Source organism: Chryseobacterium sp. Y16C (genome assembly GCF_022488405.1).
Taxonomy (GTDB): domain Bacteria; phylum Bacteroidota; class Bacteroidia; order Flavobacteriales; family Weeksellaceae; genus Chryseobacterium; species Chryseobacterium geocarposphaerae.
The window spans coordinates 4,208,935-4,266,605 of sequence record NZ_CP092711.1 but is presented as its reverse complement, the minus strand read 5'-3'; the positions used below and the strand labels follow the sequence as shown (position 1 = coordinate 4,266,605).

The 57,671-nt window shown below is 33.7% G+C and carries 54 protein-coding genes (1 of these 54 running past the window's edge); 11 read left to right on the top strand and 43 right to left on the bottom strand.

The window, feature by feature from the left end; translation table 11 throughout:
• A protein-coding gene (locus MKS83_RS19390) for a hypothetical protein (RefSeq protein WP_240580930.1) crosses the window boundary here: on the bottom strand, positions 1–59 show its 5' end (the start). It extends 733 nt beyond the left edge of the window; only the first 59 of its 792 coding nucleotides appear in the window; it begins with the start codon at positions 57–59; the stop codon falls past the left edge of the window.
• A gap of 690 nt (positions 60–749) precedes the next feature.
• Between MKS83_RS19390 and MKS83_RS19385 the strand changes: the two genes are divergently transcribed.
• Both MKS83_RS19385 and MKS83_RS19380 read left to right on the top strand, forming a co-directional pair.
• Positions 750–1,145 carry a hypothetical protein gene (locus tag MKS83_RS19385; RefSeq protein WP_002981150.1) on the top strand — a complete coding sequence of 132 codons (396 nt, stop codon included), beginning with the start codon at positions 750–752 and terminating at the stop codon, positions 1,143–1,145.
• A complete protein-coding gene (locus MKS83_RS19380) occupies positions 1,135–4,548 on the top strand; it encodes a hypothetical protein (RefSeq protein WP_002981151.1) in 3,414 nt (1,137 codons plus the stop codon). The genes MKS83_RS19385 and MKS83_RS19380 overlap by 11 nt, the downstream gene beginning before the upstream one ends.
• A 194-nt stretch (positions 4,549–4,742) precedes the next feature.
• Here MKS83_RS19380 and MKS83_RS19375 read toward each other — a convergent pair whose 3' ends face one another.
• Positions 4,743–5,165 (bottom strand): hypothetical protein, encoded by a 423-nt coding sequence (locus MKS83_RS19375; protein WP_240580929.1) that lies wholly within the window; start codon positions 5,163–5,165, stop codon positions 4,743–4,745.
• Between the two features lie 16 nt (positions 5,166–5,181).
• Positions 5,182–5,583 carry a DUF6876 family protein gene (locus MKS83_RS19370; protein ID WP_002981153.1) on the bottom strand — a complete coding sequence of 134 codons (402 nt, stop codon included), beginning with the start codon at positions 5,581–5,583 and terminating at the stop codon, positions 5,182–5,184.
• Positions 5,584–5,995: 412 nt separating this feature from the next.
• Here MKS83_RS19370 and MKS83_RS19365 point away from each other — a divergent pair, with 412 nt between their 5' ends.
• The gene (locus tag MKS83_RS19365; RefSeq protein ID WP_002981155.1) at positions 5,996–6,535 is read left to right on the top strand and encodes a hypothetical protein; all 540 of its coding nucleotides are present in this window, start codon (positions 5,996–5,998) and stop codon (positions 6,533–6,535) included.
• Positions 6,536–6,739: 204 nt separating this feature from the next.
• Here MKS83_RS19365 and MKS83_RS19360 read toward each other — a convergent pair whose 3' ends face one another.
• The 8 genes from MKS83_RS19360 to MKS83_RS19325 all read right to left on the bottom strand — a co-directional run bounded on the left by MKS83_RS19360 (position 6,740) and on the right by MKS83_RS19325 (position 11,392).
• Entirely contained in the window at positions 6,740–7,543 is an 804-nt protein-coding gene (locus MKS83_RS19360) for a PRTRC system ThiF family protein (protein WP_002981156.1), read from the bottom strand.
• Entirely contained in the window at positions 7,540–8,262 is a 723-nt protein-coding gene (locus MKS83_RS19355; RefSeq protein ID WP_027374946.1) for a PRTRC system protein B, read from the bottom strand. Before MKS83_RS19355 ends, MKS83_RS19360 begins: the two co-directional genes overlap by 4 nt.
• Entirely contained in the window at positions 8,259–9,425 is a 1,167-nt protein-coding gene (locus MKS83_RS19350; protein WP_002981158.1) for a hypothetical protein, read from the bottom strand. The genes MKS83_RS19355 and MKS83_RS19350 overlap by 4 nt, the downstream gene beginning before the upstream one ends.
• A gap of 77 nt (positions 9,426–9,502) precedes the next feature.
• Complete coding sequence (locus MKS83_RS19345) at positions 9,503–9,721, bottom strand: PRTRC system protein C (RefSeq protein ID WP_002981159.1); 219 nt, start codon at positions 9,719–9,721, stop codon at positions 9,503–9,505.
• A gap of 17 nt (positions 9,722–9,738) precedes the next feature.
• Positions 9,739–10,290 (bottom strand): PRTRC system protein E, encoded by a 552-nt coding sequence (locus tag MKS83_RS19340; RefSeq protein WP_002981160.1) that lies wholly within the window; start codon positions 10,288–10,290, stop codon positions 9,739–9,741.
• Between the two features lie 33 nt (positions 10,291–10,323).
• Complete coding sequence (locus MKS83_RS19335) at positions 10,324–10,755, bottom strand: hypothetical protein (protein ID WP_002981161.1); 432 nt, start codon at positions 10,753–10,755, stop codon at positions 10,324–10,326.
• 16 nt (positions 10,756–10,771) lie between these two features.
• The gene (locus tag MKS83_RS19330; RefSeq protein ID WP_002981162.1) at positions 10,772–10,981 is read right to left on the bottom strand and encodes a hypothetical protein; all 210 of its coding nucleotides are present in this window, start codon (positions 10,979–10,981) and stop codon (positions 10,772–10,774) included.
• Between the two features lie 12 nt (positions 10,982–10,993).
• Positions 10,994–11,392, bottom strand: a complete 399-nt coding sequence (locus MKS83_RS19325) for a single-stranded DNA-binding protein (protein ID WP_002981163.1) — start codon at positions 11,390–11,392, stop codon at positions 10,994–10,996.
• Between the two features lie 664 nt (positions 11,393–12,056).
• Here MKS83_RS19325 and MKS83_RS19320 point away from each other — a divergent pair.
• Positions 12,057–12,233 (top strand): histone H1, encoded by a 177-nt coding sequence (locus tag MKS83_RS19320; protein WP_002981164.1) that lies wholly within the window; start codon positions 12,057–12,059, stop codon positions 12,231–12,233.
• Between the two features lie 67 nt (positions 12,234–12,300).
• Entirely contained in the window at positions 12,301–12,852 is a 552-nt protein-coding gene (locus tag MKS83_RS19315; RefSeq protein WP_002981165.1) for an AAA family ATPase, read from the top strand.
• A gap of 55 nt (positions 12,853–12,907) precedes the next feature.
• Here MKS83_RS19315 and MKS83_RS19310 read toward each other — a convergent pair whose 3' ends face one another.
• From MKS83_RS19310 to MKS83_RS19270, 9 genes are all read right to left on the bottom strand, one after another.
• A complete protein-coding gene (locus tag MKS83_RS19310) occupies positions 12,908–13,741 on the bottom strand; it encodes a toprim domain-containing protein (RefSeq protein ID WP_002981166.1) in 834 nt (277 codons plus the stop codon).
• A gap of 418 nt (positions 13,742–14,159) precedes the next feature.
• Positions 14,160–15,257 carry a hypothetical protein gene (locus tag MKS83_RS19305; protein ID WP_002981167.1) on the bottom strand — a complete coding sequence of 366 codons (1,098 nt, stop codon included), beginning with the start codon at positions 15,255–15,257 and terminating at the stop codon, positions 14,160–14,162.
• Between the two features lie 59 nt (positions 15,258–15,316).
• Complete coding sequence (locus MKS83_RS19300; protein ID WP_002981168.1) at positions 15,317–15,538, bottom strand: hypothetical protein; 222 nt, start codon at positions 15,536–15,538, stop codon at positions 15,317–15,319.
• Between the two features lie 39 nt (positions 15,539–15,577).
• A complete protein-coding gene (locus MKS83_RS19295; protein ID WP_002981169.1) occupies positions 15,578–16,213 on the bottom strand; it encodes a helix-turn-helix domain-containing protein in 636 nt (211 codons plus the stop codon).
• Position 16,214: 1 nt separating this feature from the next.
• Positions 16,215–16,466, bottom strand: coding sequence for a DUF3853 family protein (locus MKS83_RS19290; protein WP_002981170.1), 252 nt, complete (start codon positions 16,464–16,466; stop codon positions 16,215–16,217).
• On the bottom strand, positions 16,463–17,017 hold the full coding sequence (locus MKS83_RS19285; protein WP_002981171.1) for a hypothetical protein: 555 nt from the start codon (positions 17,015–17,017) through the stop codon (positions 16,463–16,465). Before MKS83_RS19285 ends, MKS83_RS19290 begins: the two co-directional genes overlap by 4 nt.
• A gap of 15 nt (positions 17,018–17,032) precedes the next feature.
• Complete coding sequence (locus MKS83_RS19280) at positions 17,033–17,296, bottom strand: helix-turn-helix domain-containing protein (RefSeq protein ID WP_002981172.1); 264 nt, start codon at positions 17,294–17,296, stop codon at positions 17,033–17,035.
• 240 nt (positions 17,297–17,536) lie between these two features.
• On the bottom strand, positions 17,537–18,379 hold the full coding sequence (locus MKS83_RS19275) for an RteC domain-containing protein (protein ID WP_002981173.1): 843 nt from the start codon (positions 18,377–18,379) through the stop codon (positions 17,537–17,539).
• Between the two features lie 46 nt (positions 18,380–18,425).
• Positions 18,426–20,015, bottom strand: coding sequence for a helix-turn-helix domain-containing protein (locus MKS83_RS19270; protein WP_225875512.1), 1,590 nt, complete (start codon positions 20,013–20,015; stop codon positions 18,426–18,428).
• 386 nt (positions 20,016–20,401) lie between these two features.
• Here MKS83_RS19270 and MKS83_RS19265 point away from each other — a divergent pair, with 386 nt between their 5' ends.
• From MKS83_RS19265 to MKS83_RS19250, 4 genes are read left to right on the top strand one after another with little or no spacing between them, the layout of a single operon-like run.
• Positions 20,402–20,623, top strand: coding sequence for a hypothetical protein (locus tag MKS83_RS19265; RefSeq protein ID WP_002981175.1), 222 nt, complete (start codon positions 20,402–20,404; stop codon positions 20,621–20,623).
• Between the two features lie 14 nt (positions 20,624–20,637).
• Positions 20,638–20,805, top strand: coding sequence for a hypothetical protein (locus tag MKS83_RS19260; protein ID WP_002981176.1), 168 nt, complete (start codon positions 20,638–20,640; stop codon positions 20,803–20,805).
• Positions 20,806–20,823: 18 nt separating this feature from the next.
• Positions 20,824–22,308: a MauE/DoxX family redox-associated membrane protein gene (locus MKS83_RS19255; RefSeq protein ID WP_002981177.1), complete on the top strand. Its 1,485-nt coding sequence runs from the start codon at positions 20,824–20,826 to the stop codon at positions 22,306–22,308.
• A 46-nt stretch (positions 22,309–22,354) separates the two neighbouring features.
• Entirely contained in the window at positions 22,355–22,633 is a 279-nt protein-coding gene (locus MKS83_RS19250; RefSeq protein WP_002981178.1) for a DUF6520 family protein, read from the top strand.
• Between the two features lie 35 nt (positions 22,634–22,668).
• On the opposite strand, the gene MKS83_RS19245 is transcribed toward MKS83_RS19250, so the two are convergent.
• The 3 genes from MKS83_RS19245 to MKS83_RS19235 are packed head-to-tail and all read right to left on the bottom strand — an operon-like array spanning position 22,669 to position 29,514.
• Entirely contained in the window at positions 22,669–25,104 is a 2,436-nt protein-coding gene (locus MKS83_RS19245) for an alpha/beta hydrolase family protein (RefSeq protein WP_002981179.1), read from the bottom strand.
• Positions 25,104–26,492, bottom strand: coding sequence for a RagB/SusD family nutrient uptake outer membrane protein (locus tag MKS83_RS19240; protein WP_002981180.1), 1,389 nt, complete (start codon positions 26,490–26,492; stop codon positions 25,104–25,106). The genes MKS83_RS19245 and MKS83_RS19240 overlap by 1 nt, the downstream gene beginning before the upstream one ends.
• 10 nt (positions 26,493–26,502) lie before the next feature.
• On the bottom strand, positions 26,503–29,514 hold the full coding sequence (locus MKS83_RS19235) for a SusC/RagA family TonB-linked outer membrane protein (RefSeq protein ID WP_002981181.1): 3,012 nt from the start codon (positions 29,512–29,514) through the stop codon (positions 26,503–26,505).
• 664 nt (positions 29,515–30,178) lie between these two features.
• Between MKS83_RS19235 and MKS83_RS19230 the strand changes: the two genes are divergently transcribed.
• Complete coding sequence (locus tag MKS83_RS19230; protein WP_002981182.1) at positions 30,179–30,436, top strand: hypothetical protein; 258 nt, start codon at positions 30,179–30,181, stop codon at positions 30,434–30,436.
• A 681-nt stretch (positions 30,437–31,117) separates the two neighbouring features.
• Entirely contained in the window at positions 31,118–31,978 is an 861-nt protein-coding gene (locus tag MKS83_RS19225; RefSeq protein WP_002981184.1) for an arsenic resistance protein, read from the top strand.
• A 520-nt stretch (positions 31,979–32,498) separates the two neighbouring features.
• On the opposite strand, the gene MKS83_RS19220 is transcribed toward MKS83_RS19225, so the two are convergent.
• The 20 genes from MKS83_RS19220 to MKS83_RS19125 form a co-directional block, all read right to left on the bottom strand.
• Positions 32,499–35,036 (bottom strand): multicopper oxidase domain-containing protein, encoded by a 2,538-nt coding sequence (locus MKS83_RS19220; protein ID WP_002981185.1) that lies wholly within the window; start codon positions 35,034–35,036, stop codon positions 32,499–32,501.
• A gap of 81 nt (positions 35,037–35,117) precedes the next feature.
• The gene (locus MKS83_RS19215; protein WP_002981186.1) at positions 35,118–35,588 is read right to left on the bottom strand and encodes a heme-binding domain-containing protein; all 471 of its coding nucleotides are present in this window, start codon (positions 35,586–35,588) and stop codon (positions 35,118–35,120) included.
• A 1-nt stretch (position 35,589) separates the two neighbouring features.
• On the bottom strand, positions 35,590–36,252 hold the full coding sequence (locus MKS83_RS19210; protein ID WP_002981188.1) for a DUF3347 domain-containing protein: 663 nt from the start codon (positions 36,250–36,252) through the stop codon (positions 35,590–35,592).
• A gap of 37 nt (positions 36,253–36,289) precedes the next feature.
• Positions 36,290–36,811 carry a DUF305 domain-containing protein gene (locus MKS83_RS19205; protein WP_002981191.1) on the bottom strand — a complete coding sequence of 174 codons (522 nt, stop codon included), beginning with the start codon at positions 36,809–36,811 and terminating at the stop codon, positions 36,290–36,292.
• 10 nt (positions 36,812–36,821) lie between these two features.
• On the bottom strand, positions 36,822–37,700 hold the full coding sequence (locus tag MKS83_RS19200) for a DUF3347 domain-containing protein (RefSeq protein WP_002981193.1): 879 nt from the start codon (positions 37,698–37,700) through the stop codon (positions 36,822–36,824).
• A 217-nt stretch (positions 37,701–37,917) separates the two neighbouring features.
• A complete protein-coding gene (locus tag MKS83_RS19195) occupies positions 37,918–38,109 on the bottom strand; it encodes a hypothetical protein (protein ID WP_002981195.1) in 192 nt (63 codons plus the stop codon).
• 283 nt (positions 38,110–38,392) lie between these two features.
• Entirely contained in the window at positions 38,393–39,613 is a 1,221-nt protein-coding gene (locus tag MKS83_RS19190) for a hypothetical protein (RefSeq protein WP_002981197.1), read from the bottom strand.
• A complete protein-coding gene (locus MKS83_RS19185; RefSeq protein ID WP_240580928.1) occupies positions 39,610–40,056 on the bottom strand; it encodes a Rieske (2Fe-2S) protein in 447 nt (148 codons plus the stop codon). The genes MKS83_RS19190 and MKS83_RS19185 overlap by 4 nt, the downstream gene beginning before the upstream one ends.
• Before the next feature lie 2 nt (positions 40,057–40,058).
• The gene (locus MKS83_RS19180; RefSeq protein WP_002981201.1) at positions 40,059–41,261 is read right to left on the bottom strand and encodes a di-heme oxidoredictase family protein; all 1,203 of its coding nucleotides are present in this window, start codon (positions 41,259–41,261) and stop codon (positions 40,059–40,061) included.
• 398 nt (positions 41,262–41,659) lie between these two features.
• Positions 41,660–42,739: an endonuclease gene (locus tag MKS83_RS19175; RefSeq protein ID WP_002981203.1), complete on the bottom strand. Its 1,080-nt coding sequence runs from the start codon at positions 42,737–42,739 to the stop codon at positions 41,660–41,662.
• A 319-nt stretch (positions 42,740–43,058) separates the two neighbouring features.
• Positions 43,059–43,856 (bottom strand): phosphatase PAP2 family protein, encoded by a 798-nt coding sequence (locus tag MKS83_RS19170; RefSeq protein WP_123901653.1) that lies wholly within the window; start codon positions 43,854–43,856, stop codon positions 43,059–43,061.
• 185 nt (positions 43,857–44,041) lie between these two features.
• Complete coding sequence (locus MKS83_RS19165; protein ID WP_002981207.1) at positions 44,042–46,081, bottom strand: heavy metal translocating P-type ATPase; 2,040 nt, start codon at positions 46,079–46,081, stop codon at positions 44,042–44,044.
• Between the two features lie 43 nt (positions 46,082–46,124).
• Positions 46,125–46,601 carry an MgtC/SapB family protein gene (locus MKS83_RS19160; protein ID WP_002981210.1) on the bottom strand — a complete coding sequence of 159 codons (477 nt, stop codon included), beginning with the start codon at positions 46,599–46,601 and terminating at the stop codon, positions 46,125–46,127.
• A gap of 1 nt (position 46,602) precedes the next feature.
• Complete coding sequence (locus MKS83_RS19155; protein ID WP_002981212.1) at positions 46,603–48,579, bottom strand: LTA synthase family protein; 1,977 nt, start codon at positions 48,577–48,579, stop codon at positions 46,603–46,605.
• A 163-nt stretch (positions 48,580–48,742) separates the two neighbouring features.
• Positions 48,743–49,636 (bottom strand): cation diffusion facilitator family transporter, encoded by an 894-nt coding sequence (locus MKS83_RS19150; protein ID WP_002981213.1) that lies wholly within the window; start codon positions 49,634–49,636, stop codon positions 48,743–48,745.
• A gap of 28 nt (positions 49,637–49,664) precedes the next feature.
• Complete coding sequence (locus MKS83_RS19145) at positions 49,665–50,543, bottom strand: bestrophin family protein (protein WP_002981215.1); 879 nt, start codon at positions 50,541–50,543, stop codon at positions 49,665–49,667.
• 31 nt (positions 50,544–50,574) lie between these two features.
• On the bottom strand, positions 50,575–51,315 hold the full coding sequence (locus MKS83_RS19140; RefSeq protein ID WP_034689560.1) for a methyltransferase family protein: 741 nt from the start codon (positions 51,313–51,315) through the stop codon (positions 50,575–50,577).
• Positions 51,316–51,375: 60 nt separating this feature from the next.
• Complete coding sequence (locus MKS83_RS19135; RefSeq protein WP_002981220.1) at positions 51,376–52,695, bottom strand: efflux RND transporter periplasmic adaptor subunit; 1,320 nt, start codon at positions 52,693–52,695, stop codon at positions 51,376–51,378.
• 71 nt (positions 52,696–52,766) lie between these two features.
• Positions 52,767–57,131, bottom strand: coding sequence for a CusA/CzcA family heavy metal efflux RND transporter (locus MKS83_RS19130; RefSeq protein ID WP_027374942.1), 4,365 nt, complete (start codon positions 57,129–57,131; stop codon positions 52,767–52,769).
• Positions 57,132–57,286: 155 nt separating this feature from the next.
• Entirely contained in the window at positions 57,287–57,619 is a 333-nt protein-coding gene (locus MKS83_RS19125; protein WP_228409064.1) for a DUF6660 family protein, read from the bottom strand.
• Positions 57,620–57,671 lie beyond the last annotated feature (52 nt).

The window sequence follows — 57,671 nt, the reverse complement described above, 5'->3', positions numbered from 1 at the left end:
ACTTGTCCTCGAATCGTTATAACGGTAAATAGCAGAAAAAAATAAAAGGGTAATCTCATTTTGTTTTTTGGTTAACATTTCTTTTGCAAAGTTGGAACTTCAAAACCTTGAAAACAATAGTGTTAATGGTCGCTGGGCTAAATAAGATGAGTCTGGATGAGTCTGGAATCTCTGGCGATTAAAAAAGAATAATCTGGATTAGTTTGGAATCTTAAACCTGATTTAACGCAAAATAAAAAAAACAAGTCCCGCAGTTTTTTTACCCTTTTTGAAGAAAAGGCAAGATCGTCTTTGGATATAAAACTTGTAAAAGTTTGTATATACAAAGACACATCTTGCTATCAGAACGCACGAGTTTTTTAGAGAAACAAAAAAACAATATAAATATTTGATTATAAATATTTTAAAAGACATTATTATGCAATCAAAAAAAATAATAAAATGAAGATATCTTATTACACACTTTTTTGTTCAGGTTTGGAGTGAAACTGTAAACTTTCTACTGAGGTCTTAACAAAACCTGTAAATTACTTTTACAGGATTGCGGTTCATATTTATGATTTTATTGCAGGTAAAATGCTAGGTTATAAGATTTTTTTGGCTGCAAATATTTTATGCAGGTTAAGGTAACAATGCCATATTAGAAGTTTTTAGTTGTGTACTAGTTAAACTCCGCTACAATACTCACTGTCAATTTGACACATTCCAAATTGGTACATTGCTTGTGATAATCTACTAATATTTAAACTATGCCATTAATTACTACAGCAGCCATTGCTGCATTGTACCCATTTTTAATTGAATTAGCTAAGAAAAGTGCTGAGAAAGTTGTTGATACATCAAGTGAAAAACTAACCGAAGGAAGCATTGATTGGTTAAAGTCTTTATTTTTCAAAAATAATGAACCAAAAAATGCACTTAAAGAATTAATTGATGCTCCTGAAGACAAAGAAAGACAAAATGTCATTAAAGCAATAATTGAGAATTCTATTGAAGATAATCCTGAAAATGACAAATTTCTAAAGGAAATTCTTAACAAAGTTCCAAAAACAGAAACTTCTATATACAAAAGTAAAAACGTAAATACTGGTGACGTAAATACCCAAGGTGGTAATTTTAGGATAGGCGACGATTATGGAGTATAAAAATGTAAACACTGGAAATATTGATGCTGAAAGCGTTGAGATTGGAGATAAAATTTATAATAATATTACTCAATTTATAGATGGATTAGGTCTTTTACTTACAGAGTATAAGCAACAGCTTGATGAAATCAACCACCTGATTCTGGCTTTCAAACCCAAAACAGCTCTTGTTTTACTTCAAGCTCTTGAAAAAAGAATAAATGACAGCCAGACTACAGTAGATAATAAAACAAAAAGCAAGTTATTATTCTTAAAAGCTCTTTGTAAAAGAGAATTGTCTGAGTTTACAAGTCAAGAATCTGCAAAAGATTTCATTCACGCTTATAATCTCAATAAAGAGGATGAAGTTTTAAAAACCAAAGCCTGCATAGAATATCTTCATATTCCAGATTCTCAAAAAGCTGTAATATTAGCAGACGAATTATTAAGTATTGATGAGTATAATCTTACAGCTTGGATAGTAAAGACAATAACGTCCAGTAATATCAAACAATTTTTAAAAACTGTTCCTAATGTAATAATCAACGATTACGGTTTTCGTCACAGTATAATTTATCACATTATAAGAGTCGAGAAACTTAATTATCTAGAAGATTTGAGACAATATAATCTTAAGCTAACTTTTGATTTCGAGAAGTACAAAGAAATTAATTTTCAGAACAAGGACTCATTTTTAGTTGCTATAGATCTTTTTGTAAATAGAACTTTCAATGACCATCCTATTCGATACATCAACGGAAAACATTTTTCTATTGAACGTTTTCCAGAATTGAATAGTGGTTTGAGCCTCATCGAGAAATATGTAGTTGGTCTAGAAAACTCAGAAATCGCAGATTCCACCAAAAATCAAAAATTTTATCTCCATTTTTTAAAATACTTAATATCCAATAGCCCTGAAGATATACAGATATTAGAAAGTTTATACAATGAAATAGAAAAACCTAAATGGTTTTTCACTAATGCAATATGCCAGATTTATAATCACCAAGAGCATTACCAAAAGGCATTGGATTCTTTAAATCTATATGAAAAATCAGGAGAAGAACTACATTCTGAATTTTACCTTTTCAAATCAATCGTTCTTTATCTTCTTGAAAAGAATGATGATATTGATGAATTGTATAAAAATTATTTGGAATCGACAGATATTCTTGATGAACGACATTTGTTCAACATTATCAGTGCATTTTTCAATGTTCAAAGGCAAATCGGAAATAAGCACAAATATGTTGAATATCTAGATTTAGCCCTGCAAAAAAACTTTTATCCAAACGAGATTAAGACTTTATTAAAAACAATTGTAGATTTAAGATATATTGAGAAATATGATGAAAAAGAAGTTTATAAATCCCTGAATAGCATAAAAGATAGTGTGGAGTTAAATATTAACTGTAAAAATCTTATTGCTGAGGATTTAGATTTTATAGGGAAAACCAACGAAGCAATACAATATCTGGATTCATATTTAGACAAATCAAAAGTTTCTGGCACCCTACGACTTTACATATTATTACTTGATAAACAACTCTCTGATAAAAATGATTCAGAACAGTTTCGTTACAAAGAATTACTAACTCTTTTAGAGTTTTGGAGGTTAAACAGCAGTTTTGTAGATGAACACCTTTGTAAAATCGAGTATAATCTTTATCTAACAATTAATGACTTTCCAAAGCTAAAAACAATCAGTGAATTTCTATATATTAAATTTCCAAGTAACGAACGATATTTGTATTCTTATTTAGTTTCGCTTGAGAGATCTAGTGATTTTGATAAAATCAAAGATATTTCTGACAGTATGTCTGAGATCTTTAATGATGAAGAGGTAGGAGTTTTTATTTCTGGAATCTTGGGAAGAAATGACATTAATCCAAAAAAGGGATTCGATATACTTTACAACCTGGCAAAAAATCCTAGTAATACAATGGCCAGAAAAAACTATATGGTGGGATCTACTCTATATGATTCATTTTTTGAAAGATATGACGAGATTTGTTTTGGATACTATGTGGTGTATACAATTGGTGATCAAAAATTTCGCGAACAGATTTCTCCAGGTAATGAATTTCATAAGAATTTAATTGGGAAAAAAATTGGAGATCAAGTGTCTATACCTTCCCCAATGACCAATAGAATTAATTCTGTAGTGATTATTGAGATATTCAATGATGCTGTAAACTTATTCCGAGAAATCAATGAAGAGGCACATAATCCGCTAAACAATCTGGGATTTGAATCTTTTCAGACACCTACAAATCCTAAGGATTTTGAGAAAATGCTTATTGAGCAATTTGGCATTAGTGGTTCCCAAGAAAATGAACGAATTAGAGAATCACTAAACAATTATTACAGCTGGAAAATTGGATATACGGAAGTTGTAAGAGCTGTATTCAAAGATAATTTTATAGATGCCTATCTACATCTAACAACTGACTCTGGTAGTAAGTTCACTACACTTCCCAATAGATTAGTCAGGTCAATCACAGATAGTCCTGACATTCTATTCGCATTGGATTTTAGTTCTTTGATGCTTTTTTATTTCTTGGAAAAAGAACTTGATTTCAAATTCATTCATAAGTTTAAAATATCTTATTACATAAAGGAACATATTGAAAATAAAATTTTAGAATTAAAAGGTTCTCACAAAACGTTTATGTATGTTCAGATAACTATGGATGGTGTCAGACCAAGCCCAGTTCCTGAAGATTACAATGAAAAAAGAACTACCTTTTTTCAATCGATTTTAGATTGGGTAAATGAAAATTGTGAAATCGATTATGTTGAAGAAAAGCTAAATGTTCTTCCTAAATTAAAACAAAATGAATCTGATTTCACAGGTAATTTTTCAAATTTAATGGTAGACAATATGTATTTTTCATCTAATGATAAGTACAGATTGATAAGCAGTGACAGTTCTTTAATAAGAATAAAATCTGAACAAAACCTATATTATAATTATATAAATCCAGAAAAATATTTGCTCAGTTATTATCCCGAAAAATGTAACAGTGAGTTTTACAGATTTCTTCTGAAGTCAAAATATTTGGGAATAGGAATAGGACTTGACACCTTAAAAAACGAATTCTATGACTTTATAGCAGGTAGAGAGAACTATTACCCTTTAGTATTAGAGAATCTACAGTTTACAATACACGGTGATGAATCAGTCATTAATACTTGTATTAAATTTCTAAAGCATCTATATTTAATCAATTCATTATCTATGAATGATAAAAACAGATATGCTTCTGAGATATTTAGAAATACATTCTACGGTATTCCATCAAATTTAATTCTTAAATATAAGTCCCAGCTCGCAACCGAGTTTAAGTTGTTAGGAACCAGTTATGATGAAATATTAAAAGAATTTGATTTAGCGGTCAAATTATATTACAATAAATCTTAGAAATTCTTTCAAAAAGATTGCAACCTTTTTTCGAAAGCATCTAAAGTCTTTGCACGGAAATGTTTTTGAAATGGGGTTGCTTCAGACGTCTCAAAAATGCGTTTCCGACCACAGGGAGCAATTGCATTTTTGACAACTTTTTACAAAAAAAAGAGCCAATTGGAATTTATCCCAATTGGCTTTATTATAACTAATTACATTTTAGTCTGCAATAATTGTTGAAGATTTTTAGATTTTCTGAAATTAATCAACTTTTTAAACTCCGGAGTTTTTGAAAATTTTTGAAGTGCCGCAATAGTATCTATGTCTTTGTCGGAAATACTTGAGATTTTAATGCAGACAGTTCCTATATCTCCAAAACAATTTCCTAAACCAAAAAGAAGAGAATAGTAAGTTTCTTTGGAAATAGGACGTTTAAAATGTGGTAAATTAGTTATACCTTCCTCATCTTCATTCATAAATCGTAAGTCCTCATTAAACATCTCTTGCGAAAAGAATAGACCATAATCTATCCCATTGTAAGTTTCATACTTTAGATTATATTGTTCTTTGAGAAGTTCATTTACCTCTATCGCTTTTTCTGGTTTTTTCAAATATATTATCGAGTAAGTTCCCATTTTAAATATTTTTAATTTAAAAAAATACGATTGCCTGTACATCGTGAGGTTCTTTTTGATTAATGTTCACTGGTAGGAGTAAAACATTATCTTCTTTCCAGATTGTAAACTCATTAAAGAAGAAATCAGAAAACTCAATATCTTGTGTAGCCAGAACATTATCATTTCCGTCAGTCGCAGAAAGGTTGAATCTATTCGCTTCAATTCTTTCGATTTTCCAGACTTGGAATTCTTCTTTTTGAAATTTTTCTGAATATTGGTAGGATGCAATGCAGTCAAGAAACCAAAAGCAAGATTCTTCCCGAGCTATAGTTATGACACCATCTGTTAATAACAATTTTCCTATGTAGGAGTAATAAGATTCTGTTCCCATAAAACTGTCATAAAAATCATTGGCTGAAATGTTTGGATTTTTCATAATTGAAATTTTAAAAATGTTTGTATTTTGTTTTATTTTTCGGAAAAGTCACAGATTGCTGTGTTTTAATTTTTTCTGATTATGGAGTTGTTTTTCATTGCTTTTTGACGATAGAAATCCAGTTTCAGCCAAAACCGGAATGGAAAAATGAAATGAAGGCTTCGAAATCTTTTTGCCCGAAGGATTTTAGGAGTGTCTGGAAAAATTATTGAAGCGATGTGGAAAGAATTTTTTAGAAACCCAAAAAGATTTTTTGAGCAGAAAAGGATTTATACTTTTGCAAACTGAAAACAACCTATGTAGTCAGAAAAAAAGCATAAGAATTAGAACCCTTTTTCGATTGTAAAACAAGAAATAAAAATCAATAATTGTATATTTGAATATCCAACAAACACATTATTAAAGAGGGTTTATGAAAAAACTAATTATATTATCACTACTTTTAATCGGAATATCAGGATTTAGCCAAACGAACTGTGAAGCTCTAAAAAAAGAAAACGAAGCTTTGCAATCAACCAATAAAGTTTTGACTTCTGAAAACGATTATCTAAAAAAAGTGCTTGAAATCAATAAGCCAATTCTTGAAACAGAAACAGAAAATTCTTCTTATAGAATCACAAAAGTTACAGGTAATAAAGCTGGGAAAAACATTGAAATAAGTTTCCTTATTATGTCCAAGGATGAGAATAAAAAAATGACAATCGAAGATATTAGTATTGTGGATATCGAAGGTAATGAACACAAAATTGACTTGTATAAATCCAGCAAACCATTTCCTGAATTGGCCAAAAATGTTCCTTTCAGACTAAATTTTTCATTTAAAGATATACAAGGTGAGCCATTGTTTATCAAAATATTTAAATTCAAAACGACCTCACAGCCTGAAAGAAATACATTTGAGAAAACGAAATCAAACTTAGAATTTAAAGATTTAAAAGTTGTTTGGAACTAAGATGACTGAACAAGATTTTTTGAATCTACTTGATTTTAATAATTCAAAAAAATAAAATACTCCGCATCCTTTTTTCAAAAATATCTAAAGCCAAAACAAGGCAATTTTTTTGAAATAGGGTTGCTCCTTATTTTGCAAAAATGCGTTTCCGACCTCAGGAAGGAATTGCATTTTTGCCGCCCGACTTTCATCGGACAGCAAAATCTACAATTTAATCGCTTGAGAATGGAAGTTCTTTAGATTAAGAAAAAAACCTCTGTTCTCAGTTAATCCATCACAGAACAAATTCCACAAAAGCGAACATCCCATTTGAGCCAAAGTTGAATTGATAAACAAATCTTGTCTTGCTAAAGCTTCTGCCAGACTGCAACTTGGCGTATCGTCCTCAGTCTCGGATTGTTTTAGAAGTTCTCCGAATTCCTCAGTAATAAATGGAAGATTACTTCTTGTTTCATATTTATCGGATTTTGGTTGTGCTAAGCTTCCAACAGTAGATAACAAGACTTGCCCCGTATGTTTACCATTCCCAAAATCAATCCAATATTTAGGTTGATTGCTGAAACTTTTATAATCATCTCTCTCTTTTAAAATTTCTGCAACACCAAACCTTGCCTGTACATTATCTACGCAGGTCATTGTAATCGTTGCTTTAGCATCTTCTGAAAATCTGCCGAAGCTATCTTTTTCAAACTTTTGTGTTTCGGCTTTCCAATTGGTTCCTGCCCATCGATTGATGCGGTTGATTAACGCAACGGATTTATACAATCCTCTTTCACATTCTGCAAACCGTTGTCTGCCTATATTGGCATTTGTGACAATATCATCATCCCAAAGACGAACCTGTAATCCTGCGTGTCCTAATTCAATAAGACTGTGGTTCATTTCCATTAAAGCTGTTAAAACTTTAGAACCTGTCCCTCCTCCTCCAATTAGGTTTAATGAAATTGGGTTGGTCGGACTAAGCAAAGAATTGTCTGCAAAATGAACCATTATTTTTGTTGCAATCATCGTAATAAATTTTTGAGGGTTTTATTGTTTTTCTTTAACATTTTGACAGGAAAAGCTTCATTTGATTCAAGCAATTTTTTCCAAAGGTTGACTAAGTTCCCATCAATAGGATTATGATTACCTACCAAATGGCTGAAATAAGAATTGAAAAAGTAGTTCTCCCATTGTTCTATAAATTCTTCGACCGAAGCTGAGTTTTTAATTTTTATATCTACAGTTCCCATACAAACATCACCGTCATTATAGACGTTGAAAAATGGAGCATAATGCAATGGTGTTTTTTCTGTTGGTCTTTTATCGTTTGATAATGCAAAAACAGAAAGAGTTTCTTTATCCGCAATCCATAGCATTGCAGGAACTTTTGCTTTTCCGCTGGGTATTTCCAGATTTTTCACAAAATACATTTGTCGTTCTTGTGCTTTGGTGTACCAAATCACTGAACCTTTTTGGCTTGGGTTAATATGCAAAATGTTATTGGCTAAGATTCCTTTAGATTTTAAAAAGGCTTTCTCGATTTCTTCATCAATGACTAATGATTTTGCTAACGCTTTTGCTTCATTAACAGTTAACGGATGTGCATTGACTGGATTTCCATTTCTGTCCATATCAAAATGTTCAACGTACATTTCATTTTTATCTAAAGATTCGTAAAAAACCAATGCAGATTTTGGTTCGTACAGTATTCCGAAATATTTGTTGGTGTCAATTACATTATTCATTCTAATTTTTTACAGGTTAATACTTGATGTAATTTTTCCATTAAAGCGAATAAACGATATTCAAAATCAAAATCCGCTTTTGGAATTTCTGTTCCATTAATAGGTAAGTAAATAGTTGGCTCTTCAATGCTTCCGTATTCATTGAACTCCGCATTAATGCTATCTTCAATATTATTGTACAAACAGCCTTTGGTGTTAGCTACAAATGAAATGTACATATCCATTGATATAGCTTTATTGGAATAATCGTCATCGTGCGGGTTTTCTTCAGATGATGGTTTATTTCTGAAAATTGTTGTATTTGGATATTCTGAATAAAGAGCAAAAGCTTCGGAAGCAACTTTGTGGCAAATGATGTCAAATTCATTTTGGATTTTAAAACACTTCAAACGCTGTTCAAAAAAATCCAAATTTTTAATATTAAAAATTTTTCGTTCTATTTTGTCTCCTATATTCTTTGACATTTCAAACTCTCTGCAATAATGATGTGAATCCTCTCCTGCTTCATCCTCCTCCATCCATCCTTCGTGCATTTCGTATATCCAATACAGATAACTAGCTTGTTGTCTATAATATGGAACGTTGGCAATATGATAAAGGTAACTAAAAACCGAAAGTAAAAGTTGAGCATTCTTTTTACACATTTTGTCGTGAAGCATTTTAAAAAGTGGTACAACGGGAATAAAATAAAGTGATGTATTAGTGCAGAACTGTTCTTCTTTTGCAAAATGAAACTTTTTGTTAGTTCGTATGAGTTTGAATTGATTCCAATCCGCATTAGCCTGTTTCATTTTCGTTTTTATATCCCACATTGCCAAAGCCAAATTATATGGAAAACCAAAGTCTTTTGTTTGCATTGGCTCTACTCCATACTGTTTGGAAAATTTAGAAAGGGACTTATAAAAGTCCCTTTCTGTGTTAAGTATTTTCTTGCTACCTTGAAAATGTGAAACTTCTTCTTGTTTTGGTAGAAACTTACATTTCAGAAAACCATTGGAAGCATTGCTATTGGTACAGACTTCTGTTTGTCTTTCCGAATTTCGTTCAAGGTCTTTGGTTTTTGAAGCCAATGAGCGAACCTGCCCAATTGTTGATGTAACTCTTCTTGTTGTCTTTCTTCCGGTAACTTGATTTTTCCCGATATGATTTTTTGTTGCATTCATTTTTATTTTGTTGTTGGTTGCTGAAAAATGAGGACTGGATTTAAAGTTATTTGCTCTTAACAAGTCGCAATATTTATCTATCCCTTAGTCCCCATTACACTTTCAAATTTGTACTGTATAGTATCATCTTTAATCTGCGGTGCTGAAACTTTTGCAGTGGTTAATATTGGGTAAGTATTAGCGTAAAAATTCATCACAGCTTCTACACTCCATTTAGGTTCGGGGTCTGTAAGTTTTATTTCGTGTCCATTGTGTTTCAAAACAAAAACTCGTTCTAATAGTGTTGCAAGTAACATTTTTAAGATTTTTAAGGTTAGGTAGTTTCAGTTGGTACATTGTTGTCATTGCTTTCAGTAAAAAGATTGGGGGCAAGAAATTTGGAGTACTCGTCTTGTTTACCGCGGATAACTTCGGCGAAGTCGGGATAATCTGATGCTTTTGGAAGTGCTGTCCAAGCATCTTTATATTTTCCCTCTTTTTCAAGTTCTTCGGCTTTTTGCAATGCTTCTTTATACTTTTTTTCTTTGGTATCTTTTTCCTTTTTTTCCTTGTCCGTCTTTTCCTTTTCCATTGCCGATTTCTTTTTAACTTCTTCAAGTTGCTTCATAAAAGCTTCCATATCCACCATCAATCCAGAAGCGGTTTGCAATGGTGTCGTTATTTGTTCAAAAAAACCGTTATCGAGTTCCTCTGCTGTACCACGAAGATTGAGAGGTGGAATCAATTTCCTTGCTTCGTCTCCACACTGCTCATTACTGAGCAGTATGGAAAGAACAAAGCAATTTTCAGTCGTTGGACGAAGTGTGATTTGCAAATCTCCTGTTAAGTCCATTTTTGCTATATGTCTGAAAAAATTGGTCTGCATAATTCTTATGATGTGAAATTTTGAATCTATAAATTATTTTGTGAATTCCTCCAATGAAAATTCTTCTGTAAAAAATTCTTCGCTTGTGTGTTTTCCGAATGCGTTGTAGATGGCATTTCCGCTCTTAAAAACTTGCATTTGACGGTTGTGCAAATCGTGTTCGGGTTGTAAAAGTTGTTTCAAATCATCTTTTTCCAATTCGACGAAAAATTGATTTTTTTCTGAAAGCCATTCTTCAATTTGAGGGTAGTTTTCTTTAGAGAATTTGAAAAACTCAACTTTGACATCTTCATAGTTGAGCCATTTCAAATCAGAATCATTTTTCACAATTTTCACAACTTCCAATCTTTTCTTTTGGATTTTTTTCCATTCTTCGGTGATATGTATAATTGCAAAATCACAGTCGTCCCATTCGCTCTTTGCTTTTATTAAAAAATATTCGGTTGGTTTGATTGATTTTTTCATTTTCTAATTTTTCTTGTTAATTGGTTTCGTAGATATAAGTTCCACTTACTTTAAGAGGTTCTGCCCCTTGTGTTAATCGGATTTCTGATTTAAAGATCTTGGAAATCTTTCTTGCATATCGTACTGCTGTAGTTCTGTCACATTCGGTGAGATAATAAACTTCTATGTCTTCCCATCCTCGTTTGTCTTTTTTCTGCTTTATCTGAAAATTAAATTGTGCTTCCATAAATTTCACTAATTAGAATGGTAGATCGTCGTCTGTATCTTCCGCAAATGTTTTTTTGTCTTGCGCTTTTTCTGTCACAAAGTTTTGTACATCTTCTCGTTTTCCTCCTCCGTGAAACTTTATATTTGAAGTATGGAAGTTTAATCCAGACCTTATCTCTCCATCCTTACCTATCCACGCATTTGAACTCGTTCTGCCTGATAGTTCAACCAAAGTTCCCTTAGTTAAAGATTTTGCGACATTAGGACTTTGCCAATATGCGCAATTATAATAAGTGGTCTGCTCCACCTTTTCTCCTTGTCTATTTTTGTAGCTGTCATTGATGGCTATTGAAAAATTCACAACTTGCTTGTCGTTTTTTAAGATGTTGATTTCTGCGTTTTTGGTAACTCTACCGATAATTGTGTTCATAATGTTTCGATTTATTTTGTTAATGATTTCGTTGATAATTATTTATTTTATTAATGATTAAAATCTTGAGTGATTTGATTTGGTATCGAGGACACTCGGCTCTCTTTTTTATATTTAAGTTTTGAAAAACAGTATATTTTGTTGTTTTTCTATTTGTTTTTTCGTTGATGTCAAAGAGCGTCTTGAGTTGAATTGATTAGTATAACTGAGGTTCCGGCTTTTTCTTTGCCTATGATTATAGGAAAGCATCAGGCACACAAAACCCGATTCACTTCCCGTAATGGATTACAGTGGTGAATCGGGCTTGAAATCTTTTTGTCCGAAGGATTTAGGAGTGTCTGGAAAAATTATTGGAATGAAGTGGAAAGAATTTTTGTAGAAACCCAAAAAGATTTTTTTGAGTGAATGATGCTATCCTACATTTGCAATAGTAAAAAGCACAAACCACAGTTATGAATTGGTTCAATGAAGTTTTTGTCAACGAAAAACAAAGGAAAATCCATTAGAAAAAAATCGTTTTTCACATTCTGACTTTTGTAAAATGAAATTCAAATAGTTTGATGATTTATCATTCTATAAAAAATTTGCAAATAGGCTTAAAAGTGCTTATAAAAAGGAATAAAAATTTATATTTGCGGTCTTATTAAATATATAAACATACATTATGAAAGAACTTATCGAAAAAATCAACGCAGAATTTGAGGCGTTCACTACAGAAGCAAACCAACAAGTTGAAAAAGGAAACAAAGCAGCTGGAACTAGAGCAAGAAAATCTGCTTTGGAACTAAGTAAATTATTTAAAGACTTTAGAAAAATCTCTGTTGAAGAATCTAAGAAATAATAATTGATAAAAAATAAATCCCAGCTTTTCAGTTGGGATTTGTTTTTGAATACCAAAATAAAAATCTATGCTCAAAAATAAATCCCAACATCTATTTGTTATTACCGGCGGACCTGGAGCTGGAAAGACAACTTTACTAAATGCACTTGAAATTAAGGGAAAACGTGTCATTCCTGAAGATGCCCGCCAAATTATTAAACAACAGATGCAGATTAATGGTGAAGGACTGCCGTGGAAGAATAAAATTTTATATGCGGAGTTGATGTTTGAGGCTTCTTTAAAAACTTATCAAAAAGTAACAAGCGAAGTTTTGGATAAAACAGTTTTCTTTGATAGAGGAATTTTGGGTGCAATCTGTTATATGGAAATGGAGAATATTCCTGTATCCGATGAGATAGTGGCTGTTGTACGCTCAAATCCATATAATCAAAAAGTATTTATCCTGCCACCTTGGTTAGACATCTACGAAACAGATAATGAAAGAAAACAAACTTGGAAAGAGGCAGTATATACTTTTGATTTAATGAAACAGACTTATACAAAATTTGGTTATAAAGTTATTGAAGTTCCTAAGGAAAATATCGACAAAAGATGCGAATTCATTTTCAGTAATATTTGAAATAATTTTATTTCTCCATCATTTTTTCTCGTAATATTTAAATAAAAAACACCCTCTAAATGTTGCAGTACCACTCGTTCAAATCATTATACGACTCATAAATCACGGAACAGTCTTCTACATTTTTGTATCGTTTTTCAATTTTAGACTTGACAGATTTTCCATTGGAGTCATTATCTAAAAACAGTGAGATTTTATTATACTTCTTCAATTCGTTTTCAACTTTAAAAAGCATTGATGTAGAATTGAGAATCAGATAATCTGAGCTTTGTTCTTTTTCCATATTTCTGTAAGTAAGGTAATCGAAAAAGCCTTCAAAGATTGCAATTTCATCAAAGTTATTATTTTGAGTTTTTATTAATGTAACATCTTTCTTACTCAAACAGATTTTAGAATATTTGTTTCGTATTTCGAAACCACCAGAGTCATTTAAAAAGCCTATTCCAAAATACTTTTTTCCATTCATTTTGTAATGAATCTCTCTGACCAAATCCTTTTGCTCATAAACTCTTCGTGATGTTAAATACTGAACTAATGCAAAGTGCCTAATTTCACTCGTTTTTAAGATTTCGTATTCCAATTCTTGATTAGAATCAACTTTCTGAATATCATTCTGGACAGAAAAGCCAAACCTTGCCAAGTATTTCAAAGCATCAGAAACAGAACATTGATTAATTTGCTGCACAATTGAAATCACATCATAGCTTTTGCCAGTCCCGAAATCAAATGCTCTATTTTTCACAAAATCAACAGATAAACTGGGTGTCCTCTCCTCTCTGTCAATTGCAAAGTAAAAAGCCGTTCTTCGGTTTTCTTTGGACGGAAATAAGTTGAACGATTCCAGAACAGTTCTGATTCCTATTTTTTGTTTAATTTCTTCGCAATTCATTTTTTTTCTTTTTAAAGCAAATTTTTCATCTTCATTTTCCTTTTAGATAAAAAAAAACTTTTATCTACTTTTAATATACTTTTAGTAAATCGCCATATCGTATTACCACAAAGGATTTCCATTATTTTTCGAATGAGTGCAATTCCGAATTTAAAATAAGTGCAATTCCGAAACTGAAATGAGCACAAATCCGAAAAAAACCAGATTTTGGAATGAGTGCAATTCCGAAATGCCTTTTTTAATTGTTTATAGATTCTCTCAATTATTCGCGATTTTAATGATAACCAATAATTTTAACTCTATTAGAAAAAATGAAATGAGCGCAATTCCGAAAACAATGACTGAAGCTATCATTTTTTAAGATTTCTTTAACTCCAGCTACCGCAATTCCGAAATCCGAATGAGCGCAATTCCGAATTCACAATATTATCGGGTAACCATTTGGAATTAATTTTCCGGTTCTACTCTCCTGATATATTTGTATAACCAGCTTCTGAATTTCTTGTAAAAAAGCTATCCCTTGAAATATGACAGACTGTATTTTTTTCAATCTGCAGATTTTGATGAATCTTTTAAAAGCTTTTTCTATCAATATTCGGGTCTGGGGAATATTTCTGTATTGATGAAAGAATTGTTTCATTTCATTTTCCTGTAAGCCAAATCTTTTCCGGAAATAGCTTAACCTTTTAGTGATTTCAGGTGTTTTTTGTAAGTCTTCGGACATCAAAACATCTGAAGTAATTTTAGCTTTGTAAGGAAATATAAAGATAGAATCCCCTTTGTATTGGTAGTTGAAAGATAAACTATTGTGTATATCCAAGCTAATTCTTGCAAGCTTTAGAAACTTAAAACAGAAATCATTGGCTGTTTTATAGTTAAGTCCAAATTTTTTGTTCAAAGTCGATAACTTTAGAACTGTTCCACTTTCAGGTATTTTTGAAAGCCAGATGGCGAAAATAATATGTTTGTTGTTTCTTACGTTGTAGACCAAATTATATAAAATGTAGTTGTATTCAGGAATGACCAACAGTTTCTTAAGCCAATAACTGCTGACTAAAAATGTAGTATAACCACGTTTGTCATAACTGGGTGTAGAAATCAATCCACCGAAAGTTTTAATTTCTTTTCCTTTTGAGTTCAAAGATTTATACCAACCCATTTTGAATCGTGCAAGAAACTCATATGCATCAACGACTTGTTGTGTTGAACCACTTGGTGAAATTTTACTGTTTCTGATTCTAATGGACGCAAAAATATTGTTGTCCGTCTCAAACTCTTCATCAAAAAGCGATAATTGTTTAGGTCGGTCTTGCGGACGAAATTGTTCATTACTGATTATAGAAATAATATTGAAAATAACACGCAAAGCATTAATTGGAATATCTGCAGCCTCGTTGTCATCGAAAATAAAGTCATCTACAAAACGATTTCCTATTCTTATTCTTTCCTGACTGAATTCATTCTTAACTTCAAATTTGTTACGGATTAATCGAAAATCCTTATCTGGATTAGCCATTCTATTGTTTAAGATATTGTAAGATTTAATCTAATTATATTTCAAATTGCTTGGAAGGACTAAATCAATTTAATTTTTTCACTTTTAAGCGTTTTCGAGCCATCAGCTAAGCTGTAATATTTAAAAATATTAACTCCTTCTGCTTTAAAAACTCTTTTGTCAGCCTTACCCAAATTGAGAATTCGTACTTTTTGGATGCCTTTATATTCTGCAAGCATACCATTAATAATAACCTTTTGTCCAAGTTTTAAATCGGATATTGTAATTTCTTTTTTACCCATTACTTTTTGAAATTTGATTTAATGATTTTTAATTCTGAGTTAGGGGCGCTTTATATTTGGAATATCTTTTAATGAAATTGGATTATCTTCACTTGAATTATTCATATAGGGCAGTGTACTTTTTAGTGTTGCTTTCCAATTACTGATTGGACGATTAAATGCATTTTTCCATCCTTTATCAACCCAGATTTTATATTTTTTTTCAATGGAAAAATCCATTGGCGAATCATAGCTTTGCAACGTCTTTGCATAACTGATAAATTCTTCCCAAGAAGGGATGATGGTACTTTCATTGGCTAAGTTGTCAATGATTTGAGGGATTTCTAGAATTGCTCTTTTTTGTAAGTTTTCCGTATCAGAATCTTTTTTTATACCTTCTTTTTCCGGTTTAATCTCAAAAGAATAATCTAAAAGTAAACGATAGTAGCAAGGAAGCCCATTGCTGGTCTGAAATTGTATTAGTCCTCTATTTTTGAGCTTATCTTTTGACGCTTTTATGGTAACTCTCGTCAGACCCAACTCTCTTGCTAATTCCACATCAGAGATTTTAAAATCATAGCGGTCTTTTTCATAACCAATTTTAAGCAAGTACAAATACAAAGCAATCTCAGTAGGACTTATTTTGACAATCTTATTAAAATCCCAAAATCGTTGTATTAATTCAAGGTAATACATATTACTTCTGGGCGAAAAGCTCCAAAGCTTTCTCAATGTCAATAATGATTATATTACCCTTTTGGATAATGGCTTCATCCAATATTCCAGATGATTTTATTTCAGAAGCTTTTGAAATGGAACATCCCAGAATTTTTGCCAATCCCTTTAATCCATATTCGTATTTTTGTTGAAATATGAAGTCTTTTGAAATTTCTAAAAACTCTCCAACAGTTAATTTCCACATTGGAGTTTTAAGATTTATTTCTTTCATAGGTTCTGGTTTTGATTGCTGTTTTTCATTTTCGAAATCCAATTTCTTGCAGCTGATTTCCAGCATTTCATTGGTTTATCATTTGTCAAACTCCAATCCTTAGATTGATACAATGAATAAAATTGACACGCTTCTTCAGATACTATATCCCGCTCATTGAAATACATTTCAATCTCATATAGCGCTGGTACAGAAAAATTAAATATTTCCTCTTGCAAGGCTTTTTCTTCCAAGCTTAATTCATTTTTGTTCTTATCTACACTTTCAAAATCAATAATTTCAATCGAGCTTCCTTCGTAAGAATTATAGCTCGGCGAATAATTAATAAATCCTGCATTATGTATCTCCCTAATACATTTATGGTAGGTTGCAAAAGATTTAATTTTACTTAGCTTCATTAACTCTTCGCGACAAACACGAAAGGGATTTTGAAATTTGGTTGAACTCCACAATTGGAAAATTGAAACATATAAGCTGAGATGTGAAGGATACATCCGGCTATCCTGAATAAAAGAGCCTAAGAAACTGATGATATTTTTAGATTTCTCCATAATTATTACTACCAATTAATGTTTGAAATCTTTCAGTAGTTTCTCAATATCCTTGTAATTGTAGTATAATGTCCCTCCTACCTTACTGTAAGATAGTGTTCCATTAATTCTTAAGTTCTGTAATGTGCCTGAAGAAATATTAAGCATCTTCTTGACCTCAGAGGTGCGAAGCCACAACTTTTGTTCTGTAGTATTACCTTGTAATAGTTCTTTGATAGCTTCCAGCAATTCAACTTTAAACTGCTGAAGGTCTTCTTTGGTGATAATGGATATTGCCATAGTTTTAAAATTGTTTTATTTGACAAAATTTCAAAATCACGCAAAATATCTTTCGGTAGTTTCTCGGTACTACCGAAAGATTTTTTTTATATAAAAAAGTTGTTCAAACTTTCCAAGCAATAGGTGTATAACATATAACTTCCGTAATTAAGCGGATATTTTCCCAAAAATATTTACAAATTCTCTGATTATTTGTGTTAGGGTATTTTTCGGTAGTTTGTCGTACTACCGAAAAATTACTTAGATATCTAAATCATCCAGATACTGATTAAGATTTTGTCGGAGTAAATTCAGAAATTTTGACCGATCATTTTTTCTTAGTCTTATTTCACCTAAAGTTTTATGATAGTTACCTAAACTAATATCAAATGATTTCTCTGCCCATCTAAAAATTTCCGATAGTTCGGTGTGACCCGAATTAAAACAATTACTTAGATGTAAGGCAAATAGTAATTCAGTTAGACTCACTTTCGATGCAGACCATACTAGTGGTGATAAAATTTTATTGCTGCGGTTTTCACTTAAATTTGCTATTGACTCTTTCAAATATTCATCAAATAGCTGATTGGCAATAAATCTTGCTACTAGATGATCGTGAGATGTTGTAAAACTTGTATCGAAATTGTAAAAGCCAAAAGATAGCTTCATTTTTAAATCATAAGAATTCCTCACAAATATCTTGTGATCCAAATAGGTGGCATCACGACGATAATAACTGTAAAATTCGGATTGTTCAGTATAAAAATTTTTTAACTTTTCTTGCTCAGCTTCATAATATTCTTTAATAATTTTAATGCCTGCATTAGGCTTATGAGATTCAATATCAAGGATTGTTGAATGATAAATAAATTTTGAAATAAACTGCGGTTTTATTTTCTTGAAAAAATGTATTTCTTGAGCAATTGTATCAAAATGATGGGATGAAATCATTCCTTTAACTTTTCGCACAGCGTTATCAATGAGAATCAAAGATTTTTCAGCGAGTTTGACAACATCATTATCTTCTTTATAAACTTTATTAATCTCTGATTCTAACTCATCATGTAATTGAGTAATTTCTCTAAAAATAGTATTTGTTACCATGTCCTTTTTCTAGAAATTTACAAAAAAACGTTTACTGGAGCCATTTTCAACTTAAACCGAGCTCTTGTTTTCGCTTTTTTATGTAATCCGCTGGACGAATCCCATTAATCTCGAAGAAAAGCTTTGAAAAGTTTTGTCTAGCCACAATACCGCACTCCTCTGCTAAAGCCTCTATTGTAAAATTTAAGTATTTATTATTACTGTTTAATAAAGTTGTAATATAATTAATCCGTAATCCAGCAATATACTTATTAAAATTTACACCTTTATTCTCATTAATATAAGCCGATAAATATCGTGAATTAGTATTGAGTTTAGCGGCTAAGCTATTTTGAGTTAAACGCTTGGTAAATTGGAGTTCCTTCTCAAACTTGTCCAACTTTATTCTAATTTCATGGGACAATTCAGGAGTGAGTAAACTCTTTTTTAACAAATTATCATCTGCTTCATCTACTTTTTTGTCCAAAAGCACATTGTTACCTTCAGCAATTCTCTTTTGAAGTAAATCATACTGCTTTTTTATTTTTTGGTCTTTTATATATTTGTAGGAAAGAATTGTAAATGCAAGTGATCCCGTTACAATAAGAATATTTGCAAACAACATATTATTTCGTCCAGTTGTCTCAATATTTTCTTTTTCTTGTATTAGAGTATTTCGGTCGTAATCCTTATGCAACTTATTTGATAAATAAGGATAATCTTTTGTAACCAAACTGTCAGCTTTTAAAAGCTGATTTGTGTAATAAAGCTGCTTATTAAGATCCTTATCCTTATAATAGCTAATTAGATAATTGTAACCCCTGTAAATCTCAGGAAATATAAATTGTTGTTTTTCGAATATTGAATCGATTGCGCCATAATATTTTATAGCATTGGGTAACTGGTTTCTTACTTCTGATATCTTTCCAAGATAATAATAAATTACCGAGGTCCATGCAAAATCATTTCTTTGCAACAATATCGGAAGTGCCTGCTCTAAATCTAATTTTGCTCCCGAATAATCCTTTTTATGAAATTTTGAAATTCCCCTACACTTAAGAAAGTAACTATTTTCAATAAGAAAATCACCATCATTTCTTGTCAGATGATATCCGAGATCGATTAAACTGTCGCTTTTCAAAAAATTTTTCAGATATCGGTTTACTATTGTCATCTGATGCAGTGAGTTATAATAAGCTTTTTTATAGTTGAAAAGTATATTCTCGTGCATTTTACTGTTCATTTTGGTGCTGTAGAACTCTGCGCAATTTGAAAAATGTTCTAAAGCCTCGTCATAATAACCTAAATGTTCTTTAACTATTCCAAGATGATATAAAACTTTATAATAATGGTACTCATCTTTTGAATCCTTTGAATATTTATATGCCATTAAATATTCATTCAAAGCCAGTTTATATTTTTTTTGATAGAAGTAATAAATGATTCCTTTGCTTAAGTAATCTTTGCTAATATCATCGTTGTTTTTATATTTAATACTTGCCGCCAACGCGCTGTCGGCATATTTCATTTTGTTAGCAAAATCAAATTGCCTACCGTCCCTATATCCTTGGATGAGTTTTGGCAAGTTATTCTGTCTCTTAGATTTTTGAATATAGTCCTTAACGTATGGCATTGCGCGAATGTCGTCAATGGTCATTTTTTGATAATTTTTTCTGATTTCCCAGAAGGTTCTCTCTTTTTTTTGCTGTGAAAATATGTGTTGAGAAAATGCAAAAATGAAGACGAGAAAGTAATTTAACTTTTTCATATGCTATTATTAGAGCCTCACCATTCCAAAATTACGCAATTTGCCTATAAACACTATCTATTTTAGCAGTTTACAAGCATTTTAAACGCAAAACGTACATAAGTCTGATTAATAATACATTATCATTAAAAATCACATGGTACTATTCTAAAATAGTGACGTCACTATTTTAAAATAGTACCGTAATGTAGTTTTTTTCTAGGCACTTGCCAGATAACTTTGGCTTCAGAATTCTACATAATCCGACGTCGGGATAATCAACAAAAATTTATAAAATGAAAAAGTTTATCCCATTTTTGAGCATAATGATTGGATCAGTTTTATCTCAAAGCTGTGTCCAGAGAGATGAAGATATCATCTCAACTAATAATGAAAAATTTGAAATAAAAACTAATCTACAGATGAGATATGATTCTGCAAAAACAGTACAACAAATAATAGATCCTGATCCCCCAGTAAGAGATGGAGATAATTGGAGAATAAAGCCAAGCAATTAATCAATTTACAACCTATGATTCCTCATACCTATATATCAATTGCAACAGGCTTACCATGTCCGGCGAGTGGCATTTGGGAAAGTATGGGGAATTTTAAAACAACCATTGCCCTTTTTAAAGGCGAGCTTATGCCGGATTATTGCGGTCATAAAGTTCGATGGAAACTTTTGACTGAACAGTAATCAAAAAAACTATATATCATGAAAAATTTTCAAATTTATTGTATTACTGCTGTTTCGTATTTTTTTGCCATCCTTTTTATTTATGCAAGTGTGAGTAAAGTACTGGATTTTGAAAACTTTCAGTCACAGATTGCCCAGTCTCCTCTGCTTAGCGTCTATGCTGGAAGCATATCCTATTTTACAATAGTTATAGAATTTATAGCGGTGTTTTTTCTAATGATTCCTGCAAAAAGAATTTTAGGCTTATACTTTTCGCTTGGACTGATGTCTGCTTTTACGATGTATATTTACCTAATTCTCGAGTATAGTGAGTTTGTTCCGTGCTCCTGTGGTGGAATTTTGGAAAATATGGGATGGAAATCCCATTTAATCTTTAATGGGATATGTGTAATTATTGCAGGTTTTGCCATTGTACTGGCTGAAAGACACCAAGGTCAGAAGGCAATTAAGTTTATTTCAAGACCTGTAGTGGTAATCTTCATCAGCTCACTGTCTGTTAGCCTTTTATATCTTCAGTCTGAAAAACAAATAAGAAAAAATAATAATTTCACAAGAAGATACATACCGCATGCAGTAGAAGAAGAAACTCATCTCAATATTGATTATAATTCTTTTTATTTTATGGGAGATGATTCTCATAATCTTTACCTCGGCAACACAACCGCACCTTTAAATATTACTGTTGTAAAAAAAGATCTGAGCGGTTTCTCAAAGTATCGAATACCTTTAGAAACTAAATCATATCAATTTAAAAGTCTGAAAATAGCATGGAAAGCTCCCTTTTATTATATCTATGACGGCACTGTTCCAGTGATTTTTAAGGGAACGATTTCAAATAATGACCCGTTACATAAAGTGACTGAAAATGAGATGTTTTTTGATCAGTTAAATGTTCTTTCGGAAGAAAACTATTTATTTAGATCACAAAGCTCAAAATTCAAAAATTTCGTATTGGGTTATTATCAAAACAACATTGTTAAATTGGAATATGATCTTCTGGGAACTGATGAAGCAGGATATATTGACAATGATGGTCTTTTACTTTCTGACCTGCAGACAAAAATGTCAGTGTATTTATATTACTACAAAAATGAGTTTGTTGCTTTTGATCATGCAAAAAGTAGAAATAGTAACAGATTAAAAATGATTGGTTTTCAAAAAGAGCAGAAAACCGAAACCGTAAAACTTCCTGACGGTTCAACGAAAATTAAGAATCCCCTTCAGCAAAGTGTAAAAAATGCTTTTGTCACCAATAATTTATTGTTTGTCAATTCAAATTCCAAAGCTGTCCATGATGGAACCATGCAGTGGAATAAGTCGAGCATTATTGACCTTTATAAGATTAATCAGCAATATTATTCCGGGAGCTTTCTGGTACCCAATCGCCATGGTGAGAAAGTAAAGGACATGTTTATCGCTGGTGAGTACTTATATATCCTCATTGGAAATGAAATTGTCAAATATCATTTTGCGCAACCGATACTTGAGCAATTTCACAGGTAAAGCCGAAAACCTGTTTTAATCGTAGGCACATCTTAATACAATTATTATGAGAAATCTTAAAACAATCATGATTCCCGTAGCCATCTTAGTGTTTGGTGTCGGAAGTGCTTTTGCTACAAACAAAGCAAAAACAGAGAAGAAAGCAAGTATTTTTGCTTATCATTTTGACCCAGCTGCTCCAGCTGAGAAATGTATTCCATTTGGAGAAATTGACTGTGATGTCATTGGTGGTACAGTTTGCACCGAATTGGTCAACGGTTCACCAAAAGTAATGCAGTCATATCTCAGCGATACGGAATGCGGACAGACATTATATAGAAATTAAAAAGTGAAGGATGCCTTTCGGCATCCTTCTTATTTTTATTCTGTCCATGCTGGTTTTTCTTCTCCTTTCAAATGGTGTCCTAACCATTCCATCGTTTTTTGAAAAAGATCCTTCGAACTCGACCTGGAAGCTATATAATGTCCTTCCTCTGGATATATGAGCAATGTAGCCTCTTTTTTATTTCGCTTAAGCCCGATATAAAATTCCATCGATTGCCCCCACTCAACATTCAGATCTTTTTTTCCTGTCCATAACAAGATGGGTCTTGAAACATTTTCCACATAATAAACTGGATTATTGCGGAAATAAAGTTCCTTATCTTCCAAAAAAGAAGTTTTTAAATTAAATTGTCCGTTTTCATACTGCCAATAAAGCGGACTCATATAATGAAAACTCATTGAAAAATAGGAGCGAACAATATCACTATATCCTGAACCTGCTATGTAGGTTGCAAATCGATTTGAATGGGTTGCAACAAAATTGGTGATGTAACCTCCGTGCGAATGACCAATCATCCCTATCTTATCAAAATCTATTGAATTGTAACCACTTATTGCATCAAGAGATTTATTCACGCAGTCCAGTGCCGATATGCCTGTTCCCCGTTTATCAAAAACAATGTCAGGCATATAAACGAAATATCCTTGTTCCAAAAGAGATCGGATATCAAAGCCTTCAGTTATATTTTGTTCCAAGAATACCGGGTATTCATTGCGTTTGTCACTTTGTATCTCATACACATGGACGATCAATGGATAGCGTTTAGATGGAATATAATTGAGAGGATAATGCAATGTCCCTTTAAGATTAGCATGCTCACTGTTTTGATAATGAATGGTTTCTATTCGAAAATCTGCTTGTGCTTTATCCCCTCTATTTGACTGATAAACTACCTTCTTTTTTTCTGACCTGCTCAAAGTGATCAATTGCTTAGGCAGATTATAGTTTTCTTCTGTAAAAACGTAACTGTTTTTTGAAATATCAGTTTTCTGATAAACCAGTTTTGAAGTGGTAGTTTTAATCAGAGGTAAATATTTTGTATTGGTTTTCTCATAAAATGATTTCACTAACGTAGATGGATCATAAACTTCAAACATAAAACTATTCTCATTAAGCCCTCGACTACGAAAATTGATTTCTAAAAGATAATTTAGAAAATTGCCTGAATAGTCATAGGTAAGAATCTTGTAAATTCCCGGTTCATCTCTGTAACTGAGTTTAAGATGATCTGTTTTTATATCGTATTCCCAAAGTCCCTCCGATCCGTCAAATATGATCTTGTTATTTTTTGTAAAATAGACATTGGCAAAAGAGTTATCTTTAATCTCTGTATACTGTAACGTATTAATATTTAATAGTTTCCAAAATTTATTTTTTTTATAAATTATATACTGACCACCCGGCGAATAAAAAGCGATTTCTTTTATCGTATCAACATATTTAAATTCTTCGTTTCTTTGATCAAATCTGTAAACTTTTGATGAAACCTGTTTTGTCGTATAATCCTGCATTTGGGAAAAGCTGAACGTCAAAAAATAGTTGTCATTATTGATATCTACGACTCTCTCTAGGTTCTTAGTTCCCAACTTAAGAATCTTTTTTTCTTCTGGTTGCCAAAGAAATTGACCTGGTACAGTATTTTTAAATTTCTGTATAAGATTGTTATCTGATGTTAACCAAACTTCAGGATCAGAAGATTGTCTTTTGACCTTTGTCTTTTCCGTAGTGATTATTATGCTTCCATCATTTCTTTGGTATCCGGTAGCAGAATTAAATTGAGGCTTTAGTACTTGCGCAAACTTGAATGTTTTTTTTGAAAACCCATTATAATATACAATGTCTTGAATGTTTCCATCTTTTTTTTCAAAAATTAGTAAAGAATGATTTCTGAGAAACTTTACACTAAATATAGTATTAGGTGTTTTGTACAAAGATACGATGCCATTATTTTTTAAGTCAACTAGGTCATACTCAGTTCCATTTTTAACTTGCATACAAATTGTATCATCATGAAAAAAAACGTTAGAAACTAATCCTATCTTATCCAGTAACTGTTCATTTTTCAAATCATAGACCTTAACTGTGTCAGAACTGTATAGTGCCAATAAATGATCTTTAGGAATCATTCCAAAGCTTTTACATGCAGGTAATTCCCATTGTTTATTTTTATTATAATCAAAAACTTCTGTATGGTCATTATACTTCAGCACTAGTCGGTCGTTACTCCACTTGTGATCTTGTACTTTTACTTTCTGATATTGCTTGTCGGGATTGTTCCGATTTACGATCACAAGAGTATCACTGTTGTCATCATACACTTTATAAAATGCCAGCCACTTGCCGTCTAATGAAGTATCTTTCAGATTAATGTCATAGTTATCATATTTTTCTCTCGATGCCATTTCACTTTTCTCCTGAGAAAATACTTGCTGGATTAAGAAAAACAATACGAATATTAAAAAAGTTTTCATCAGTACCCGAAATTTTGTGGATTAAGATTTGGATTAATGACCAGTTCTTTTTCCGGAATAGGAAAAGCACTGTGAAAAGTTTTCCAGCTGGGTTTTGTTAGAGGAAGCAAGGTTAATTTTTTAAATCTTTTTAGATCATAGAATCGATGACCCATTTCTGCAAAAAACTCATGTCTTGATTCTTCCATCATTTTATCAATGAGCCCATCTTTTGAAAGACCAAAAGGTAAAGGACTAAGTCCTGCTCGCTGTCTGATTTTGTCAACAGCTGCTTTAGCTTCAGATAGTTTATTCTGTTGAGCCATGCATTCAGCATATAAAAGGTACACTTCCTCAATTCTAAAGATGACGGAGTCTTCGGTCGAATTGGCATTGACAGGATTCTTATACTTCAATGGACGGAAATAGGTTTTCTGATTGATTACTGTAGAAATTATCCAAGCCTGCTTTCTTAAATCTCCTGTTTCAAAAGAATTGACTAAAGCATCTGACAGCGAAAAAGATGTTGGCAGACTTGTTGTAAAATTGAACATGATAAATTCTTTTGTCGCATCCGTTGAGTTCGCCGGCTTTAACTGCCACAAAATGTGCTTTCCTGTTTTAATAAAAACCTTACTTAAATCAGATTCCCAAGTGTAAAGCGGTGATTGAATAATCTGGGATAACAGAATTTCTGCTTCACTCCATTTGTCATCCATCATTAAAACTTTTGCCAGTAATAGCTCCGCCGTTTTTTTATTGATGTAGATTCTTTCCTGATTAGCATATTGGTCATTCAGAATACTAATGCTGCCTTTCAGATCATTTTCAAGATATGACATAAGTTGGCTCTTCGACATCTTTTTTAATTGACTGTTGTAAACATAATCCGTTGTATCGGTATACGGAATGTCATCAAAAATCTGTGACAAGTTGAAATATAAAATCGAGCGTATAACCGTAGCTTCTCCAATTAATCGATCTTTGTTTGCCTGTGAAATAGAGGTTGATTCCCTTACACCTTTAATAATTGAGTTTGCATAATAAATGTGTTTATATGCTCTCGACCAAAAATTGTAGATAATCGTATTGCTTGGAATCTGTACATTGTTGTAAATATCAACAAGACCATTCTGAACGTATGGGGAATAACAGTTGAGATCATCCGTATACGTTCCAAGAATAGCAGCTCCACCTGTCGCATCTCCTGAAATCATCGAGCTGCTCCAAAGTTCGGCGTACAGTCCTGCAAGGGCGGCATTGGCTGATGAGACATCTGCAAACACTTCCGTGTTTCCAATTTGATTATAGGGAAGTTCTGTATTGATAAACTGTTCACATGATATCGATCCCAACAGGACTAAGCTTATTGAAACACTTTTCAATGTATTGAATATATTATTTTTCATTTTTTTAATTTTAAAAATTAATCTGAGTTCCTATGGACCATGTTCTTAAGGGTGGTAAATATCCTGTGGCAACAAACTCTGGATCAAGACCGAAATAGTTTGTCCATATAATCACATTTTGACCCTGAACATAAATCATCACTTCAGAGATAACAGAATTTTGAAGGGGCAGCCTGTAATTAAGCTGGATATTTTTTAACCTTATCAATGATGCATCGCCAACAGCTGCTGTACTTCTCATAAAATTGGTATGCGCAGCATTTTTTGTTGCATTTACACCAGTGGTGTACGGCATGTAATAACCGTTTGGATTATTCACAGACCATACATCAGAAACCACCTGCGGTTGATTATTCATCGTTCCGGGAACTGACATATAGCTGTGGTAGTTATAATTTCTCTGCTTTGTAAACTGGAATAAGAAGGACAAATCCCAATTTTTATATCGTAATCTGTTAGACAACCCTCCATAAAATTTCACTGAAAGATCTTCAATACTTTTATTGTCATCAGGGGCTGAGATTTTACCGTCTCCGTTAACATCTGTAAATGAGTAAAGTCCCGTTAGTGGATTAACGCCCGTAAAATTGTACAGTTTTACAATAGATGTGCTGTAACCTACTACATACTGATTGGAAAAAGTGGATCCTTCCAGATTAGGAAATGCTAGAAGACGATTTTCGGGGATCGTAAGATTGAAATTGGATTCCCAAGTAAAATTGTTGGTTTTAATGGGTGTAGCTCTGAATTCAAACTCCCAACCTTTGTTCTCAACAGTTGCCGCTAAGTTAGCCTGAACGGATGTAAAGCCCGTAGTAGCCGGCAATGGAAGTCCAACGAGTTGATTATCTGATCTGTTTCTAAACCAGGAGATATTCATTCCAATAGCATCAGAAAAAAATGAAGTTTCAAGGGCAAATTCCAGCTTTTTTGTTTTTTCCCAGCTAAAGTTACCATTGAACAGCCTGGTGGGTACAAGCCCTACTACTCCATTATAAATACTTGATGAAGCTACTGAATAGGTGTCTCTGAATTGAGCATCACCAATATTATCACTTCCTGCAATACCGTAACTGCCTCTCAGTTTCCCAAAACTTAACCATTTTCTGTCTGCCAAAAAGTTCTCTTTGGAAAATAACCAGGCTGCTCCTATGGCTCCAAAGTTGGCGAATCTATTATTGGGTCCAAATCTGCTGGAACCATCTCTTCTTGCGGTAAGATTAACAATATACTTACTGTCAAATTGATAGTTTATTCTTCCGAAGGCTGCAATATATTTATAATCTGTGGAAATAATATCCGAGAATATTTTTGTTTTTGCTGCATTAATATTCATCATTAATGCATTGCTTTCAAATCCTGAACCCTGAATAGAAGACTGTTTTGACTCCAAAGAATTAACAGTAGCTCCCAGTAGAACACTGACTTTATTTCTTCCCAACACAAAGTCCCCGGTAATCTGTGGTTCCACGTTATATGAAAATGAGGAAAATGAACTCGTGAAGGTACTTGACCCATTTGAACTCGTAAAGTTAAAGGCAGGATTATACCTTGTATGAGGTCGCAGGTTAAATTCTTCAAAATTCTGATAATTGAATCCTGAATTAATGTTAAAATTAATGTTTGGAAAAAGCTGATAAGACACATTTAAACTGTTGCTGATCTGCTTGGTATCGTTTTGATAAGTAGCTAATGTTGATGCTATGGGATTGGTAAAGGTGTTATTTTGCCAATTCAATGAGCCATCAACATTATAAAGCGTAGGAGCATTGGGGCTCAAAGACAAACCGATATTGGTCATATCTTCATTAATGACATTATTGAACTGCTGCGAAAAATTATTTGCAAGAGCAATATTCAGCTTTTTATCTTTCGATCTGTGGGTAAATCCCATTGATAAAACATTATTCTTATACTGATAATCAGCTGGGTAAACCGTTGTCTGTTCATTATGGGTAACATTGATCCGGTAAGTCCATCCGTCTGAGCCTCCCGATAGTCCCACATTGGTATTCGACGTTGTTGCTGTTTTACCTGTTAATTCTTTCTGCCAATCGGTAGAGCGGGATTGATCCCATGCACCATTGATATCGTAAGCCGTAGCCGGCAACATTAAAATATTGTCATTGGCAAATGCAGATTTTCTCATCTGGATGTATTCTGCGGTATTCATCATTTTCATCCTTGATGCTACACTGCTGAAAGCCAGACTTGAATTAACCGTGATACTGGATTTATTCTTAATTCCTTTTTTAGTTGTAATTAAGATCACACCATTAGCTCCCCTGCTTCCATAAATAGCAGTGGCATCAGCGTCTTTTAAGATTTCCAGGCTTTCAATGTCATTGGGACTTATGCTATTCAACGGGTTGATATTTCTGAATGGTAAGATCTGTGCAGAAAATGTTGAGGTAACTGATGTGGCCATAGGCACTCCGTCTAAAACATATAGAGGCTGATTTCCGTCCACAGGACTATTGGATAGGGTTCTGAGACTGTTTCTTCCTCTGATCTGTACATCATAACCGCCACCTGCAACTCCTGTGCTTTGAGTAATGTTAACCCCTGCCATTCTACCCTGCGCCGCTGAAAGAACATTGGTGACTGGCTGATTCTCTATATCTTTTGCTGAAACTTTGGCGATACTACCGGTTCTTTCTCTGTCTCTAACCTTGTAGTAGCCTGCGTTGAGAATAACTTCTTCGATTCCCTTTACTTTCTGTTCTAAGCTGACATTTACGACGGTCTGATTATTTGCTGTAATTTTTACTTCTGCATAATCAGGATGTCTGAACAATAGGATGGGATTTTCTGTATTAACCTCCATTCGGTAGGTTCCGTTATTGCCGGTAATGGTTACTTGGTCGCTTCCTTCCTGAGAAATGACAACTCCCGAAAGTGGTTTGTCTGACGAAGTTACGGTACCGGAAATGGTGCGTGTTTGAGCCTGTGTATTGATACTTACTGTTGTCAGCATAAGGCCAAAGAAAATACCTCCTATATTGTAATAGGATTTTTTCATAGATTTGTAAAGGTTTTTAATTTAATTAATAACTGATTTCAGCTCTTTCCCTTAGGTCTCCAAACTGTATGGGAAGGGGCTTTTTCTTTTTTCTTCTGATTTTAATTTTGCTATTGTTGATTCATGTGGATAATGTAAAGACTTTCCTAATGCCCTTTGGTATGAAAAAGGACTGGTGAGGTTCTGCAAGCAGTGACCGCAAGGCACCGGAAAGAATTTAATATGAATGAAATCTGTGTCCCAAGTTGGCATTTTATTGCCTCAATAGGTTGTACCCTCCTATTGTATCGTGCATGATACTATTTTGTAAGCAGGGCTTAGATTGTAATGTAGAGTGAACGAACAGCATTGGAATTAAAAACAGCGTGGACTCACTACATCATCGCTTGTACTAGAGGTATCGCCAAACACCTTGCAACAAACTCCGTAAGTGAGCCCACGCCGAAGCGTGAGCTACTTTACTTATGGTCTCGTTGCATTTGTTTTGAAAATTGGCGATTTTCTAGTACGAGGTTCTAAGCAATAGCTTCTATAATTCTTTGAAGTATCGCAAAATTACTTTAATAAGTAATTTGTTCCAAATATAATAAAAATATTTATCATTACCGAATTCGGTAATGATAAATATTGTAATAAATGTGAAATTGCAATAAACAGTGCAATTATGAGTGAATTTAAGACTAACGAAATCAAGAAATTAGTCGCTGAAAGAATTAAAGAAATTAAAGGTGATATGCCTTATTCTAAAATTGCGGCCAAGTGCAATATTACCGCGGCGCGAATTAGTGATGTGTCAAATGATAAGATAGATTGTCAATTAAGCACTTTTATTGAAATAGCAACTGGTTTACGTATTCATCCTAAGGAGCTATTTGACATAGTTTTTGATTTTAAAGAATATTATTCAGAATTAGATAATTGAATCTTAATGAGAGTTTCGAGTTTATGGAAGGCTAAAAAAAATGAATGAATTATTTATATGTATTAGCAAACCTGAAGCAATTTTTAAATTTAATTGAATAAAAAACAATAATTATCTTAATATATGAAAATAATCGATGAACTTAAAACTGGAAACATTTTTGAGCTGGCAAATACGAGTCATATTCCTATCGAAAGTATATTTAGCACAAAAGATTAAAAAAAATCTCTAAGAATTCCATTTTGTCAATTTTATCTACTAAAGAAAATTACAATTATTCAAAACCGAAGTTAATTTGATGTTATTTTACCTACCCTACTAAATTGGATAAATCTTAATTTAAAACGTGTATATTTTCTAATAAGATTATTGAGAGGAGAGAACTAAAAAAAGTTTTTGCATATAAATTCCTTGGAACATACAAAGTTATTAAACTGAATAGAATGCTTTGATTTTTATACTTTTGCAATACCTGTCAATGGATGAAAAGGTAAAACTTAATTAAAAACTAAAGTTGTTGACGGTATTAAAACAGAATTGAATTTTAGTATTCAATCTAAAAAAATTTGCTATAACTAATGATTACTAAAGAAATACTCGAAAAAAGACAAATTGGTATATATATAGCCACACTTTTAATAAGTGCTATTATTGGACTGAATTGGGGTAATAGCAAAATTCTTGAGACACTATACAATTGAACCAGTTATTGGAATTTTGCTTTATAGTATGTTTTGTCAGATACCATTTTTGAAACTAAAAAAAACATTTCAAAATCCGTCTTTTTTTAAAGCTCTTTTACTTGGAAATTTCGTACTGATACCATTACTTGTTTGGGTTTTAATAAATATATTTCCTGTAACAATTGTAATTAGTGTTGGCGTTCTTTTAGTTCTTTTGACACCTTGTATAGATTATGTAATTGTATTTACGTTCTTAGGAAAAGGTGATTCTCAATCTGTCCTAGCTTCAACACCCTTATTATTTATCATTCAGATGTTGTTGTTACCCTTATTTCTATGGATTTTCTTGGGAAGAGAAGTAATCAACATAATCCAAATTACTCCTTTTGTTAAATCTTTTATTTACTTGATAATTATACCTTTTATATTATCAGTTTTAACGCAGACAGCTTCAAAAGCTAACAATAAAATAGGAAATACAATAATGGACTTTTCGAGCTGGTTGCCAGTTCCATTTATGGCGTTGACATTTTTTGTTGTTACTGCGTCTCAAATTTCATCACTTTACAATAATCCTGAACCGATTTTAACTGTTATCCCTATTTATATTGCATTTGCCATATGTGCGCCATTTATTGGTATGCTATCATCCAAAATATTTAAGGTAAATCTTTATGGAACAAGGGCAATAGCTTTTTCGACAAGTACGAGAAATTCATTAGTTGTTTTACCTCTAGCACTTTCTCTTCCTTCCCCCGATAATCAATTAGTTGGAGTGGTAATTGTAACTCAGACCATTGTAGAAATTCTCTTTGAACTGATTTATATCAAAATTATTCCTTACATTATAAGAAGATAATCGAATTAGCTTTGCAGTTAATTTGAAATCTTATTATATTTTAAAAAACGAGTTAAGAAGTTTCTTTGCATTCTATGCAAAAAACAAGGTCGCTTTGATTGTAAAAATTTAGATATTTGTATAAAAAAAAAAATATCTTGTCCTAAAAGACCAACAATTTTTCAGATATCTTAATAAAAACATCACAAAGTAATGATATCAAAACACTAATACATCTTTTTGTTTTTATATCTATACCTAGATTACTTATATACAACCTACATCTCTTTTACTCAAGCTAAGAAACAGTCTTCAGCTATCAATCTCGATAATTCTGTTTCTAATTTTGCAATATTTAACTATGAAATCAACTCATTTAGTTCCGAAACATTGATTTTTTTTTAAATCAAACAATGCACACAGATCAGCGGTTTTCTGAAACTGTTATTTGTTCTGAAAATAACTATGCATTGTTTGAATTAGTATAATTAAGGTTCTGTTATTGTAAACATTTTTAATAGTTCATTTTTCCAGCTGCTATTTAGTATGTAAATGCCATTCCTACACCAAAACCCATATCACTATCATAATGTGTACGGATACCAATGTTTTTGGTAATGATGTATCTAAGTTCTGCCATATATTCCATATCAGTGTTTACCATAAAGCCTGCTCTTAATCTTTTTGAAATCGGAATATCTTCACGCATTAATGACAGACGTACAATGCCATCGTGATAGACTTCTGCCTGAAAATTAACCAACATTGGCAAAGTGTACATAAAACCTAGACTAAAAGCTCTGCGTGTATCTTTTTCATTTTTCTGTCCAAATAAATTTGTTTCGTGCTCATCCATACCCATTTTTCGGTAACGCCAATCATAACCGATGAATGGCATAAACCATTGCATTTTACCAATGTATCTACCTAAGTGTGTTTCTACTTCATAACCGTGCATATCATTATAACCTAGACGCCATTCTGTACCTAAACTCCATCTTGCGTTCTGAAGCATTGCGTCACCATCATTTCCATTGGTTGCAAAATCATTCTGTGCCATAAAATGAGGCATATTACTCTCTCGCTGCAACATATTATATGCCTTCTCTTTGTCAGGTAAATTAGGATTTTGATAATCGTCCACTGCAAAAACTCTGTTCATTCCGGACATCATATGATAAAGGATATGACAGTGAAAAAACCAATCTCCTTCTTCATTCGCTAAAAACTCAATGGTATCTGTTTCCATCGGCATAATATCCAACACATTTTTCAGTGGAGATTTTTCGCCTTTACCGTTAATCACTCTGAAATCGAACCCGTGTAAGTGCATAGGATGTCGCATCATAGAATTATTATAAATGGTAATACGTAGAATTTCACCCTTTTTGACAGGTATTTTATCAACTTCTGAAAGAATTTTATTATCCATACTCCACACATAGCGGTTCATATTTCCGGTAAGTGTAAATTTTAATTCCTTTACCGGAGCATCTTTGGGAAGTTCTGTATTATAGGGCGATTGTAGCATTGCATAATTCAGGGTTTTGATTTCTCCTAAAGCATTTGCATTGTAACGGTTGGGGTCGTTATCCATATTCATACTCTCGTGCTTGCTATGGTCTGGTTTTTTCCCTGACAATCCCGTAATTTCAGGATACATCACAACATTCATATCCATTTGATTCAGGCTCATTTTCATTCCCATATCATCTAAATCACCATTCATCTTCATCATATCGTTCATCATCTTCATCCCTTCAAAATATTTCAATCTTGGAAGCGGTGATATTAATTGTTTGATACCATTACCCACAAAATAACTTGCTGATTGTGTGCGGTCTTCGGTAGTGGCCGAAAACTCATAGGCAACGCCGTCATCAGGAATGGTTACTACAATATCATAAGTTTCGGAAACTGCAATGATTAATCTATCAACCTCCAGAGGCTCTACATCGTTTCCATCATTGGCGACTACTGTAATTTTACCTCCTGCATATCGTAACCAAAAATAGGATGAAGCCCCGCCGTTTGATACCCTTAGTCTTACTTTATCTCCGGCTTTTAGTGCTTTTCCATCAACGGTTTTTAAATCGGTAGTAGGATTACCGTTGATTAATATCTTATCATAATAGACATCGCTTACGTCCATTGCCAACATACGTTTCCATTCATTGGTTAATTTTGTTTTAAAATGTCCTTCTCTAATAGCTTCCGCATAAGATTGTGTTGCTCCTTTTTTTATAGCCGCCCAATCGTTGGCATTATGCAGCATTCTATTAATGTTATTGGGATTTAAATTTGTCCATTCGCTTAAAATGATGGGCACAGTTGGCAAATCATCTATTCCTTCTCTAAAGGTTGTATCATCATCACGCTTTTTCATTATAAAACTTCCGTACATCCCAATCTGCTCTTGCAAGCCCGAATGTGAATGATACCAATGTGTACCGTGTTGGATAATTGGGAAACGATAAGTATAAGTTGTACCTGCCTTAATGGGCTTTTGAGTAAGCCAAGGCACGCCATCTTCCTTATTGGGTAAGAACACACCGTGCCAATGCAATGATGTGCTTTCTTTTAATTGGTTATGTACTACAATTTCGGCTGTATCGCCTTCAGTAAATGTTAATGTAGGCATTGGAATTTGACCATTTACGGAGATGGCTCTTTTTTCTTTACCTGCATAGTTTACAAGGGTATCTTTAACAAATAAATCGTAGCGAACAGTTTTTGGTGCAGTGGCTTCTACCCTTCTTTTTAGAGTTCGAGGCATTTCAATAGGCATCGACATATTCTGCATTTTGTCTACCTTTTTTGGCTGCTCCTTTGTGAGATTCGGCATTCCAACGTTCTCTTTGTTTGATGACTGTTTTACCGTTTTAGCCTTTTCTTTTATTAATTTCATACCACACTTTGGGCAGTTACCTGGTTTCGTGGCATGTATTTCGGGATGCATTGAGCAAGTATAAGTTATTTGCTGAAACTTTTCTTTACTCATATCCATAGCTTTCATATCTTGTGCTTGTAAACAGGAAAATGCAGAAAGGATGAATAATATTAGTGTTATCTTTTTCATTGATTATTTTTATTGATTTTAAAAAAATTGCATTTATGGCAACATTGCGTGGTTTTCTGCTTTATATTTTACGCATTGTTTTTAATTTATGGTCGAAAGGCTATCGGCTGTCTTGCTAATCCAATCTATGACGATTTTTTTTTGCCCCCGTGAAAGCTTTGCATTGCTATGCAATATTTTATAAGAAGCTAACGGCATTTCATCGTTTTTAATTTGGTTTGCTATTCCTTCCAATTTACTTATTTGCCTTCGCCTACCTAAATTGCCAAATTCACTAAAGTTTAATTTTTCTTTTCCTCTACCAATATGCCTTTTCATAAACAATGCCATAGGTTGAATATCCGAATACCAAATATTTCTTGTGTTGTTACTGTGGCAATCGTAACATGCATTTTGTAAAATGCTTTGGACATTTAATGGAACGTCATAAACTTTTTCAAAATCTGTTTCGTAAACCTGCCCCTTGTTTACATTGAGGGCAGGCTGGTAAAACTGTATAGCAATAAAAATAAACAGCACTATAGGCAAAATTATCTTTAATACTTTTTTCATTTTAGAATTCCTTTTTCACAGAACCGCAGGTAAGCATTTGGCTACCGTAATAAGGATTTTTAATTACCTTTGCTTCGCTAATCCAAACAGCTCCTTTACCATCATTATACATTGGGCAGAAGTCTTGATACAATTTTTGAGTAGAGCCAAACAATGTGATAAGGTCTGAAATATCTTTACTCATTAATGCCAAATGCTCTCGTTGGTGACCTATTTTTCCGGCATTGGCACCAATATGTTCGGCATGTTCTTTGGCATCGTCAGCAATGTCCATATATTTTTTGTACTTGTCGGCAGGAATGGCTTTCATATTTATCTGATTAAATGTTACCAATAATTGCTTACCTGCATTGGCTGCTGCTTTATCATTATCTCCTACAAGTGCATTTTTTAATGCCAAATAATCTTTTATTATGGGCGCTATAGAGAAGTTTTGAACCTTGTCTTTTACATCTTGTTTTTCAACTTTTTCCGTCATCGTGTCAATTGATGCAGTTGTACTTGCTGTATCGCTTAGCGTTTGTGTTTCAACTGGTAGATTTTCGGAATTAATACTAGTATCATTAGCTTTTGTTTCCGTATTTTTATTTGATGACTCGTTGCACGAAATTGTGGCAACTGCAATTGTAGCCGTTCCTATGATGGAGAATATTAAATTTTTCATTTTAATGATTTTAAATAATAATGTGTAATTTTTTTTGTTATTTATTTTCAAATTCTTTAAGCTTTCGCTTCATAAATTCGATTTCTTCTGCTTGGGTTTTGAGTATGTCTTTTTGCAACTGTATCAGTTCGGGGTCAGTAAGGTTTGCTTTTTCAGACATTAATACTGCCGCTGCATGGTGTGGGATCATACCTTTTACAAATTCATTATCACCAACAAATAACTGCTTCCGAATACCAAACCATGAAAAGATACCTATTGCAGCTGAAAGTATGATAATACTCCAATTGATTTTCGTGTTTTCGTACATACCCTTCATTATCCATAATTCTATTATCAACATTGCAGAAACCATTAGCAAAGTCATATATAAATTATTAATGTTGGGTATAAGATTGTTTAATCCATCAATCATTGCATACATTATAAAATACATTGCTGCGAACATAACAACCGCCATAATTGCAAAGCGTTTGTACATTGCCAAAGAATGTTTAACACTATGTACTTCATTTTTAATACTAGGTTGCATTTCGTGTTTGTTTTCAATACCTTCCATAATTCCGTGGTTATTTGTTGTTTATGATTTCTTGTACGCTGCCACAGGTAAGCATTTTAGAGCCATAATATGGATTCTTAATCGCTTCTTCCTTGCTCAGCCAATTTGCTCCTTTCCCGTTATTATACATCGGGCAATGCTGATAATATACAGGGATCTCCTGCTTTGATGCCTTAGCCAACTCATACATATTCTTAGAAAGCAAAGCGAATGCTTCCTTTTGTTGTGCAACATTTTTAGAAGCAGCAATCTTTTCGGTATTTGAAGTCAAGTCTTTCATTACTTTCATCCAAACGGTATGCTCTTCGGTAGAAAGTTTTACCATTTCTATCGCTTTGATGGCTTTCACCAATTCGGCAGCTTTTGTGGATGAATTGCCTGCATCAGTTTTTACCAAAGCATCTTTCACTGAAAAATAATTATCAAAAATAGTTTTCAATTGTGGTGCATTTTGGGCATCGGCAGTTTTTGTTGTTGCCATTTCGTTATGATTTGCGTGTTCGTTTTTCATATCCATACCTGCATCATTAGATTTTGCGACCGGTTTTAATTCCCTGCTGTATTGACAACATCCTGAAAGTTTAGCATACACATCATCCGGAGCTAAAAACTTTTCGCTGTCATAGCCTGCCAAAGCAATACGTTTCAATATTTCATCCTGATTGGTCTTACCGCTGTCATAAGTGAGTTTAGCTATTTTTGTGTCTTCATTCCATTCTACACTGGCTACCTTATTCACATTGCCTGCTTTTTCGATAGTGGCTTTACACATACCGCAATTGCCGTAAATTTTCACGGTTTCTGTTTTCGCATTCTTGAGTTGTGCGAAACTGTTTATTGATGATAGTAATACGGCGATTACCACCATTATTTTTGATAATGATTTCATTTTGAAAATTTTTAATTTAATAAGAAATACAAAAGGGGTGCGAAAACCGGATTTGGTTTTCGACAAGACATAACTTTGGCTGTAAAGCCTCCGTTTTAGCCTATTTTAGGTGGTTGCCAAATGGATGAGTAACCTAAAGAATAGTTGACTTGTTCAAACCCGAATTTTTGCTTTTTGTTTTCAGCAAAAGGGTCTGTTATATTTAAATCAAATGGTATTAGTAAGCTGACAAAAGATGAAGTAGTACTGCATCTGCAAGAGCTGTGTTTACAATTGCCATCGCAGTTGTTACCATCGTCACATTTTTTATCTGACTTGTACTTGCAACTGTCTTTGTAGTGCAATTTTTCAGATTTTTCTTTTGAGCAGGATTTTTTTTCAGTGCTTGTTGATTTTTTGGAACAGGCATAGCTTTGAAAGGGTATCAAAAAGAAACCCAAACAAAATAGTGTTATCACACTCGTATATATTCTTAAATTTTTCAACATAACAAATTTACAAATAAAAATATATTTTCAACAGCTTAGCTATATATATTTCAACTTCTTAGTAAAATTTCACCCAATGCTCTTGATTAAAAATTTAAATTATCCAATAAAAAATTGAAACTCTCATACTTAAATTCCTCACCTATTATTTCATTTTATCTTTTATATATAAGATATTTTTGCGTAAAAAATATCTCCCAAAAATTAAAAATAGGTAGAAATTCCGAAACTGAAGCCTGTCGTGGTTGATGAAGGATTTGCAAAAACATCTTTTTGTTTCTGAAATCTGTAATTAATTCTAAAAACAGTCTGTGCATTTGGTCTTAAACTAATTGCAGGCATTACACTCCATAGGTCATCTCCAATTTTGCTGTTATTTTCTCTAAAGTGGCCTACATTCCAATCTATATATTCAAAACGGCAAGCAACATTAACAACAGCTTTTTCCCAACTTAGAATTTTTCTTTTAACTACGGGTTGCACAATATCAATAAATCCTCCATATTGTCTATCCCCATATTGCTGTGTATAAGTTTCAGGAACATCTACTTTTACCCATGCCCATTCCGCAGTAATAAAAGTTCCCAAATTTGGAAGTGTATTATTATAATCCAATGCAAATACCCTTACACTTCTTTTATCATCGATCTGGAGACCATCATCCTGAAATTTATTATAAATACCTCCCATATAAGAAACTCCAATCTCTCCTGCTTTTTTATGTCTTGTAGCAATTTTGGCGGTTAAAAGAGGGATGCCACTGTTGATTTCTTCAAAACGTTCCGGATTACTTTTGGCAGCGGGCAAATAAGTTTTGTTCTGACTATTATCAATAATTGAATTATCAAAATTTCCGGAAAGATAGGCTTCATAGCCAATCATCCAATCTGCTTTATACATTTTTCCATATAACCCAAAGCCGGCGTTGCTAAATGTTGCAGGCAACATTTGTGTTGCTGATATAGGACGATCAGTAAATTCCCATTTCGGACCATCATGATTTTGGTTGAAAGCCCCAATTGGATTCATGATAATTCCTCCTCGCAAATTAAGCAGGGGATTGAGCTCCACATCAATGGCAGCAAATTCAATATTAATCTCTTTACCACCTTCTTCCCATTCTAGTTCACTAAGAAATTTTATTTTGGACGAAATTGAAGAAGATACGAAAAGTGTCGTTCTTCGTAATTGAAATTGATGTCCTTCTGATACGCCGTCGGTACTGATGTGCTGCCAGTTGACTTCTGCATAGCCTCCGATAGAGACAGGTACTTTTCCTAGGCCTAAGAAAGGGCGTGTGTAGACAGCATCCATATTTAAAGATTGGGCGCTGTCTGCAGGAATTCTTTTTAATAGCTCAGTATCGACCTGTGCTATGGTTGTTTGAAATATTAAAAATACAGTAAGGTAGAGGATTTTTTTCATACGGGTTTCTTTAAAGAAATTTTCAAAAAATCGAATTCTATGTACACCGGAAATTTTCTTAGTGCCCTATCAGCAGGGCCATTTTGTACATGCCCTTTATTGGTAAATTCGCTACCGTGTGCAGGACATTGGAGCTTGTCTCCAAACACTTGTAATTGGCTTCCCTGATGGCTACATTGCATCCATAGTGCCTCATATTCGGTTTCTGAAAAACGAAATACGCAGATAGGATATTTCAGGATATCATTTTGAATGATGATATAAGAACGTTTTTTATCTGGATATTTTGCTTCCACAAAATCTACCAAAGGCAATATAATGTAATCTTCTTCAATTGTTCCAGCAACTATTTTATTGCTTATACACCCTGAAAGAACGATAGGAAGTGCAGTAAGCCCCAAACAGGCAAAACCACATTTTTTTATAAATTCAAGTCTGTCCACTTTTATAATGATTTTAAAAATTTAATAATAGCTTCTTTCTCCTGAGATAATAACTGCATGTATTTATTTTTGCTATTTGTAGCTTCTCCACCATGCAGTTGTATAGCTTCCTCTATACTTTTTGCTCTACCATCATGCATTAAGAAATATTGCCCCCCTTGTGATTTTGGTGATAAACCCAGTCCCCACAATGCAGGAGTACGCCATTCATAGGTCTTTGCAGATCCTTCTGTATATCCATCATCCAAAGCATTGCCCATATCATGAAGCAATAGATCTGTGTATGGGTAAAACTTTTTATTTGATAATGCTGAAATTGAAGATGATGAAGTTTTTAATTCCGGGACATGGCATTTAATGCAACTTATTTGGGTAAATAGAGCCTGCCCCTGCTTAACACTATTGTTTTCTGGATCTCGTTGAATCGGCGTTTTTAATGTACGCAGATAAAATACGACATCTGCAATGGTTTTGTCAGAGACCTCTGGGTCAATGTTCATTCCTGAATAAACATCTTGAGGATTAAATGTTGAAGCAATGCCCATATCTTGATTATAGGCATTAACAGTCTGTTGAAGTAAGCTGTATGTGGATGCTTTTTTACCAAATCGTCCAATATACTTTCCTTCTTTTGGGATAGCAAAGGGGAATGGCGCTTGATACCCTGGAAGCACTATGTAATTTGGAACTCCTGAAATCCCATCATTATCTGCATCAAAAGGATCAGCCATTGCCAAGATATCTGTATCGGATACCAATTCAATAAAACCCAATCCTGTATTTGCAGGCGGAGTAAATTTGGAAAATGTCGCTCCGAAAGGAATTGTCTCCGGAGTAAAACCCGGTATCGCTCTATTCTGTAATTGGGGACCACCTAAATGTAAAAATAAATTACCTGTTTCGTCAACCTGCCCAAAACGAGTCAGCGTAGAAAAAGGTGTGCCCTTTCCGTCACCGGCATGACAACTGCCGCAACTTGTTGCTACAAATGTAGGCCCAAGCCCTTTTTCAACTGTGAAAATTTCATCATTAAAAGCTATATCTCCTTTTAAAAATTGCTGGTTTTCAGCATAAGACAAACCCTCAATTGGACCATCTAGTAATTCACCTTCGTCTATTGCTTCCGGATGAAGGTTATCACAAGCCTGCACGATAATAAAAACAAGATAGCAAAGTACAAAAACAGATAAATATCTTTTACTCACGATTATTTTTTTTACAAATATAAATAAATTGTTAGACTAATCTAACAATTTGTTTATATTAATCTAATTTTACTGTGATATTTAATCTGGATTTCGGTTTTTGAACTTTTATCTTATTTAACACAGAGTCATATTCCAAAAATTTTAAAAGAGTTCTACTCAGAGTAATCGTAATAGAAGATTTTTATAGTGTAAGAAACGGAGGTATAATTCTGTCCAAACTTTTTTTGGCGACGCATACAATTAATTACTAGATTAAAAAAGCAAAGAGGCTGTCCGAAAAGTTTGGACAGCCTCAATTTTTGCTGGTTTTATTTGTGCCCCAATACAGGAGGAGTATATGAATATTTGATTCTCAGAAGGTTTATCTGACTTTTAGGACACTTCCTTTTGCTTTTTTAATCTTCTATAATAAATTTTGTATTGCTATTATCTAATTTAAGAAAATAAACTCCTTTTGGTAGATTTTTCAAATTAACTGTATTCCCATTCTCAAATGGTTTTTCAATTGTTTGAACATTTTGTCCAGCAGAATTAATAATTAATGCAATTTTAAATTTTTTCAAATCTTTTTCGCCAGTTACTCTTAAGACATTTCCTCTAACTGGATTTGGAACAATGGTTAGATTTTTAGATATTGATGAAACATCATCTACACCCATATAAGCTCCCCAAATCAGCGCAACAAATTCAGGGCGGTCTATATATGGATTCCTATTTCCCTGATATGTGAAAGCTGCATTATTTCGTGCTATTTCAAAAGCTGAGACTGGATCTCCATCATTCCACGCAAGTAATTGTTTGAGTTCCCAAGTTTGAAGACCTGGAAATGCCACAGAGCCTAAAATGTTTCCATTGCTGAAACCAGAAAGTTGTGTTTCATATCTTGTTACAAAATATAAAATCATTCTTGCAATATCTCCCTTAAATTCATCTATTGGTTCAAAAACAGTACCTGCGTAGCCTGCGGAAGCCGAACTTCCTAATTTTGAGCCATTTAATGAAGTAAAAGAAACCGTTCCTACTTTTCCAAATGGGTAATTTGATCGCATTCCGTTTACTTTGCCATCAGTTGGTGTCACAAAATGGACATCAGATCTCATTGGTAAGTTTTGATTAAATAAGCTTTGTGGTACTACGTGCTCCCTGTTATAACAATCTCCTTCACTGCTGTAATTACCACACTGGTTAGAACCGTGGTTATAGTTGTATGGATCTGATCCAAGTGGATTTTCTGAATACATATCCATTACAGTTCCGTCGTTTTCATAAAAATAATCTCGGTCTGTAGTTTGAAATGCATTTAATAATCCTGCATACCCTTTGTCTTGGTGCCCATTGGTAATTATTGTTTTAAGTTTTGATTTTAGGGTTGCTCCAGAAAGACCTGCTGTTCCGTCATAATAATTCGTTGGTGCTTGTGCAGAGATTGTACAAAATACAAAGCCCGTCAAAAGATTTAGTAATAATTTTTTCATGCTAATGTTAAAAAATAAAAGGTTAATAAAAGTTGTTTGAATGAATTTTTGTTTGGAAAATATTGTTTGGAGAATACTTAAGTATTATTCAGAAAATGATACATTGTATTTTAACTATTTAGAGTGTGTTTGATGGTTAGATGGTCTGGGATGAATTTTTGTATACTTAACACTAAATTTATAAGTCTGATGTATTATTAGCAAAAGAAAAAAAAGGGCACAACATATCAGATAAAAGATATCCTTTGAGGAAACCCTATGTTTACTATTACGTATTGCTTTTCTTTTTAATGTCCTTTTAAAACTCATTATATTACTTTTAAAAGGACAATTGATAGTTTAGCCCCATCATATTCGTTTTATCAAATTTTTGATAAAATGGCGAAATCATCGAAGCAGACTTACCCTTGCTGATGTTAAACAAAGAATTGATTTTGGGATATAACCAATAAGCTAGTTCTGTTGACAATATCCCAACTCCAGCACCTGCAAATACATCAGTTACCCAATGTTTGTTATTGATTACCCGGTATACACTTGTAAAAACCGCAAATGAATATCCCGATATTCCAAGCCAGTAATTGGTGTCCTTATATTCACGGAATAAAAAGTGGGCAGTCGAAAAGGCAACAGCAGCATGTCCCGAAGGAAACGACATATTATTGGATTTATCAGGTCGCTCTTCTCCGATTAATTTCTTACTTGGAAGTACAATAGCCGCTGTCAAAGCCTGGCTGGTTGCAAAAATAATTGTTCTTTCTTTAAAATTATGTTTACCCTTCATCCCTGCTAAATTCAAGGCATACACCATTGCAGCAGGGACGTACTGTGTATAATTATCCAGTTTTGAATTGGACAAATTATGTTCGTTCACTTCTCCCCTAACATCACGATCTATTTCTTTCATCTGAGGAACAGCAAAACTGATGGCTCCGGCTGTAATCAAGCTTGCCGGGATAATTAATTTCTTGTAACTTAATTGATGATGTTTCAGATCAGATACCTCTAAAGAATCATAGTAATCTACAGTATTTAACTTCAGACTGTCTTGTGCTGAGGCTAAACAACAAATCTGCATCAATATTATGAGCATATATTTTTTGAATAAATTTGTCATGGGAATATGCATTTTGATTTAATTTCTGTAATTATTTCTGAACATAGTTATTGCTGTTCCGATATAAAATCGGAATAAAAACAATAGAATTATATTGATTTAAAGATTAGTTAGATATTGGAGGCTGGTTTAAAAACTTCATTTTATTTATTGAATTACAGTATTTAAAAAAATCTGAAAAGTAATTATTCAAATTTCATTTTCTGAATTCTTACGGCATTCAGAATAGCAATAAGTGAAACTCCTACATCAGCAAAAACAGCTTCCCACATCGTTGCCAGCCCTCCGGCTCCCAGAACAAGTACAATTGCTTTCACTACAAATGCTAGGATGATATTCTGCCAAACTATCTTTTTTGTCTGTTTGCCAATATTAATTGCAATAGGAATTTTTGACGGTTTATCATCCTGAATTACGACATCGGCTGTTTCAATAGTCGCATCACTTCCTAATCCACCCATAGCAATTCCTACGTCACTCAATGCAACCACTGGTGCATCATTTACCCCGTCACCAACAAATGCAACGCTCTCTTTTCTTGCTTTAATCTCTTTAACTTTATTGACTTTGTCTTCCGGAAGTAAATCTCCAAAAGCATTATCAATTCCTATCTTATGCGCAACATATTTAACCACACTACTCTTATCCCCACTGAGCATGGTCACCTTAACATTAAGATTATGAAGTTTTTTGATTGTAATCCCTGCATCTTCTTTTATGCTGTCTGCAATAGTAATAAGGCCAGCAAATTTTCCTTCATATGCTATTGCGATGATAGTATAAACAATTGTGGAAGGGTCAATATCATATTTAATATTGAATTTATCCATTAGCTTAAAATTACCTACCAACAAATCTTTTCCGTTCACAGTCGCTATAAGACCGTGACCTGCAATTTCTTCCGTATTCTCAAGATTGATAGAACTATCAATTTCTCCAACATACTCATGAATAGCGGTTGCGACAGGATGCGTTGACTTACTCTCCAGTGCATTTACCAGCTTAAGAATTTCGTCCTGGTCAAAACCTGGCAGAATTTTAACTTCCTGAACTTTAAAAACACCTTCAGTCATTGTTCCGGTTTTGTCCATTACAACGTTTTGTATCTCAGCAATTTTATCGAGAAAATTACTTCCTTTAAATAAAATCCCATTTCTGCTTGCGGCACCAATCCCTCCGAAATATCCTAAAGGAATCGATATTACCAATGCACAAGGGCATGAGATCACTAAAAATACCAGCGCACGATACAACCAATCTCTAAATACATAATCATCAACAATGAAATATGGTACAACGCAGATTAAAATTGCCAATAAGACGACTATAGGTGTATATATACGAGCAAATTTTCTGATAAAAAGTTCTGTAGGTGCTTTTTGTGATGTGGCATTCTGTACCAATTCCAAAATCTTACTTAATTTACTATCTTCGTAAGCAGTAGTGATTTTTACTTGTGCGACGCTCGTCAGATTGATCATTCCTGCTAAAACTGACTCCCCTTTGCTTTTCGTATCTGGTTTACTTTCGCCTGTTAAAGCAGCGGTGTTAAAGGATGCCGAATCACTTAGCAATTCACCGTCCAACGCTAATTTTTCACCAGGTTTCAATTGAATAATCTCTCCTATTTTAGCTTGTGCAGCTTTTATAGTTTTAGGAATATTATTCTCCAAAATTGTAACCTCATCTGGGCGCTGGTCAAGTAAAGCTTTAATATTACTCTTAGCCCTTGTAACTGCGAGAGTTTGAAAGGTCTCTCCTACAGCATAGAACAACATTACAGCAACACCTTCAGGATATTCTGCGATAATAAATGCGCCGACAGTAGCAATGGTCATCAGTAAAAATTCCGAAAAGACATCACCTTTTACGATACTTTCAATAGCTTCTTTTATAACAGGAAGGCCAACAGGAGCATAAGCAGCCACATACCATATTGTCCTAATCCATCCATTAAACCATTCAATTTTCACGTAATTATCAAATACTATTCCCGTTAATAGAAGCACCAGTGATATTACTGATGGTAAAAACATTTGAAAAATAGTCTTATCCGTGCTTCCGTGGTCGTGCCCGTCTTCATCGTTATGATCATGATCATGCCCGTCGTTCGCTGTATGTTTCGATTTTTCCAGGAGATTATCAGCCTTTTTATCAATCTTTTCCTCTTGTGCAGAGCAGCATAGCTGTTTGCCCTCTGCGTCATACTTGTGAATGTGTTCCATAATATTTTGATTAAATGTTTACATTTTTAAATCTTAAAGTAAGCTAAACGTCGTTTCCTTCATCATGCTTACTTTTGTTTGAAATATTACTTTTTATTATCTTTCTAAACCATGTGAATTTATTAAGAGATAATAATATGTAAATTAAAACGGTAGAAAATATAGCCAGTACATACATATTGAGAGCAACTGCAGAGCCGACTGCCGCCGTAGCCCATAAGGCAGATGATGTTGTCAGCCCCATAAGACTGTTGCTTTTATCCTTAAAGCTCAAACCTGCGCCGATAAAGCCGAGTCCCGTTGCTATCGCAGCGAGCATTCGTGCAATAGCAGATTTATCATCTGTAAGGTGAGATGCAATTGCAACAAACAGACACGAAGCCAAGGTAATTGCACCAAAAGTTCTGATTCCCGCATCTTTATGGGATGTTTCCCTCTCAAAACCTATAATACAACCTAATACTATTGACAAAAAGAGTTTAGCTGCAATAATTAACTCAAAGCGGAGATCCATATTCATATCAATTATTTTTTTTATTCTGCTTCAAACCATTATTTTTATAAAGGTAATAGGCTGTTTGATAATTGGCAATTGCCCTTCTTATTATTTCCGGCTTAGGTAATACAGCAATCTGATCGTTTTTTCCTTGTATATATTTAAAAGTCTCAACTTTTTGTTGGGGTGAAAGGATGACGAGATCATCATTCTCCATATAGGCAAGTTTTTGGTAAGTTCCCACAAATATTCTGGGAATATAGTTGTCGCTAATTACATTTTTCCCATACAGATTGCTTGTATATTTCCATCCTAAAAAGTTAAATAAAGTAGGATACAAATCAATTTGAGAACACATTTTATCGATTTTCAAAGACTGCTTGTCCTGAAGATTTACAATCATCGCGGGAATGTGGTATTTTGATATATCAATTTCATTTTTCCCGGCGCTGCTAGCACAGTGGTCTGCAACAATAACAATAACAGTATTTTTATACCATGGCTTATTTTTTATCTTTTTCAGAAATGCTCCTATTGCATAATCTGTATATTTAACTGCTCCTTCTCTTCCTGAACCAGAGGGAATATCAATTTTACCATCCGGATAGGTGAACGGTCGGTGATTTGACGTAGTCATAACAAAGTCGTAGAAGGGTTTGCCACTTTTATATTGCTGATCTGATTTTCTGATTACCTCATTGTAAAGATCCTCGTCACATATCCCCCATGCGTTTTCGAAAGTAATATTTCTATCATCGATTGAAGTTCTTGGCGCAAGATAGTTTTCCCTTGCAAATGCATTTCTGTTTCTATCAATAATGTTATATCCGTTATTCCCAAAATACTTGTTCATATTATCAAAATATCCGTCCCCTCCGTAAAAAAAACTTGTATCATAACCCTGCTCACTGAAAATTGACCCTATTGTTGTCAGCTGGTCATTATTTTTTCGTCTGACGATACTATTACCTGGTGTAGGTGGTATTGCGAGAGAGAGAGCTTCCATTCCTCGAACCGTCCTCGTACCTGTAGCATACATATTTGTAAATAAAACACTTTCTTTTGCAAGCGAATCCAATACCGGAGTTATATCCTGATTATTTCCAAAAGTTTTCATGAAATCTGCACTGAAACTTTCCATTGTAATCATAATTACATTAGGTCTTTGTATAGTTGCTGTGGTAGGTTTAATTTTTCTTTCGATTGAGAAACTGTTCTGCAGAAATATTGAACTGCTGTCTTTCAAATCATTTTTAATAATCTTAAAAGCATCCTTATTATCCATAAGTTGATAAAAATGATCGTAATTGATTTCATTATTATTATAAGCAGAAAAGAATGAATAGATTCCTGATTTTGACAATTCATTTTGATAGCGGTTGGTACTCAAATCCGCAAAATTGTTTTCGACTAAGAAAGCATAAACAAGAGTTGCTGCAAAAATTCCAACCGTTATTTTCAGCCTTGACAAAAATATGGTAGTGCCTTTGAAAGTATCAAAAAAATATTTTTTTCGGATACAGAAAAAAATTACAAAAAATGTGAGAATAATCATCACTGCAATTAATATGGGCAGGGGATAAGATTCATTGATATTATTAATTACTTCGTAAGTGTAAATAAGATAGTCTACAGCGATAAAATTAAACCGGCTTTCAAATTCCTGCCAAAAAGTTATTTCAGCAAAAAAGGAAAAAAACAGAATCAATATACCAAGAGAAAAAGAAAAGTAGGTAATGATTTTATTTAATCTAGAATCTACCAATCGTTGGGGCAAAATCAACAAATAAAGGCTATATGGAAATATGAAAAACAAACCTACCCCTATGTCATATATAAGTCCTAATAAAAATACTCTAATAAAAGATACTGCAGAAAACTCAGCCTTTTGAAATGAGGACAATACAAATCCCAGCCTTAGTAAAAAAGACATTATGATAAATAATAGAAAAAATCTGGTAAGCAATGCATAGCTGCTCTTAAAAAGACTTTTAGGTTTCATACCGAGAATAGATTTATTTTAAAGTTAAATGTGGATAGCGATCCCATGAACCGCCAAGCAAGCTTCCCGAAGTGATTCATAATCCGTAGGTCAGAGCCAACAATTATTACATCAAATCTGTTTTCCATATTCCAGTATTTTTGATTATTAGTATTTTAAATCTTTAAAGATGTGCTTCGCTTTCTTTGTGTCCTTCTGTTTCAATTTGAAAAGTAGTATGAGAAATTTTAAAATCAGTAGTAGCTATTTCTGTAAGTGTTTTTAGTAGAATATTCATATCCTCACTACGGTCAGCAATGACATGTGAACTCATTGCATTTACACCTGAAGTAAGAGACCAAACATGCAGGTCATGTAATTTTTTGACTCCATTTATGGATTCAAGAGATTTCCGTAAATCTTCTATGTTGACATCTTTTGGTGTACCTTCTAAGAGGACATTTATAGCCTCTTTCAAAAGTTTCCAAGTCCTTGGAAATATTAAAAGACCTATTGCAGCAGAAATTAATGGATCAGCATAATACCAACCTGTTGTTAACATTATTATTCCTGCAATCATTACTCCTATTGATGTTAATCCATCTGAAAGAACTTCAAAATAAGCGCCCTTCATATTTAGACTCTCAGAAGAATCTTTACGGATAATTATGATCCCAATGATATTTACCACTAAACCAATCCCAGCTACAATCAACATAGGAGTACTTTGTACCTCTGGAGGACTACTAAATCTCTGATATGCTTCAAACAAAACATATAGAGAAATACCTAATAAAACAACTGCATTAATAACGGCAGCCAATATCTCTGTTCTATAGTAACCAAAAGTTTTCTGAGAAGTTGCTTTTCTTTCACCTATCTTGATAGCAACGAATGCTAAAAATAGCCCTACCACATCTGTCAACATGTGCGCTGCATCAGCTAACAACGCAAGACTCTTTGTTGTAATACCTCCTATTACTTCTGCAATCATATATGTACCACTTAAGCAAAGTACAATCAATAGATTCTTTTTGTGCTTTGATGAGGCTGAAAGATTTTTATTATCATTATTCATAATTTCAAGATGTTATCATGTATTTAAACTACATTTCAAAATAGGAATCATTCTGTCTTTTAGCGGGAATATTTTTCTCACCAATCATTTGAAGAAGGTTAATTTCAATCGTGTGAGCCAAAGCTGTCATTGGCGTATCAACAGGAGTATTCTCAAAAGGATCCTGCATGATAATAGCTGTTTTCTCTATCGTAATAAATATAATAGGGACAATGATAGTAGTCGCTATTTCAACAGTCAACTGAGAATCTTCCAAACCAAAAGGCAGTAAAAAAGCAAAAACATAAATCAATGTATGAAGCAGGATACTGTAAGCTCTTGGAAATACTGTATTTTTCAAACGCTCGCATTTTCCCATGCTGTCACATAATCTCATAAGAACCTCATTTAACTGAACTTCTTTAAAATCTGAAATACGACCTTCTGCAGCAATTTTTCTAATATGTTCAGAATGCTTATCCAAAATTGCATTAGGAATATTTGTTCCTGTAATATTATGGGACTGCAGATAATTCTTCACTTTATCTGAAAATACCTGTTTTCTCAACGCTTCACCTAATGCATACACCCACACGATCTGTCTTTCTGTAAATACCCTGCTCTCCTCAGGTAGTTCAGGAACAAACTGTCTTACTAATCTTATAAAAGATCTTGAGTCATTGACTATAGCTCCCCATACGGTTCTTGCCTCCCACCATCTTTCATATGACTGTGCTGTTCTGAATGCCAGAAGTAATGACACTGCCGTTCCCAGCAAAGCGGGGATGCTTAATGGAATAGATATTTTTTTAAATAAAGATATATCATCCAAAAAACCTATAAGAAAAGCAAAAAATACAATCAATATGATCTGGTACTTAATCTGACGGACAAAATATCCTATTGAAATTCTTTTGTTGAGTAACATAGTTTTTTTGTATTTAATATTTATATGTTTTCTACCTTTTAATTTCGAGGGAAAACCCTTTATTTCTTTTTATTATTTTCAAGACCACATATAACAGCATAGTCACTATGCAACCTGTAATAAAAACATTATTGAAATGAAGGTGGTTATTCATAACTTCTGCCGTAAGATCAAATACAGTAAAAATCAGAAAGATGGCAAAAAGTCCGTTTTTTTCTTTAAGCAAAACTTTTCTGATACTGAACCTCAGCTGATTACTTTTGAACAATGAAAAATTAGGTATAAACGGAGGTACTCTTTCAGTCCACCTGATATAATAATCCCCAAATTTTCTTTCAAGAAACTGCTCCTCAGCAAATATGATTCTTTCATAATAGATCCAATAAAAAAGGATGAATGAAACTATAAACCATATGTTTTCAGTAAACAGAGCTACACCAAGCCACATAAAGAAATTTCCGAGATACAGTGGATTTCTGACAATACTGTAAATTCCTGTTGTATTTAATTCATCAGCCACCTGACCCGCTTTTGTGTTTCTGCCTGATGTATTTTTTGGAGTAAAACCAACTGTGTAAATTCTTATGCTTAATCCGAAAATACTTATAAGGAGGCAAAACAATTCATAATAAACATTACATTCAGAGCTACTTCTGTTCCAGTTGGTCTCAATAAAAACTGCTAAACCAATGAAAAGAATGATAAGCGGTAAAAAACTTCTGTATCTGAACAGCCAGTTACCTTGTTTTTCAAGTTCTTGTTTTAAGGCCATAATCATTAATTTTTAAATAAGAGTGAAACACCTTAAGGTTAATTTCACTCTTTGAGTTTACTAATGCCCATGATCTCCAGCGTTCGATAGTTTAGCATTCACGAAGAAAGCTCCTTTAACGACAATCTTTGCATCTTTTGGAATTTCAGTAACAGGAGTAATAGCGGTATAGCCCATTTCTGATGAACCTTTCGCCACTTCAACTTTTTCAAAATTCATTTTCTTCCCCTGTTCTTTCGCGTGATTTCCAGCTTCCTGTTCATTTTTGTGACCGTGTTCAGCTTCTCCTTCATCATGTCCATGTCCATGATCATCATCTGCCTTCTCTAGAGCTTCATGCTCCTCAGCTTTTTTGTCTGTCTGTACAAATACATAGAACTTACCGTCAGCCTCTACAATTGCCTCATCGGGAACTGCAGGCGTTGTCGCACTCTCAAGATTAATTACACCTGTGATATTCATTCCGTCGATCAACCCCACTTTATTTCCTGTAACATTGGCATGAACAGAAATGGTCTTGCTTTCATTTTCAAAAGAAGAACCAATACTATAAACTTTTGCATTATAAAGCATTTCAGGGTTATTGGTCAGCTTAAACTGTACATTTTGACCTACTTTCATTTTAGGAAGGTCTCTTTCGAAAACTTGAAGATCCAAATGAATCGAACTGTTATCAATCATTTCCAAAACTGGAGACGAAACATCCACATAACTTCCTATCTGCGCATTGATATTACTTATAATACCACTTATAGGAGCAGTAATGACCAATCCTGAACGTAGATTCCTGTTATTAACCTTTCCTGGGCTTATTCCCATCAGCTGAAGTTGTCTCTGTAAAGATGCTCTTTGTGTTCTCAGACTCTTCAGTTCGGCATCAGAACTCTGTAGATTCTTTTTGGCTCCTGCATCATTGTCAAATAGCTCTTTCTGCCTTCTGAATTCCTGCTCTGCAAAAGATATTCGACTGTTTACGGTTAAATATTGCTCCTGCAGCTGAATGTATTCTGGATTACTGATGCTTGCCAACACCTGCCCTTTTCTTACATAATCACCAATCTGAAAATTAATGGTCTTAATAACACCTCCATATAAAGAGGTCACTGTAGCTTTTTTATCATTAGGAACCCTCAACAATCCGTTGGCTTTTATGGTTGACGTTAGGTCTTTCATTTCAACTTGTCCCAGTAAGACTCCTACAGATTTCATTTGTTCTTCTGTAAGTTCAGCAATAGTTTTCGGTCCTTCTTCGTGAGCACCCTCTTCAGCTTGTTCTGTTTTGGGTTTTTCTGTTGTTGCTTCCGCTGTATCTTTCTTTCCGCAACTAACAGCAAAAAGTGAAATTAAAGCTAGAGATACAATACTATATTTGATTTTCATCTTTATAAATTTATTTGTCAGATGAAGTACCTGTAATACTGATTAATTAATAGCATTACAGGCATTTCATTTTATTGATTGATTATTGAATTAATGATAATGACAGATTCATTGACCTGCTGAATGGATTGCAGATATTTCAACTGAATATTGGTAGAAGTCTGCAAAGCAAAAAGATATTCCACATATGATATTTCCCCTGTTTTATATCCCAACTGCCCTGCTTTTGTAATCTTCTCAGCATTTGGAATAGCCAGATTGACATAGTAATCATACTGTTTTATATTTTGCTGATATTGGTTCAAAGCATTTTCAAGCTGTGCTTCCAATTGTTTTTGCTGAAACTTCGCATTGGACTCCGCCATTTGCTTTTGATAATCCAGTGAACGAATTCTCGCCTTGGTTGCACCAAAAGTTAATGGAATAGAAACTCCAATTGTTGCAGAATGAAATCTGTTTCCACCGTTAAAATATTGATCCATTCCATTTACAGTCTGAAAACCAATCAGTGACTGATTTGTATAACCTATTGTGAAATCCGGTAAACCTAGGGACTTTTCAACCTTTTTGTTTTTCTCAGCAATCTCCATATCCTGATAAAAAGCCCTTACCGTAGGATGTCTTGCAACAACAGTACTGTCCAGAACATAATCCGCTTTCAGAGGATGATAATTCTCATCATATAATATGGTAAAATCCTCAGAAGTATTTAAAAGTGCCTTTAGGTTTTTGTAAGCATTAATCAAATACACCCAATTTTGTTTGAGTAACAGATTAATTTCTCCTTTCTGCGTTTCAGCGGTATTAATTTCAATTTTTTTAACATCTCCCGCTTTAAACCTAACTGTTGCAATTCTAATAAAATCGGTATATAAGCTGTCCAGGTTTTGAAGTTTTGTCTGATTGTACTGCAAGTACTCAATCTGATAATAATATGTTCTAACCTGTTTAGCGAGTTCATTTGCAGACACCTCTTTACTTATTTGTTTACCTTTCACCTGCTCGTTAATAAGGTCTTTTTTGGCTTTAAATAAGCTGGGAAATGGAATTGTCTGAGAAATGGAAAACATTTGATCAAACTTTTTCGAGTTATACTGTCCCAATTGCATATCTGCATTCATTTTAGGAAGTTCTTTGGCGGTAGGCAATAATGCTTCCGTGGCCTTAATATCCAGATCTTTTGACTTCATCAGGTTATTGTTGGTTAGCGCCATCTTGGTAGCCTCCTCAAGACTCAACGGATTACCCTGCTGTGCTTTAAAAGTCTGACCTAAAAATAAGAATCCTAATATCACAAGTGTTGCAACTGATTTATTACCTATTTTCTTTATGTTGATTTTTGTATTAAAAATAATATAAAGCATAGGCAATACAAATAATGTCAGGAATGTAGCTGTTACCAAACCTCCAATAACAACTGTTGCCAGTGGTTTCTGAACTTCTGCTCCTGCTCCCGTAGAAATTGCCATTGGCAAAAATCCTAATGAAGCCACCGTCGCTGTCATCAAAACGGGTCTCAACCTCGTTTTGGCACCTACCAATACGCGCTTTAGAATATCGGTTTCGCCTTCTTTTTCCAGTTGGTTGAAAGTGCCTATCAAAACAATTCCGTTCAAAACCGCAACTCCAAATAAAGCAATAAATCCAATTCCTGCACTGATACTGAATGGCATATCTCTTAATATTAAAGCGAAAACACCACCAATAGCACTCATTGGAATGGCTGTAAAAATTAGCGCAGCCTGTTTAAAAGAGTGAAATGTAAAATATAAAAGCATAAAGATCAGTAGCAACGACACAGGAACAGCAATCATCAACCTTGCGCTCGCCGCCTTTAGATTTTCAAACTGACCACCATAGGTGAAATAATATCCCGACGGAAGTTTAACCTGTTGATCCAGCTTTTTCTGAATATCTTCCACAACGCTTTCAACATCTCTGCCTTTGACATTGAAACCGATAACAATTCTTCTTTTTCCTGCCTCACGACTGATTTGTGCGGGACCTAATTTATAACTGACATTTGCCACCTGTGAAAGAGGAACCTGCACTCCGGAATTGGTGGAGATCATCAGGTTATTTACATCATCGATATTAGTTCTGTTCAGACTGTCTAAACGGACAACAAGATCGAATCTTCTTTCATTTTCGAAAACCTGCCCTGCTGCCTGTCCTGCAAATGCAGTACTTACAGCACTGTTAACATCCTGAATATTCAGTCCATAATTGGCCATTCTTGTTCTGTCATATTCCACATTAATCTGCGGTAGCCCACTAACACGTTCTATTTGTGGGGAAGTTGCTCCCTGAACCAATTGAATAACTTTTGCTGTTTTATCTGCATAAATTGCCAATGAATCTAAATTCTCACCAAATATCTTCACCGCAACGTCCTGTCTGATACCGGTCATTAGTTCATTAAAACGCATTTGGATCGGCTGGTTTTTTTCAAAGAAAACTCCTGGAATGGTTTCCAGTTTTTCAGAAATTTCGTCGGCTAATTGTTCATAGGATTTCTTGGTTTTCCATTCATCCTGTGGTTTTAGTACGACAATCATATCCGTGGCTTCCGGCGGCATAGGATCAGTAGGGACTTCTGCAGCTCCTGTTTTTCCGACAACCATTTTTACCTCATCGAATTGCTTGATAATTCTTGAAGCCTGCATTGAAGTTTCTATACTTTGACTTAAAGAACTTCCCTGTGGTAAAATACAGTGAAAAGCAAAATCTCCTTCCTGTAATTGAGGAATAAATTCTCCTCCCATTCTACCAAAAATCAGAACTGCAACGGCAAATATGGCAACTGTTACTCCCACCAGCCAATATTTAATTTTCAAAGCTTTTTCCAAAAGAGGCTGATAGATTTTTTGGAGTCTGTTCATCATCTTATCTGAGAAAGTCTCTTTATGAGAAGGTTTTTTTGATAAGATCAAGGCACTCATCATAGGAATGTAAGTCAGTGACAAAATCAAAGCTCCTAGAATTGCAAACCCTACTGTCTTAGCCATTGGTGTGAACATTTTACCTTCAACACCCACTAAAGTTAGAATCGGAATATAAACGATTAAAATAATGATCTCTCCGAATGCAGCACTGCTTCTAATCTTTGACGCAGAAAGGAAAACCTCTTCATCCATTTCATTTTGAGTCATTACCTTCATACTTTTTCTCATTCCAAGATGATGAAGGGTGGCTTCGACAATAATCACTGCACCATCTACAATCAAACCAAAATCAATAGCTCCTAAACTCATCAGGTTGGCGCTTACCCCAAAAACATTCATCATTCCTAAAGCAAATAGCAATGAAAGGGGAATTGCTGAAGCTACAATCAAACCAGCTCTTAAATTTCCAAGGAAAATAACCAAGACAAAGATTACGATCAATGCTCCTTCAATCAGGTTTTTTTCTACAGTACTGATTGCTCTTCCTACCAGATCTGTTCTGTCCAAAAATGGCTCAATCACAACATCTGCCGGAAGCGATTTCTGAATGGTAGGAATTTTTTCTTTAACTCTTTGAACGACTTCATTACTATTGGCGCCTTTCAGCATCATAATTACACCTCCCACTGCATCTACTTCGCCATTATAAGTCAAAGCTCCATAACGGACTGCGTGGCCTAAGCCAACATTGGCTACATCTTTAATGAAAATCGGAACACTACCCGTTTCATTTTTGACAGCTATATTTTTTACATCTTCAATCGAAGTAACGATTCCGATTCCACGAATAAAATAGGCATTCGGCTTTTTATCAATATAAGCACCTCCGGTGTTTTGATTGTTTTTCTCTAAAGCAGTAAATATATCTGTAATACTTACTCCCATTGCTTTTAGACGGTTTGGATTTACTGCAACTTCATACTGTTTCAACTCTCCTCCAAAGCTGTTAATTTCCGCAACACCAGGAGTTCCGTTAAGCTGTCTGCGGACAATCCAGTCCTGCATTGTTCTTAGCTCCTTACTGCTGTATTTTTTCTCACTGCCTTTTTTAGGGTGAAGAATATATTGATAGACTTCGCCCAAACCTGTACTTACAGGAGCCATTTCAGGTGTTCCCACACCTTTCGGAATTTCTTCGGCAGCTCTTTTTAATTGTTCGCTGATTAACTGACGGGCAAAATAAACGTCTACATCTTCTTTGAAAACAACGGTAATAACTGATAGCCCAAACCTTGAAATACTTCTTGTTTCTTCAATATTTGGGACATTGGCAATACTTTGCTCGATTGGAAAAGTAACGAGTTGCTCCACTTCCTGTCCTGCAAGCGTCGGGCAAACTGTAATAATCTGTACCTGATTGTTGGTGATGTCCGGTACGGCATCAATAGGTAATTTTGTGGCGCTCCAAGCACCCCAAATGACTAACATCAAAGTCATCAAGCCTATGATGATTTTATTTTTGATGCTAAATCTTATGATATTATCTAACATTGGATTTAAATTTTATTGAATGTCGAGCTCATTTCATCAAAAAAAAAGGATGAATTATGAACGACAAAGATGAGCGGAAACACGATGCAATGATATTGCAAAGTTTCCACGACAAAATGATGAAAGACACACGTCTTACATTAAATCAATAAAAATTAAATTTTAGGGGGTTGCCAAATCTGGTCATACACCAAATGAGCAAAATCATTTTTTTGAAAATGAATTTTTTTTGAGAAATATTCGGTTACCTTTTGTGATAAAGGCATTAAAGGCTCTATTTTAGAAGATGCTACTGTTATCTGACAACAGTTACAGGTACATAATGGAGAACAAATATCTCCTTTGTCTTTAGAATGAGAATCTTCAGAATTGCTAATAGTACTGTAAGAATCTTTAGAATTATTTGGAGACTGCGCATGGATATCACTACAAGGCACTACGGCAAGCACCATGAAATAAATAATTAAAAAGAACTTAACTAATCTCACTTTACAAATATAAATATATTTTTCAAAGTTTAACTAAATATTCTAAAAACTT

What these genes read in the sequence shown, in the direction of transcription:
- MKS83_RS19385 (WP_002981150.1), top strand. Translation starts at nt 750, where the DNA reads ATGCCATTAATTACTACAGCAGCCATTGCTGCATTGTACCCATTTTTA.
- MKS83_RS19380 (WP_002981151.1), top strand. Translation starts at nt 1,135, where the DNA reads ATGGAGTATAAAAATGTAAACACTGGAAATATTGATGCTGAAAGCGTT.
- MKS83_RS19375 (WP_240580929.1), bottom strand. Translation starts at nt 5,165, where the DNA reads ATGGGAACTTACTCGATAATATATTTGAAAAAACCAGAAAAAGCGATA.
- MKS83_RS19370 (WP_002981153.1), bottom strand. Translation starts at nt 5,583, where the DNA reads ATGAAAAATCCAAACATTTCAGCCAATGATTTTTATGACAGTTTTATG.
- MKS83_RS19365 (WP_002981155.1), top strand. Translation starts at nt 5,996, where the DNA reads ATGAAAAAACTAATTATATTATCACTACTTTTAATCGGAATATCAGGA.
- MKS83_RS19360 (WP_002981156.1), bottom strand. Translation starts at nt 7,543, where the DNA reads ATGATTGCAACAAAAATAATGGTTCATTTTGCAGACAATTCTTTGCTT.
- MKS83_RS19355 (WP_027374946.1), bottom strand. Translation starts at nt 8,262, where the DNA reads ATGAATAATGTAATTGACACCAACAAATATTTCGGAATACTGTACGAA.
- MKS83_RS19350 (WP_002981158.1), bottom strand. Translation starts at nt 9,425, where the DNA reads ATGAATGCAACAAAAAATCATATCGGGAAAAATCAAGTTACCGGAAGA.
- MKS83_RS19345 (WP_002981159.1), bottom strand. Translation starts at nt 9,721, where the DNA reads ATGTTACTTGCAACACTATTAGAACGAGTTTTTGTTTTGAAACACAAT.
- MKS83_RS19340 (WP_002981160.1), bottom strand. Translation starts at nt 10,290, where the DNA reads ATGCAGACCAATTTTTTCAGACATATAGCAAAAATGGACTTAACAGGA.
- MKS83_RS19335 (WP_002981161.1), bottom strand. Translation starts at nt 10,755, where the DNA reads ATGAAAAAATCAATCAAACCAACCGAATATTTTTTAATAAAAGCAAAG.
- MKS83_RS19330 (WP_002981162.1), bottom strand. Translation starts at nt 10,981, where the DNA reads ATGGAAGCACAATTTAATTTTCAGATAAAGCAGAAAAAAGACAAACGA.
- MKS83_RS19325 (WP_002981163.1), bottom strand. Translation starts at nt 11,392, where the DNA reads ATGAACACAATTATCGGTAGAGTTACCAAAAACGCAGAAATCAACATC.
- MKS83_RS19320 (WP_002981164.1), top strand. Translation starts at nt 12,057, where the DNA reads ATGAAAGAACTTATCGAAAAAATCAACGCAGAATTTGAGGCGTTCACT.
- MKS83_RS19315 (WP_002981165.1), top strand. Translation starts at nt 12,301, where the DNA reads ATGCTCAAAAATAAATCCCAACATCTATTTGTTATTACCGGCGGACCT.
- MKS83_RS19310 (WP_002981166.1), bottom strand. Translation starts at nt 13,741, where the DNA reads ATGAATTGCGAAGAAATTAAACAAAAAATAGGAATCAGAACTGTTCTG.
- MKS83_RS19305 (WP_002981167.1), bottom strand. Translation starts at nt 15,257, where the DNA reads ATGGCTAATCCAGATAAGGATTTTCGATTAATCCGTAACAAATTTGAA.
- MKS83_RS19300 (WP_002981168.1), bottom strand. Translation starts at nt 15,538, where the DNA reads ATGGGTAAAAAAGAAATTACAATATCCGATTTAAAACTTGGACAAAAG.
- MKS83_RS19295 (WP_002981169.1), bottom strand. Translation starts at nt 16,213, where the DNA reads ATGTATTACCTTGAATTAATACAACGATTTTGGGATTTTAATAAGATT.
- MKS83_RS19290 (WP_002981170.1), bottom strand. Translation starts at nt 16,466, where the DNA reads ATGAAAGAAATAAATCTTAAAACTCCAATGTGGAAATTAACTGTTGGA.
- MKS83_RS19285 (WP_002981171.1), bottom strand. Translation starts at nt 17,017, where the DNA reads ATGGAGAAATCTAAAAATATCATCAGTTTCTTAGGCTCTTTTATTCAG.
- MKS83_RS19280 (WP_002981172.1), bottom strand. Translation starts at nt 17,296, where the DNA reads ATGGCAATATCCATTATCACCAAAGAAGACCTTCAGCAGTTTAAAGTT.
- MKS83_RS19275 (WP_002981173.1), bottom strand. Translation starts at nt 18,379, where the DNA reads ATGGTAACAAATACTATTTTTAGAGAAATTACTCAATTACATGATGAG.
- MKS83_RS19270 (WP_225875512.1), bottom strand. Translation starts at nt 20,015, where the DNA reads ATGACCATTGACGACATTCGCGCAATGCCATACGTTAAGGACTATATT.
- MKS83_RS19265 (WP_002981175.1), top strand. Translation starts at nt 20,402, where the DNA reads ATGAAAAAGTTTATCCCATTTTTGAGCATAATGATTGGATCAGTTTTA.
- MKS83_RS19260 (WP_002981176.1), top strand. Translation starts at nt 20,638, where the DNA reads ATGATTCCTCATACCTATATATCAATTGCAACAGGCTTACCATGTCCG.
- MKS83_RS19255 (WP_002981177.1), top strand. Translation starts at nt 20,824, where the DNA reads ATGAAAAATTTTCAAATTTATTGTATTACTGCTGTTTCGTATTTTTTT.
- MKS83_RS19250 (WP_002981178.1), top strand. Translation starts at nt 22,355, where the DNA reads ATGAGAAATCTTAAAACAATCATGATTCCCGTAGCCATCTTAGTGTTT.
- MKS83_RS19245 (WP_002981179.1), bottom strand. Translation starts at nt 25,104, where the DNA reads ATGAAAACTTTTTTAATATTCGTATTGTTTTTCTTAATCCAGCAAGTA.
- MKS83_RS19240 (WP_002981180.1), bottom strand. Translation starts at nt 26,492, where the DNA reads ATGAAAAATAATATATTCAATACATTGAAAAGTGTTTCAATAAGCTTA.
- MKS83_RS19235 (WP_002981181.1), bottom strand. Translation starts at nt 29,514, where the DNA reads ATGAAAAAATCCTATTACAATATAGGAGGTATTTTCTTTGGCCTTATG.
- MKS83_RS19230 (WP_002981182.1), top strand. Translation starts at nt 30,179, where the DNA reads ATGAGTGAATTTAAGACTAACGAAATCAAGAAATTAGTCGCTGAAAGA.
- MKS83_RS19220 (WP_002981185.1), bottom strand. Translation starts at nt 35,036, where the DNA reads ATGAAAAAGATAACACTAATATTATTCATCCTTTCTGCATTTTCCTGT.
- MKS83_RS19215 (WP_002981186.1), bottom strand. Translation starts at nt 35,588, where the DNA reads ATGAAAAAAGTATTAAAGATAATTTTGCCTATAGTGCTGTTTATTTTT.
- MKS83_RS19210 (WP_002981188.1), bottom strand. Translation starts at nt 36,252, where the DNA reads ATGAAAAATTTAATATTCTCCATCATAGGAACGGCTACAATTGCAGTT.
- MKS83_RS19205 (WP_002981191.1), bottom strand. Translation starts at nt 36,811, where the DNA reads ATGGAAGGTATTGAAAACAAACACGAAATGCAACCTAGTATTAAAAAT.
- MKS83_RS19200 (WP_002981193.1), bottom strand. Translation starts at nt 37,700, where the DNA reads ATGAAATCATTATCAAAAATAATGGTGGTAATCGCCGTATTACTATCA.
- MKS83_RS19195 (WP_002981195.1), bottom strand. Translation starts at nt 38,109, where the DNA reads ATGCCTGTTCCAAAAAATCAACAAGCACTGAAAAAAAATCCTGCTCAA.
- MKS83_RS19190 (WP_002981197.1), bottom strand. Translation starts at nt 39,613, where the DNA reads ATGAAAAAAATCCTCTACCTTACTGTATTTTTAATATTTCAAACAACC.
- MKS83_RS19175 (WP_002981203.1), bottom strand. Translation starts at nt 42,739, where the DNA reads ATGAAAAAATTATTACTAAATCTTTTGACGGGCTTTGTATTTTGTACA.
- MKS83_RS19170 (WP_123901653.1), bottom strand. Translation starts at nt 43,856, where the DNA reads ATGACAAATTTATTCAAAAAATATATGCTCATAATATTGATGCAGATT.
- MKS83_RS19165 (WP_002981207.1), bottom strand. Translation starts at nt 46,081, where the DNA reads ATGGAACACATTCACAAGTATGACGCAGAGGGCAAACAGCTATGCTGC.
- MKS83_RS19160 (WP_002981210.1), bottom strand. Translation starts at nt 46,601, where the DNA reads ATGAATATGGATCTCCGCTTTGAGTTAATTATTGCAGCTAAACTCTTT.
- MKS83_RS19155 (WP_002981212.1), bottom strand. Translation starts at nt 48,579, where the DNA reads ATGAAACCTAAAAGTCTTTTTAAGAGCAGCTATGCATTGCTTACCAGA.
- MKS83_RS19150 (WP_002981213.1), bottom strand. Translation starts at nt 49,636, where the DNA reads ATGAATAATGATAATAAAAATCTTTCAGCCTCATCAAAGCACAAAAAG.
- MKS83_RS19145 (WP_002981215.1), bottom strand. Translation starts at nt 50,543, where the DNA reads ATGTTACTCAACAAAAGAATTTCAATAGGATATTTTGTCCGTCAGATT.
- MKS83_RS19140 (WP_034689560.1), bottom strand. Translation starts at nt 51,315, where the DNA reads ATGGCCTTAAAACAAGAACTTGAAAAACAAGGTAACTGGCTGTTCAGA.
- MKS83_RS19135 (WP_002981220.1), bottom strand. Translation starts at nt 52,695, where the DNA reads ATGAAAATCAAATATAGTATTGTATCTCTAGCTTTAATTTCACTTTTT.
- MKS83_RS19130 (WP_027374942.1), bottom strand. Translation starts at nt 57,131, where the DNA reads ATGTTAGATAATATCATAAGATTTAGCATCAAAAATAAAATCATCATA.